The following is a 57671-nucleotide window of genomic DNA, read 5'->3' as shown; positions in this document are numbered from 1 at the left end:
ATTCCAATCTTGCTCTAATTAAATATTGGGGGAAACATAATCATAAAATACAAATACCGTTGAATTCATCTATTAGTTATTCTTTAGGAAAAGTATACACAGTTACACGATTAATTTATAAAAGAAAAAAAAAAAAAAATTCATCTATAAAAATTTTTTTTTCAGGAAAAGAAAAAACGAGTTTTCTTCCAAAAATTTTAGAATTTTTTCATAGGATTTCATTTTATTGTTCCTATTTACGGGATTTTAATTTTATTATAGAAACTTATAATACCTTTCCACATAGTAGTGGAATAGCTTCTTCTGCTTCTTCCATGAGTGCTTTAGCATTATGTGTCATGAAAATAGAAAAAAAATTAGTATCCTCTTTAAAAAAAGATTTATTTCTCAAAAAAGCTTCTTTTTTAGCTAGATTAGGTTCTGGAAGTGCTTGCAGATCTATTTATTCTGGACTTGTTGTTTGGGGATGTCATCCATCTATAAAAGGGAGCAATAATCTTTATGCTATACCATATCCATATGAAGTACATTCCATATTTACAAAAATAGCAAATACTATTTTAATCATAGATGATGAACCTAAAAAAATATTGAGTTCAAAAGGACATCAATTAATGAATAATCATCCTTATGCTAGAGAAAGATTTAAGTGTGCTAATAAAAATATGAATAGACTTATATCTATATTAAAAATAGGAGATTTTCAAGAATTTGGAGAATTAATAGAACATGAAGCTTTAACTCTTCATGCTATGATTATGACCTCTCGTCCCTATTTTTTATGGATGAAACCCAATACTTTGAACGTGATTCATACAGTATGGGATTTTAGAAAACATAGCAATAAAAATATTTATTTTACCCTAGATGCAGGAGCAAACGTTCATCTTTTATATCCTATTCAAGAAAAAACATCCATTATAAAATGGATATACAGTGATTTATTTTCTTACTGCAAAAAAATTATAGAAAGTTTTTGTTATTAATTATCTTTGTCTTTTATTTTTGTGTTGTTTTGGTGTTGGTGGGCGTAGCTCAGTTGGTTTAGAGCATCAGATTGTGGTTCTGAGGGTCGCCGGTTCGAATCCGGTCGTCCACCCTTTTAATTAATTTAATACCTTTTTGATTCTTGTAAAGGCTTCTATGATTTTATCTTCTGATGAAGCATAAGAAATTCGTAAACATTCATTATCACCAAAAGCACTACCACTAACGGTAGCAACTTGAGTTTTTTCCAGTAAAAATTCTGAAAATACATCTGAATTTTTAATCATTTTTCCATATAATTTTTTTCCAAAAAAATATGATATTTTTGGAAAAATATAAAAAGCTCCATTCGGTTTATAAAATTGAAATCCATCAATTTCTTTTATCATGTCCAAAACTAAATTTCTTCTTTTTTCAAACTCTTTGACCATATATTCTATTTTATTGGAATGAGCGGATAATGCCGTAATAGCTGCTCTTTGTGCTATAGAATTTGCACAAGATGTCATCTGTCCCTGTATTTTATCACAAGATTGAGCAATCCATTCTGGAGCTCCAATATATCCAATTCTCCACCCTGTCATAGAAAAAGCCTTAGATAATCCATTAACTGTAATAACTTGATGATAAATATCAGGAAATATAGCAATACTAGTATGTTTTTTGTATGAGTAACAAATATGTTCATAAATCTCGTCAGAAAGAATCATAATTTTTGGATGTTTTTTAAAAACTTCCGCTAAATCTTTTAGTTCTTCATAAGAATAAACACTTCCAGTAGGATTACAAGGAGTATTGAAAAGAAATAATTTTGTTTTAGATGTAATTGCTTTTTCTAACTGCTCTGGATGAATCTTAAAATTGTCTTTCATCATTGTTGGAATTATAACAGGAGAAGATTCACAAAATTTTACCATCTGTAAATAACTAACCCAATAAGGAGCAGGAATGATAACTTCATCATCTTTATTTAACAAAGATAAGAGAACGTTCATTATAGCTTGTTTTGCTCCAGTAGAAACGACAATTTGAGATGGAGTGTATTTTAAACGATTATCACGGTAGAATTTTTCGCATATTATTTTTTTAAGATCAAAATATCCGGACACAGGAGTATAATAATGATATCCTTCATCTATAGCTTTTTTTGCAGCGGATAAAACAAAATTAGGAGGGGTAAAATCGGGTTCACCTAAACTCAGGTTTATAACATCATAACCTTTATTTTTTAATTCTCTGGCTTTAGCTGACATAGCTATAGTTTGTGAATAAGATATATTCTGTAAACGATGGGATAATCTGAATTTATTTTTCATATCATAAATATTTATGAATTATTAGTATTATTTTATTGAAATGATTACAAATCTAAATAAATTTGGTTATAAGTTTATTTATCCATTATGGAACATTATGGAACTAATTAAAAAATATTTTCCAAATCTACTGGATCAACAAATCTATAGATTGTCTTATTTAAAAAACTTATATGGGTATTGGAATACATATGTAAATTTAGTTTCTAGAAAATCATTTCATGATTTTGATAAACAACACGTTCTTTTTTGTTTAGGAATAGCTAAGGTATTTTCTTTTTATCCTGGATCATGTGTTCTGGATTTTGGAACAGGAGGAGGATTTCCTGGAATTCCTTTATCTATAGTTTTTCCTCATACAAAATTTATATTGGTAGATTCTATTAGAAAAAAAATTAAAATTATAGAAAAAATTATATATAATCTTCATTTAAAAAATGTGTATCCTATTTGTATACGTGTAGAAAAATTAGAAAATAAATTTGATTTTGTAGTTTCTAGATTTGTAAACAAAATAGATGTTATCCATAATTTGATAAAAAATAAATTTAAATACAAATCTAATTATAATGGAGCTTTATATTTAAAAGGAGGAAATCTTTATTCTGAATTAAAGAAATTTCCTCATGCAATAGAATATCCTTTAAATCATTATTTTGAAGAACCATTTTTTATAACTAAAAAAGTGATTTGGATTTCCAATATTTAATTTCATAGAAACTGATTTCATTAAAAAATGAATCCTAAAAAAATTTTTGTAGAAAAAGTAAAACAAAAAGGTGGATGGGTAAATGCTCATGCTCACTTAGATAGGGCTTATACTCTCACAAAAAAAAATTTCAAATATTCTTATTATCACCTTAAAAAAAAATGGTATTTGGTTGATGAAATGAAACGTTTAGCTACAGAAGAGGATATTTATATCCGTATGGAAAAAGCTTTAGAATATTTTTTAAAACAAGGAACACAAGCTTTATGCTCTTTTATTGATGTAGATGAAATTATTGAAGATCGAGCCTTGAAAGCCGCTAAAAAATTGAAAAATAATTATGGAAATTTTATTAAGATTTGTTTTGCGAATCAAGTACTTAAAGGTGTATTGAATAATCAATCAAAATATTGGTTTGACCAATCAATAGAATTTGTGGATATAATTGGGGGGTTACCTGCTACAGATTATGGAAGAGAAGATGAACATTTAGATATTTTATTACAAACAGCTAAAAAAAAGGGAAAAATAGTGCATGTACATGTAGATCAATTTAATACTAACGAAGAAAAAGAAACTGAAAAATTAGCGAAAAAAACGATTGAACATGGAATGCAAGGAAAAGTAGTGGCTATACATAGTATTTCTTTGGCCGCACATGTTAGAGATTATCGTTATAAAATATATCAATTAATGAAAAAAGCGGATTTAATGGTAATATCTTGTCCTATTGCTTGGATTGATCATACCAGAAGTGAACGTTTAACTCCTAGCCATAATTCTATTACTCCAGTGGATGAGATGGTCCCTGAAGGAATTATAGTGGCTTTTGGAACAGACAATATTTGTGACATATATAAACCTTTTTCTGATGGAAATCTATGGATAGAACTACGAGTGATGTTGGAAGCTTGTCATTATTATGATGTCAATCATTTGGTAAAAATTGCTACAATAAATGGATTAAAAGTGTTAGGATTGGAAAATAAGTAATTTATTTTTTTACTCTTTTATCTGGCCGCATTTGTGGAAACAGTAAAACTTCTTGAATTGATTTTTTTTGAGTAAGTAACATAACTAAACGATCTATTCCAATTCCAATTCCTGCAGTGGGAGGCATTCCGAATTCTAAAGCACGTATAAAATCTTGATCAATAGATATTGATTCGTCTTTTTTTTCGGATAATTTCATTTGTTCTCGTAAACGATCAAGTTGATCAATAGGATCATTAAGTTCTGAATAAGCATTGGCAATTTCTTGACCATTTATAATGAGTTCAAAACGTTCTGATAAATTTTCTTTATCACGATGTCTTTTAGTTAAAGGACTCATCTCTACAGGATAATCAATAATAAAAGTAGGATTTATGTAATTTTTTTCGCATTTTTCTTCAAAAATGTTCTCAATCAGTTTAGCTTTACTCATTGTTATATTTTCTTCTATATGCAATTTATTACAAACTTTTCTTAACTCTTTCTTTCCCATTTCTTTAATATCAAATCCTGTATATTTTTTAATAGAATCTAATATGGGAATACGAGGAAAAGGAATTTTAAAATTAATATGATTATTTTCTTTTTTTTGAAATTTATTACATATGCATTTCACCAATTTTTCTGTAAAATTCATCATCCAATAATAATCTTTATAAGCTACATAAAGTTCTAATACAGTAAATTCTGGATTATGAATACGATCCATTCCCTCATTTCTGAAATTTCTAGAAAATTCATATACACCATGAAATCCGCCAATAATCAATCTTTTCAAATAAAGTTCATTAGCTATACGTAAATATAATGGAATTCCCAATGTATTATGATACGTTTCAAAAGGACGAGCTATTGCACCTCCAGGAATAGATTGTAAAATAGGTGTATCAACTTCGATATATCCTTTTTTATCCAAAAAATTTCTTATTTTTTGGATGATACGAGCACGTTTTAAAAAAATTTCTTTAACATGATCATTGACAATAAGATCTACATAACGCATACGATAACGTTGTTCCGTATTGGAAAAAGCATCATATATTTTTTTATTTTTATCCATTTTTACTTGTGGTAAGGGCCGTATAGATTTTGATAATAAAGTGAATTGAAGAACATGTATGGTCAGTTCACCCATTTTTGTCTTAAATAAAATTCCTTTTATTCCAATAATATCTCCTATATCTACAAGTTTTTTTAAAAAAATATTGTACGCGTCCTCTTTTCTGATTTGATTCGAAGATAAATAATCCTGAGTAAAGTATATTTGCATACAACCTGTATGATCTTTTATTTCTCCAAAAGAAGCTTTTCCTAAAATTCGCAAACGCATTAACCGTCCAGCTATACTTATACTTATAGTTTCTTTTTCCGTAAAATTTTTTCGTATATTACAAATGGTAGTGGTGACTTCATATTCTTCTGAAGGATAAGGATTGATTCCCAATAATTTCAGTTTGTCTAGTTTTTTTCTTCGTATAATTTGTTGTTCTGATAAATCGGTCATATACTGTACTGATTTCTATGTATGTCCTCACTCATACGAAACAAACGAATTGAATAAAACGAAGGTACATTTGTTTTTTTTGATTACATAAATTTTTTAAAAACTATGAAAAAAAAAATACTTTTTTTCGAAGATTTAGGAAAAAAAGAATATAAAGAAACTTGGAAATATCAGAAAAAATTATTTGATGATATTATACAAAATAAAGTCAATAATATACCTGTTCAAAAAGCAGGATATTTTCTTTTTGTAGAACACCCTCATGTATATACTATAGGTAAAAATGGAAAAAAAGATAATCACTTATTGGTTTCTTCAGATTTTTTAAAAAAAAAAGGTGTTTCTTTTTATCAAACAGATAGAGGAGGAGATATTACTTATCATGGGCCTGGCCAATTAATAGGATATCCTATTTTAAATATGGATTATTTTTTTACGGATATTCATAAATATCTTCGTCTTTTAGAAGAAGTGATTATACATTTTTTGTGGAAAAATTATGAAATTAAGGGAGAACGAAAAAAAGGAAAGACAGGGGTTTGGTTTAATGTAAAAAATGAAAAATCCAGAAAAATATGTGCAATAGGAATTAGAATGAGCCGTTGGGTGACGATGCATGGTTTTGCTTTAAATGTTAATACAGATTTACAGTATTTTAATCATATTATTCCTTGTGGAATTTATAATCAAGAAGTAACTTCTTTAAAAAAAGAATTGAAACAGAATAATATCTCTTTTCAAAAGGTGAAAAATATGATAAAAAAATCTTTTCAAGAAATTTTTAATGTAGAATTTATAAATGTTACAAAAAAATTAGATTTTTAATTTATTGGTTTGGCTATCATAATTCCATCTTTATCTATTTTTTTGAGTAATACATCTTGCAATGTATTTTCATATATAGAAGCATTATATAAATTTAATGGAATTTTAGTTCGAATATAATTTTCTGTATATCCATACAAATATTCTTTATTGTGATAATTATTTTCGAATAATACTGTTTTTTTGGTGTCAATTTGCTTTTTACAAAAAAAACGATATTTTTTGTTTGAAAGGTCTTTCAAAACTTTGTTCCGTTTCCATTGTATTTTTTTAGATACATTTTCTTGTATTATGCTTGATTTTGTATTCGGTCTAGCAGAATAGGTAAATATGTGTAAAGATGAAATTTCTAATTTTTTCAAAAAATGATAAGTTTCCAAAAAATGTTTATGTGTTTCTCCAGGAAAACCGACAATAAGATCTGAACCTATATAAGCATCTGGCATAAAATATCTAATTTTTTGAACTTTTTCTTCATAAAGTTCTCGTCTGTAACGTCTCTGCATTTTAAACAATATATCATTGCTTCCAGATTGGAAAGGAATATGAAAATGAGGAACGAAATGATTACTTTTAGACAAAAATTCAATACATTCATTTTGAAGCAAATTAGGTTCTATAGAAGACAAACGTATTCTTACTTTTTCTTGTATTTTATCTATAGCTTGTATTAAATCAAAAAATGTATATAACTGTCTATTTTCTCCGTATATATTTTTTCCATAGTCGCCTATATTGATACCTGTTAATACAATTTCTTTGACCCCTTTATTAAAAATAAATCTGATATTTTTCAATATATTTTCTATACTCTCGGAACGAGAGGGCCCTCTTGACATAGGAATGATACAATAACTACACTTATAATCACATCCATCCTGGATTTTCAAAAAAGAACGAGTTCTATCTCCAATGGAAAATGACGGAAAATAAGTTTTTTTCAAAATAATTTTCGCATAAGATTGTTTTTTCTTTTTATTTATATAATCTATGATATGAAATTTTTCTTCATAATCTAAAACAAGATCTACTCCAATAATGGAAGATACTTCTTTAGGATTAAGTTGAGCATAACACCCTATTGCTACAATAAAAGCTTTTGAATTTTTCTTCATAGCAGAACGTACAATATGCTTAAATTCAATTTCTGCATTTTTTGTTACAGAACAGCTATTGATCACATAAATATCTGCAAAACTTTTGAAAGGAACGTGTTGATAATATAAGTTAGAAAACTTTCTTGCTATAGTAGAAGTCTCTGCGTAATTTAGTTTACACCCCATGGTATAAAATGCTACTTTTTTCTTAAACATGTTATTATAAAATGTATGCCATTCTATAAATCTAGGATTAGGATGAAAAATAATCTTCGATTCCACTATGGCTAGCTTTTAGAGCTTTTTTTCCTTTTGTCCAATTTGCTGGGCATACTTCTCCACTTTTTTCGTAATATTGAAGAGCGTCTATCATACGAATAGCTTCATGTACATTTCTACCTAAAGGAAAATCATTAATTAAGAGATGTCTGATGATCCCCTCTTTGTCTATTAAAAATAATCCTCTATAAGCAATAAGTTCTCCTGTTGCTTGAAACCCATCATTATTACAAATCCAATCTCCAGATAACACTCCATAATTATGAGATATGGTCTTATTGACATCAGAAACAATAGGAAAAGTAACTCCATATATTCCTCCTTTTTTTTTTGACATTTGCAACCAAGCCCAATGAGATTGTTCTGTATCTGTAGAGATAGCAATAATTTGCACATTTCTCATTTCAAAATCTTGAATTTTTTCTTGAAATGCATATATTTCTGTAGGACATACAAAAGTAAAATCTTTAGGATAAAAAAAAAGTAAAACATATTTACTTCCTTTAAATTGTTCTAAAGTAAAATTTTGTATAATATCTTTACCATTTAATACCGCACTAGCCGTAAAATTAGGCGCTTTTTTTGAAATTAATGTATTCATTTTTTAGTGTTTATATGTACGAATTTACCGAAACTTAAAAGAACAAAAAAATAATTTTGATAAAAGAATCACACATATCTATGTAATTTTTTATGAAGTTCATTTTTTATATTTGTTAAATGCATAATTTTTTTAAAAAAAGCTCTTTTATCCTCATCTTTTAATGCAATATAATTATGATAATGAGTGATTTCTTTTTGAATCAATTTAGAAATATATAAAGATTTATATCTCAATAAAATATCATTAATATATTGATTCATGTGATCCTTTTGATAGGAAACTTGGACTCCTTTTCTATCCCATTTGGATAAAGAATAAATTTTTGTATTTTTTTTATCAAAAAATTTTGATGAATCTATTGTTTTTTTTTGTAAACAAATTTGATTAAACATTTCTTGATTTTTTTTTAAAGAAAAACGTAAATTCCAGCATTTAAAAACGTGCAATATTTCTTCTAAAACCGTTTTGTTCGTTTTGTTATGTTCCTTATTTTTTATAATTTGATTTCCATGATTTAAAATCAATTGAATTAATTTTTCTTCAATAAGAAGAATTGTATTTTTTTTTGAGAAAGACGGTGAATTTTCCTTATCCTTAACTATACTAAGTTTATGTTTCTGTGCATTTTTTTTATTTATTTTTTCCAATTCAGAAATCAAAACTTTTTGACGAATGTTGAGTATTTTTGAAGCTTCTTGCAGGTATATTTCCTTTTGAATTATATTGGGTATTTTTGAAATGCTATTCAAAATATTTTTTACAAAAAATGATTTTTTGATAGGATCATCTTTATGAAATTTTTCATATATTTTTTGTTTAAAAGAAACAAAATTGTAACTATTTTTTGCTATAAATTCTCTGAGTTGATAAAATGAATATTTTTTGGATATAAAATCTGGATCTTCTCCATTAGAAATAAACAATATACGTAAATTCATTTCTTGTTCTAGTATCATATTAATTACCCTTAAAGAAGCTTTAATTCCAGAATGATCTCCATCATAAAAAAGAATAATATTTTTTGTAAATTTTTTGATCAATAGAATTTGATCCATGGTGAGTGAAATACCAGAAGAAGAAACTACATTTTTTATACCAGATTGATGTAAAGAAATGACATCTGTATATCCTTCTACTAAATAACAAAAATTTTCTTTTATAATGTTTTTTTTAGCTTGAAATAACCCATATAGAATTTTACTTTTTTGGAATATATTACTTTCTGATGAATTGATATATTTAGTGGAGGATTTCGAATCAATATTTCTACCTCCAAAACCTATAACTCTTCCTGATAAATTATGTATTGGAAACATTACACGTTTACGAAAAAAATCAAAAAAATGATTGGATTTTTTGAAAATAGTAAAACCAGATTTTTTGATATCCGGTATTTTAAATCCTTTTTTTAATGCAACTTCTGTAAGTTTATTTCCATAAATAGGGGCATATCCTAATTCGAATTTTTTAATTATTTTCATATTGAAACCCCTTTTTTGAATGAAATAATTCAATCCATTTTCTTGTCCTTCTTGAGTAGAATGCAATTGATAAATAAAAAAACGTTTTGCATAATCTTGTACTAAATATAATTTTTCATATTCTTCTTCTTTTTTTTGATCATTATGATCAATCTTTACATCATATTTCTTAGCAAGAAAACGTAATGACTCCTCATAAGTAAAATGTTCATGTTCCATCAGAAAAGTGATAATATTTCCTCCTTTTCCAGAACTAAAATCTTTCCATATTTTTTTTGTAGGAGAAACGATAAAAGAAGGTGTTTTTTCATTAGAAAATGGACTTAGTCCTCTATAATTAAAACCACTTTTTTTTAATTCCAAAAAATCTCCAATAATATCTTCTATACAAGAAACAGAAAGTATTTTTTTTATAGTTTTTTTAGAAATCATAATAATGTTTAAATTCCTAATTTCATTTTATGAATAATTTTTTTTGGGTTAGAATTAGAAAAAATAGTAGTTCCTGCCACTAATATATCTGCTCCATTTTTGAATAATAAAGAATAATTTTCTAAGTTAATTCCTCCATCCACTTCTATGAGAGCAGAAGAATCTTTTTTTAAGATTAAATCTTTAGTATCTTTTAATTTTTGATATGTTTGATGAATGAATTTTTGTCCACTATAACCAGGATTAACACTCATCAATAAAACAAAATCTATATCATTAATAATGTCTTGTAAAAGAAAAATGGGAGTATGTGGATTCACAGCTACACCTACTTTCATTCCATTTTTTTTAATATAATAAATTGTTCTGTTTAAATGAATGCAAGCTTCATAATGAATATGTAGATGATCGGCTCCACAAGCTTTTAGCTCTTCAATATAGCGTTCTGGTTGTAATATCATTAAATGTACATCCATAGGTTTATGGGTATATTTTTTGATGTATTTAGTAAACAAAAATCCAAAAGAAATGTTAGAAACAAAAGAAGAATCCATGATATCAATATGAAACCAATCTGCCTCACTTTTATTTATCATTTCTATATCACGATATAAAAAAGCTAAATTTGCTGAAAACAAGGATGGAGCTATAATTTTTTTCATATTTTTTTTAAATTAGATATAAGTTTTTTATGAAATCATAGCTTCACTAATTCCAGTATGAGAAAAACCTCCATCATGATATAAATTTTGCATGGTTACTTTTCTTGTTAAATCTGAAAAAAGTGCAATTATATAGTTAGCGCAATCTTGTGCTGAAGCGTTTCCTAAAGGAGATATTTTTTCAGATAACATTAAAAGTTTATTAAACCCTTTAATGGCTTTTGCTGATCGTGTTATACTAGGAGATTGTGATACCGTATTCACTCTTACTTTTTCTTTTATTCCCCAATGATAGCCAAAATTACGTGTAATACTTTCTAAATAGGATTTATAATCTGACATATCTCCATAATGTGGAAAACTTCGCTGAGAAGCAATATATGTTATAGCAACAATAGAACCCCATTTATTCATTGCTTTTTTATTCCAAGCTGTTTGCATTATTTTATGATAAGATACAGCAGATATTTCCCATCCTTTTCTTAAAAATTCATAATTTAAAGAAGTATAGGGAATTCCTTTTCGTATATTCATAGACATAGCTATAGAATGTAATAAAAAATCTATTTTTCCTCCAAAAAAATCTAATGTTTTTTCAAATAAAATATTTAGATCAGATATGGAGGTAGCATCTGCTGGAATCACTATAGATTTTGTTTTACGGGATAATTCATAAATTTTACCTATTCTTAAAGAGGCTGGTGTATTGGTTAATACGAAAGATGCTTTTTCTTCATAAGCACGTTCAGCTACCTTCCAAGCAATAGAATTTTCATCAAAAGCTCCAAATATAATTCCTTTTTTTCCTTTCAATAGATTGTAAGACATAGTTAAAATATTTAACTAAAAATACCTATTTTTTGAAACATTAAATATATCCTTTATAAGGGGTAAATAGTCTAATTTTTCCCATGTGAAAAGTTCGACTTCTTGTGTTTTTTGATTCCCTTCTATATCAAAAAAAGATTTATACACTTTTTTTGGAGTTTTTCCCATATGTCCATATACAGATGTTTCCGAATACATTGGTTGACGTAATTTTAATCTTTTTTCTATAGCATAAGGACGTAAATCAAAAATTTTTTTGATATTTAATGCAATATTTTTATGGTTTATTTTGGATTTACCATAGGTATTTACAGAAATACCGATGGGTTCTGCAATACCGGCAGCGTAAGATATTTGGATAAGCAATTCATCTGATATTCCTGCTGCTACCAAGTTTTTGGCTATGTGTCTAGCAGCATAAGCCCCAGATCTATCCATTTTAGATGGATCTTTTCCAGAAAAAGCTCCTCCTCCATGAGATCCTCTTCCACCGTAAGTATCTACTATAATCTTTCGTCCGGTAAGACCAGTATCCCCATGAGGTCCTCCAGTTACAAATTTTCCTGTTGAATTAATGTAATATTTTGTTTTATCCGTAAATAATTTTTTTACATTTTTTATATTATTCATTACTCTTGGTATGAGAATATTCTTAATATCATCAACTATGCGTTGATGCATTTTTTCTTTCGTATCAAATTCATCATGCTGAGTTGAAATGACAATAGCGTGAATATGTACTGGTACATTTGCATCAGAATATTCTAAAGTGACTTGAGATTTAGCATCTGGACGTAAATAAGTCATTTTTTCTCCTTCATTTCGAAGATATGAAAGTTCCTTTAATATATGATGTGATATTTCTAACGATAAAGGCATATAATTTTCCGTTTCTTTTACCGCATAACCAAAAACAATACCTTGATCTCCAGATCCTTGTTCTTCTTTTGTTGATCTTTGAATTCCCTCTAATAAATCCAAAGATTGTTCTTGAATAGAAGAAAGAACTCCACAAGAATCCGCATTAAACCTATATTCATTTTTTGTGTACCCTATTTTTCTAAGGATATCACGAGCTATTTTTTTAACGTTTACCCAAGTTTTAGAATTAACTTCTCCAGATAATATAATTTGTCCCGTGGTGACTAAAGTTTCTATAGCTACTTTTGCATTTGGATCATACGCTAAAAAATGATCTAATATAGAATCAGATATTTGATCTGAAATCTTATCAGGATGACCTTCCGATACAGATTCGCTGGTAAATAAATAAGCCATTTTTAGGACTAAAAAGTGTTTTATTTATAATGAATTTCCTAATTTCTAATTTGATTCTGAATTTTAATGGATTCTTGATGCAATAACTGAAAAATCCCTTCAAGTAATTCTTCAGAAATTCCTAAACTTTTTCCTAAATTTAAAGATTTTTTCATAATATCTTTCCATCTACTGGGTTGAAGAATCGCAATATCTGAAGTTTTTTTTAAAACACCTAATTTTTTGGAAATGTTCATTCTTTCTGCTAAAAGCGCAATAATATTTTCATCTAATTCATCAATTAAAATTCTGAAAGAATCTAATTCACTTTTTTGATCACATTTTTCGATATTTGTTAATGTTTTTAACATTTCCAAAAGATTTTCGGGAGTCATTTGTTGTTGAGCATCGCTCCAAGCATGATTAGGATCACAATGACTCTCTATCATTAATCCATCATATTGAAAATGATAAGCTTTTTTTGCTATATCAAAAATTCCCTCTTTATTTCCACAAATATGTGAAGGATCACATAAAATAGGGATTCTAGGAATAAGGGTTCTCAAGTTTAACAAAAGATTCCAATTCGGTTGATTCCGATATTTTGAGTTTTTGTAGGTATAAAACCCACGATGGATAACTCCCAATTTTCTAATTCCTTTCCCCAATAAACGTTCTAAAGCTCCTATCCATAATTCTATATCAGGATGAATCGGATTTTTTACTAAAATAATTCTATGATTTTCTCCTTCTAGAGCATTCGCTATTTCTTGAATCGTGAAAGGACTAGCCGTACTCCTAGCTCCTATCCAAAGAATATCTATATCAAAAGAAATGGCTAATTTCACATGTTCTGCATTAGCTATTTCTGTAGCTACCATTAGACCCGTATTTTTTTTAACTTTGCGAAGCCATTTTAATCCTTCTTTTCCAATTCCCTCAAAATTATTAGGTTTTGTTCTAGGTTTCCATATTCCAGCTCTAAATACTTGAACATAGGAAGAATTCAATCTATTGGCTGTTTTCAATATTTGTTGTTCACTTTCTGCACTACAAGGACCAGATATAATGAAAGGTTGATTCCATGTATCAATCCAAGATCTGTCTATACTATTGTTCAATTTTTCCATCTCCATACATTATACATTTAATTTACACATATTTTTTATTTTTTATATCGTTTGCTTTTTTCATATATTGATCTATTTTGTGAAATTCTTTGTTTATTAAATGATTCCGAAATTTATTTAAATGATCAATATAAAGATCTATAGCTTGAATCATATTTTCTCTATTTGAAATAAAAATAGGCAACCATGTTTCAGGTTTACTTTTTGCTAAACGTGTAGTTGAATCTAATCCACTTCCCATCATATTATTAAATATTTTTTTTTCATTTTTAAATTTTTTTAAAACGGTGCTAGCTAAAGAAAAAGAAACCACATGAGGTAAATGAGATATATAAGCAATATATAAATCATGTTCTTTAGAGGTCATATAAATTATACGCATGTTCATAATAGAATAGATTTTTGTAGCAACTGATATTGCATCTGGAGCACTGAATTCAGAATCACAAATGATGCATTTTTTTTGATAAAACAAATCAGAAGAAGCTGAAATTGGTCCCGAATTTTCAATTCCTGCTATTGGATGTGAAGCTACAAAACGACTTCTTTTAGGATGAGAATAAATACGATTACAAATATCATATTTAGTAGATCCAGTATCTAATATAACTGTATCCGTACGGATATTATTCAGAATACTTGGAAGTATTTTATCTATTCCATTAACAGGAATAGATAAAATAATTACTGAAGATCGCGTTATAAGATCCTGTAAAGAAGTGATTTCATCCACAATTCCAAGTTTTACAGCATATAAAGCATTTTCTTTATTAGAATCTGTTCCTATAAATTTATTTCCATAATTGGATTTTCTCAATCCCAAACTAATGGATCCTCCAATTAATCCTAATCCTATTATTCCAATATTCATGAAAAAATTCTATTTTTTGCTTGTTCCAAAATTTTTACGGGACAACACATAGAAAACCTTACATATCCTTTTCCATTATGACCAAATACTCTACCAGGAGTGACAAATATGCGATAAGTTTTGAGAAACTTATCTGACCATATATGATCATTTTGATCTAAATCAGTGATTTTTGCCCAAACAAATATTCCCGAACTTTTTTTGGAATATTTTAAATTTAAATAATCACATATTTCCCATATAATTTTTCTTCGTTTAAGATATTCCATATTAAGTTTTTCAATCCATTCTGAGTCATGATTCATTGCTTCTATAGCTCCAATTTGGATGGGATAATACATGCCAGAATCCATTTGACTTTTGATTTTCAATATATTATTAATAAATTCCTTTTTTCCTATTATCATTCCAACACGCCATCCAGGCATATTATAACTTTTACTTAAAGAATTCAATTCCAAAGCTATATCTTTAGCCCCTTTTATATTAAAAATACTTAAAGGCTGTTTATTATTTAATATAAAACTATAAGGATTGTCATGAACAAGTAATACACGATTTTTTTTTGCGAATAGAACAATTTCTTCTAATTTATCAAAAGGAATTGTGGCTCCAGTAGGCATGTGAGGATAATTAATCCACATTATTTTTGCCTTTATTTTGTATAAATTTTCCAATATAGGAATCCAATTTTCATACTCATAAAGATTATAATAAATAATTTTTGCTTCTAAAAGTTTTGATATTGAGGAATAAGTAGGATATCCAGGATCGGGAATTAATACCTCATCTCCTTTATTTAAATAAGACATGCTTATATGCATAATCCCTTCCTTAGACCCCATTAATGGTAAAATTTCATTTTTATAGTCAATATCAACTTGATATACTTTTTTATACCAATTAGAAATAGCACTACGTAAAGCTTCTATTCCAATATAGTTTTGATAACTATTAGCATGCTTTAATTCTGATGCTTTTTTCATGTTATGTACAACCCCATATGGAGGAAGAAGATCAGGATTTCCTATTCCTAAATTAATGATTTTCAATCCTTTTTTTTCAAGTTTTCGAATTTCCTTCATTTTTTCTGAAAAAAAATATTCCGATATTTGATAGGTTCTTTTTGCTGCTATAATCATTACATTAGGATATTATTCTACCATTTTGATATTCTCCCATAATATATAATTGATGAAGACAGGGAATTTTTTGTATTTGTTTTTTCATTTTTTCATAATCTCGTATATTATTGAATATAATATCTACATAAAATGAATATTCCCAAGGTCTTTGTATAATAGGAATGGATTGTATTTTTGTCATGTTAATTCCAATACTAGATATAATACTCAATACTTGAGATAAACTACCAGTAGTATGCAACATTTTAAATATTAATGAAGCTTTATTAAAATAATTATTTTCTTTTTTATAAGAATTTTTAATAATGAAAAATCTAGTAAAATTACTGGCAATTGTTTGTATATTTTTATAAAGAATCTCCAACCCATATTCTTTAGCCGCATTTTCAGACGCAATTGCGGCTAAATCCTTTTTCTTGCATATAGAAATATATTTAGCAGCAGCAGCTGTATCTGAATATTCAGATATTTTTATATAAGGATGGGCATCTATGAATAATTCACATTGTAAAATAGCCATAGGATGAGAATATATTTCCTTAATATTTTCTATATTTTGTCCGGGTTTAGCCATCAGATGATGTTGTATTGGCATATATATTTCTCCCACTATTTTTAAATTATATTCAGATAAAAGACTGTAATTTGTCAATATCGTCCCAGCTATGGTATTTTCTATAGCCATAACACCAATATCTACATCAGATTTTGCGACAGAAATAGATAATTCCCTAAAAGAAGAACATTCCATTAACTTATAATTACATCCTTCAAAATATCTGGAAACAGCTGCATGATGAAAACACCCCTTAATCCCTTGTATCGCTATTTTTTTCATGAAACAAAAAAAAGATTGAATTACTATCAATCAAGCGGAAAAATTTGAAGCAAATATAAAAAATTATTCTATTTTTCACAATTTTTTAAATTTTTCACAATTAAAATGATCAAATATGAATTGATAACAAAAAGATTAAAACGGTTAACTTTATGTTTTCGTATTCTACTATTTCATTATGCAAAAAAAAAAATCTTCTATAGGATGGAGGAATGAAAACAAGCACCCTTCTCTTTCGGAAGTTTTTTCTTCCGTTTCTGTTCCTAAACAGAAAGGAATATGGAAAAAACTTTTTGCTTTTACTGGACCAGGTTTATTAATTGCTGTAGGATATATGGATCCAGGGAATTGGGCTACAGATATAGCTGGAGGGGCTAAATTTGGTTATATGCTTTTATCCGTTATTTTTATTTCCAATTTTTTTGCCATTATTTTGCAACATTTAGCTTTAAAAATAGGAATTGTTTGTGAAAGAGATTTAGCTCAAGCTTGTAGAGATCATTATTCCCCTTTTGTTAGTTTTATTTTATGGATATTATGTGAAATCGCTATTGCTGCTTGTGATTTAGCGGAAATTATTGGTTCCGTATTAGCCTTGAAATTACTTTTTGACATTCCTATTACATGGGGGGTATTAATTACAGCTATAGATGTTTTAATTATTTTATTTTTTCAATATAAAGGGTTTAGATACATCGAAAGTGTAGTTGCTGCTTTAATTTTTACAATTTTAGTTTGTTTTAGTTTCGAAATTATTAGTTCAAAACCTGAAATTTTTCCCATATTAAAAGGAATTGTTCCGAACCCAGAAATTATGAAGAATTCACATTCTTTTTATATATCTATAGGAATATTAGGAGCTACGGTAATGCCTCACAACCTTTATCTTCACTCAAGTATCATACAAACAAGAAATTATCCACGTACTATTGAAGGGAAAAAAATGGCTATAAAATATGCAACGATAGACAGCACTTTATCTTTATCCTTAGCATTTTTTATCAATGCAGCTATATTAATTATATCTGCAGCAACTTTTCATAAAGCTGGACATACAGAAGTCGCAGACATTATGGATGCACATAAACTTTTAACTCCTATTCTAGGTTCTAGCTTAGCTGGAGTTTTTTTTGCATTAGCTTTATTAGCATCAGGACAAAATTCAACATTAACTGGAACTCTAGCTGGACAAATAGTTATGGAAGGGTTTCTTAATATAAAATTGAAACCTTGGATTCGAAGATTAATAACGAGACTTATAGCTATTGTTCCAGCTATGATTGCCTCTATGATTTATGGAGAAAAAGGAACAACTGAATTATTAATAATTAGTCAAATTATTTTATCAGTACAACTTAGTTTTGCCGTTATTCCATTAGTAAATTTTACAGGAGATTCTGAAAAAATGGGTCCATTTGTTAATGGTCCTATTTTAAAAATATCAGCTTGGACTATTACCATTATCATTGTATTGCTAAATTTATTTTTATTATATAATACTTTATTAGGTTATTAGGATTGGGAATAGGATAATACTTCAAAATTTAACGTAAATTCGCGTTTCCGATGTAATCGTATATTTGCCTTATGTTTTCCTATTGTTTTAATTATTTTATTTCCAGGTATTCTAATAAATTTTTTATTTATAGAAATTCCTTCTTGATCCAAAACTTTCATTAGGTATTGATTGTTAATAGAACCGAAAAGTTTTCCTCCTTTACCTACCTTAATTGGGATTTTAAGGGTTAATTTTCTTAATTTATCTTCTATTTCTTTTGATTTTTCAATTAAAAAACTTTCTTTTCTAGAACGTTGTTTCAATATTTCATGAGTGTTTTTTATAGTTCCAGGTAACGCTAAAACAGCATATCCCTTAGGAATTAAATAATTTCTAGCATAACCAGGTTTTACATCTAATTCATCATATTGAAAGCCTAAATTTTCTATATCTTTTTTTAGAATAATTTTCATTTTATCTTAAATCATCTGTAACAAAAGGTAAAAGTCCAAGATGCCTACATCTCTTAATAGCTGCATTTAATTTATTTTGATTTTTTTGTAAAGTACCTGTAATACGCCGTGGTAAAATTTTTCCTTGCGCATTTAGAAATTTTATTAAAAATGTAGGATCTTTATAATCTATATATTTAATATTTATTTGTTTAAAAAAGCAATATTTTTTTTCTACTTTAGTTTCTATTTTAATAGGAGATAAATATCTTAATTCATTATCTACTGCTTGTTTTACATGTTTATGGTTTTCCTCTAATATCACAATTTTTCGTCTTTTTTTAACAATTTTTTTCTTCTTTTTTCAGCATATTCTATTCCATTTTTATTTAATTTTACAGTCAAGAAACGTAAAATACGCTCATCTTGTCTTAATTTCAATTCTAAATCAGAAACTAAATCAGAATTGAACAAAAATTCAAATAAATGATAACAACCACTTTGTTTTCTTTGAATGGAATAAGCTAGTTTTTTTAATCCCCAATGTTCCTGATGAACTATTTTTCCTTTTTTTTGTATGATATAATTTTCATATTCTTTTGCTGTTTTTTTTGCTTGATCATCAGATAATATAGGAGTTATTATTATAATATTTTCATAATGTTGAAACATTGAATTTTTTTTACCAAAATGTAAATCTATATTTTTATGTTCTTTTTTCAAAAACATTCTAAATTTTTTCTTTGACTTGATTGATCAGTTTTTCGATACGTATAATGCTTTCTTTTTTACCTAGCATTTCTAAAATTATGAAAATATCAATTCCTTTAAGCATACCAACTAAAGCTAAACGAAATAATTGCATGATTTTATGTTTATTTTTTATTGTTTGAAACAAAAATTTCAAATTTATAGACGTAAACTGATTCATATTATATAATAATATTTTGATTTTATCCAATTGTAGAATGGTATTTTCATGACAAATTTTATTGAAAAAATTAGTATCATAAGAACTAGGAGAAATAAAAAAATAAAAAGAATGTTCCCATATTTCATGAATAAAATGAATTCTATCCATTGTTAAATAGATTACTTTCCATATGTAATCTATTTGGCATGAAATAGAACGAATTTTGATCTGTTTCAAAAGAAATGCAAATATTTCTTCTTTTTTTTCATGTAAATGTTTTTTATTGAACCAATTTGCTTTTTTGATATCAAAATAAACACCAGACTTGGTTATTTTTTCTAAAGAAAACAAATTGATTAATTCTTGTAAAGAAAAAATTTCCCTTTCGATTCCAGGATTCCATCCTAATAAAGCTAACATATTCACAAATGCTTCAGGTAAATAACCTAATTCTCTATATCCTGGTATGATAATTTTGGATTTTGGAATTTTCCATTGTATAGGATATATAGGAAAATTGAAGTGATCCGTATTTCTTTTGCTAATTTTTCCTTTTCCATTATTTCTTAAAATCAGAGGTAAATGTGCAAAATGAGGAGGGATCCAACCCAAAGCCCTATATAACAATATATGTAAAGACATGGATGGTAGCCATTCTTCTCCTCTAATCACATGAGTTATTTTCATTAAATAGTCGTCTATTGTATTAGCTAAATGATAAGTAGCTTCTCCATCCGATTTTAACAAAATTTTATCGTCTAAGTGATCTGTATTAACTATTATATTGCCACGTATGATATCATACATTTTCAATTTTTTTCCAGGTTCTATTTTAAATCGAATCACATAAGGACAAAATCGCAATTTATCATGTAATTGTTTTTTTGTCATAGTTAAAGAATTATTCAAATCCATTCTAATTCTAGAATTATAAGAAAAAGTTAATCCACGATGATGATATTCTTTTCTTTTATCATCAAGATCTTGATCTGTGTCGAAAGCATAATAAGCATTCCCTTTTTTTAATAATTCATTAATATACATACGATAAATATTCCTTCTTTTAGATTGATAATAGGGATAATAATCTCCTCCATACCCTACTCCTTCATCAGGTTCTATGTGGCACCATTTTAATGTTTCTAAAATATATGATTCAGAATTTTCAACAAATCTTTTTTGATCCGTATCTTCTATTCTAAGAATAAATGTCCCACCATGTTTTTTAGCAAAGAGATAATTATATAATGCGGTTCTAATTCCACCTAAATGAAGCGGACCTGTAGGACTAGGAGCAAAACGAACTCTTACAGAATGTTGTGACATAATTTTTAATATTCATCTTATTTTCCAATACAAAATTTTGAAAAAATATTTTTCAGTATATCTTCACTTGTAATTTCTCCCGTAATTTCTCCTAAATACCGTAATGCCTCTTTAATATATATTGATACTAAATCAACTGAAAATCCTTTATTCAAAGCTTCATGTGCTAATAAAAGTTCTTGTAATGAAAATTTCAAAGCTTCATAATGTCTATATTGTGTAACTACTATTCTTTTTTCTTTTAATTTATCCAAAAATAAATAACTTAAAACATGTAAAACTTTTTTTACTTCATGATAATTTTTGGCCGAAATTTTAAAAAAATAAGGAATCTTTGATTTGAAATTTTCAAAATCTTGAAAAGAAGATATGTCTGATTTATTCGCTATGACAAAAATATTTTTTAATGGATATTTTTTTGAAATTTTTTGAATATTACTGATTATTTTTTTTTCTTTTTTACTAGAAGAATCAAAAATATATAATATGACTTGAGCTTCTTCTATTTTTTTCATGGTTTTTTTCACTCCCATAGTTTCTATAGGGTCTTTAGTTTTTCTAATTCCTGCTGTATCTATAAAATGAAAAAGAATTCCATTTAAAATAATTTCTCCTTCCACACAATCTCTAGTTGTTCCTTCTATATGGGATATAATAGAACGGTCTTCTTGAATAACCTGATTAAAAAAAGTAGACTTTCCTACATTCGGTTCTCCAATAATGACCACATAAATTCCTTTTTTTATAGCATTTCCTAACGAAAAAGATTCAATTAAATCTTTTAAAGATCCTTCTAATTCTTGTAAAAAAGAAAAAAGTTCTGATCTTTTAGCAAAAATCACATTTTCTTCAGAAAAATCCAATTCCAGTTCTAGTAAAGATGCAAAATCCAATAATTTTTTTCTTAACTTATTAATAGAGTGAGACAATGTCCCCTTAATCTGTAGTAAAGATATTTCATGAAAAATTTTATTTTCAGATATAATTAAATCAGCTATAGCTTCAGCTTGTAATAAATCTAATTTATGATTTATAAAAGCACGAAAAGTAAATTCTCCTGGACGAGCCAAACGTATTCCTTTTCTAATGACTAACTGCAAAATCTGTTGTTGAATATAATAAGATCCATGACAAGAAATCTCTATCATATTTTCTCCTGTATAAGAAAAAGGAGATTTAAAAATAGAAACTAAAACTTGATCTAATACATTATTATTTTCTGCCACAATATATCCTAAATGAATAGTATGTGTAGGTTGGTCTTTCAGTTTTTTTCCAGGTTTAACAGAAATAAAAATGTTTTCAACAGTAGATATAGAATTTTTCCCAGAAATACGAATAACAGAAATAGCGCTAGATCCAATAGGAGTAGCTAAAGCAACAATGGTTTCTTCATCTAAATCTAACATAAATAAAAAAGAAAAAAACGACAAAATTATGTTCTGTAAAATAAGTATTTTTTTGAAATTTGCATCATTTTAATTTCATCATATGGGAACTTTTTACAAATTTTACCGTATTTTTCAAAATACTCTTAAAAATTTATATGTAGAACCTAAAGAAGTAGAAAATATCTTTTTTTTACTCACTACCCATATTTTTAAATGTGATAAAACAACAATTTTATTGCGATTGAGTAGAAAAGAAAAAATCAATTTTTTGACTTACAATAAATTAATAAAAAAATTATGGGAATTAAAAAAAAACAGACCTATACAATATGTAATTGGGAAAGCCTATTTTTTTGGAATGAAATTTATAGTGAATGAAAAAGTATTCATTCCAAGACCAGAAACAGAAGAACTTGTATACTGGATTCTACAGGATCATAAAGATGACAAGGAGAATCCGATTCGAGTATTTGATATTGGAACAGGAAGTGGATGTATTAGTATTACTTTAAAAAAAAAAAACCTGAAATTGTACATATTTATGCCATAGACTCTGATCCAGAAGCTCTTGACATAGCTAAAAAAAATGCAAAATTACATAATGTAAAAATTTCATTAAAAAATGTGGATATTTTGAAAAATGAAATGAATACATACTCAAAAATGAATTATATTAATATTATCGTAAGTAATCCTCCTTATATCAGATTATCTGATAAAAAATTTCTACATCCAAATATTGTTCAATATGAACCTTATCAAGCTTTATTTGTTCCTGACGAAGACCCTTTGATTTTTTATAAAAAAATTTCTTTTTGGATCAAAAAAAGATTTACTGGGATTGTTTTTGTTTATTTTGAAATAAATCAATTGATTTATTTAGACATTATTGATTTTTTGAAAAAAATAGGATTTTTAAATATAGAAATAAAAAAAGATTTCCAAGGTTTTTTCAGAATGGTTCGCGCAGTTTATTACGCAAAAAAATAAAAACAATATGGATAAAAAAATAGAAAAAAAAATAGATCAACTCAGAAAAGAGTTGTTAAAATATAATGATCAATATTATAATTTGGGTATTTCAGAAATATCAGATTTCCATTTTGATAAAAAGTTAAAAAATTTATTTTTGTTAGAAAACAAATATCCTGAATTTCAGGATTCAACTTCTCCTACAATGAAAATAGGAGCTAAAATTCATAAAACGGATTCTATTTCAACTGTTTATCATAAATACAAAATGTACTCTATTCAAAATACCTATTCTAAAAAAGAATTAACGATTTGGAAAAAAAAAATCAGAAAATCAGTTCATTCTTTATCTTTTGTATGCGAACCAAAATATGATGGAGTATCTATTAATTTAATTTATAAAAATGGATTTTTAACAAATGCAGGAACTCGTGGTAATGGAGAAAAAGGAGAAAATGTCACAAAAAATATAAAAATGATAAAATATATTCCTCTAAAATTAAGAGGGAATAACTATCCTACGTATCTCGAAATACGTGGAGAAATTTTTATACCTATAAAAAATTTTATAAAAATCAATAAAAAACGTATCAAAAATGGCAAAAATCCTTATTCAAATCCTAGAAATACGGCTAGTGGAACACTAAAAATTCATGATTCTCAAGAAGTACAGAAAAGAGATTTATTTTGTATAGCATTTCATGTAGTAGGAAATCATTTACCTTTTGATACACAATATGAAGCGATAAAATACATAAAATATTGGGGGTTTCAAGTCCCGACACCGGCACGTTTTTGCAGAAACATTGAGGATGTTTTCCACTTTATAGATTTATTGAAAAAATGTCAAAATCAACTTACTTATCAGATAGATGGAATAGTAATTAAAGTCAATGAATATAAAAATCAATCTATTTTAGGATTTACCAATAAATATCCACGTTGGGCTATTGCCTATAAGTTTAGACAAAAATTGTCCGAAACTAAATTATTAAATATTACGTTTCAAGTAGGACGTACGGGAATCGTTACTCCTGTAGCCAATGTAATTCCTATTTCTATTTCTGGAACAAAAGTCAAAAGAGTTACACTTTATAATGAAAATTTTATACAAAAAATGGGAATTCATTATAAAGATATACTATTATTAGAAAAAGGAGGGAATATCATTCCAAAAGTAACAGAAATAAACATAAAAAAAAGATCGAGTAAAACCTTCCCTGTATTTTTTTTAAAAAATTGTCCATCATGCAATAGTGTTTTAATAAAAAAAAATGAATTATTTTATTGTCCCAATCAAAACTGTTTTTCTCAAAAAATAGAAAAAATAATACACTTTGTAAGTGTTATGAATATCAAAAAAATTGGAGAAAAAATGATTAATAAACTATATAAAAAAGGTTTTTTATATAATTTTTATGATTTATATAAATTGAAAAAAGAAGAATTACTTCAAATTGATGGAGTTCAAGAAAAATTGGCATGTGGTATTTTGAATAATATAGAAAAATCAAAAGAAAATCCCTATTACAGAGTGTTATTTTCCTTAGGAATTCGTCATGTAGGAGAATATATTTCAAAAAAATTAACAGAAAATTTCTGGGACATCAATTCTTTGATGCATACAAATTATAATCATTTAATTTCTATTTCTGGAATAGGAAAAAAAATTGCAAAAAGTATCATTACTTATTTTTCAATTACGGAACATAAAAACATAATTCAAATGTTTGTTAAATATGGATTACATATTTCTAATCGTTCTACGATGAAAAGATATTCTTTGATTGAAGGAAAATCTTTTGTATTTACAGGAAAATTATCTTGTATGACTCGTCAAGAAGCTAAAAATATAGTAGAATTTTTAGGTGGAAGCGTATATAATACTGTCAATAATAAAATTAATTTTATAGTAGTTGGAAAAAATTTTGGTTCCAAATTAAAAGAAAGCATGAAAAAAAATAATATAAAAATATTGACAGAACATATTTTTTTAGATATGCTTCAAAAAGAAAAAAAATCAAAATAAATCAATTTTTAACAATTGTTAATACTTAATTTAAGTAGATATAGATGGTTTTGTTTTTCATATAGAAAACAGTATATTTAATTAGTGGGATTGATTCATCTAAATATAGAGTTAATCCATCATTTAAGTAAGAAATCTATTTTTTTTATGTTATTAAAAAATATATTTACAGAATCTGGATTTGAGTCTGAAGCTGAATTTATACCCTTAATGAGTCAAGATGAAGAGGATCAGTTACTTAAAGACGATGTTCCTGAACAATTATGTATTTTAACAGTAAGAAATATGGTTTTGTATTCTGGAATTGTTTTTCCAATTATAGCAGGAAAAAGTGGATCCATACAATTGTTACAAGATGCTTATGGATTAGATAAAACAGTTGGAGTATTAACACAAAAAAATTCTGGTATAGAAAATCTTAGTGAAAAAGATTTATATTCCATTGGAACGGTTGCTAAAATACTGAAATTATTGAAAATGCCTGATGGAAATACTACTGTTATTTTGCAGGGAAAAAGAAGATTTAAAGTAAATCGTTTTATTCAAAATGATCCATATTTTAAAGCAGAAATTATAGCGTTAGAAGAAAATAAACCTTCCTGTAAGGATAAGGAATACCTTGCTTTAGTAGAATCTATAAAAGAAATCGCTATAAAAATTATTCAAGATAATCCCAATATTCCATCAGAAGCAAGCATTGCTATTCGCAATATAGAAAGTCCTTCTTTTTTAATAAATTTTGTAGCAGCTAATATGAATTTAGCGACTAGAGACAAACAAAAATTGTTAGAATATGATGATTTGAAAAAAAGAGCTATGGAAACATTACGTTTTCTAAATGTAGAACATCAACAAATTAAATTAAAAAATGATATTCAATCCCGTGTTCGTAGTGATATGGATCAGCAACAGAGAGAATATTTTTTGCATCAACAAATTAAAGCCATACAAGAAGAACTAGGAGATATTTCTTATGAGAAAGAGATAGATGAAATGCGTGCTAAAGCTTCCAGAAAAAAATGGCCAAAAGAAGCGAAAAAACAATTTGATAGGGAATTACTAAAAATGCAAAGAACGAATCCTCAAATGCCAGAATATACGGTACAGAGAAATTATCTGGAATTAATGATTGATCTTCCTTGGGGAAGGTACTCAAAAGATAATTTTGATTTAGAATATGCACAAAAAATATTAGATAGAGATCATTATGGACTAGAAAAAGTAAAAGAACGTATTATCGAATATTTAGCTGTATTAAAATTAAGGGGAGACATGCGTTCTCCTATTTTATGTTTTTATGGTCCCCCTGGAGTAGGAAAAACTTCTTTAGGAAGATCTATAGCTACCGCACTGAAAAGAAAATACGTTCGTATTTCTTTGGGAGGATTGCATGATGAATCAGAAATTAGGGGACATAGAAGGACTTATATAGGAGCGATGCCAGGTAGGTTATTACAATCTATTAGAAAAGTGGGAACTTCAAATCCTGTTTTTGTGATAGATGAAATAGATAAAATGGGGATAGGGACAAATGGAGATCCTTCTTCCGCCATGTTAGAAGTATTAGATCCTGAACAAAATACTTCGTTTTATGATAATTTTTTAGAAATGGGGTATGATTTATCAAAAGTATTGTTTATTGCCACGGCAAATTCTCTTTCCCATATTCAACCAGCTCTAATAGATAGAATGGAGGTCATAGAAATGAACGGATATACTGTAGAAGAAAAAACACAAATTGTAAAAAAACACATATTACCTAAACAATTTAAAGAAAATGGATTAAAAAAATCAGATTTAGTACTTGGAACAAAAGAAATAGAAAAAGTGATTGAAAGTTATACAAGAGAATCTGGATTGAGAACTTTAGAAAAACATATTGCTAAATTAGCACGTTATGTTGCTAAACATATTGCTATGAACAAAAAATATGTAAAACGTTTAAGCATTGAAAAAATAGAAAATATTCTTGGAATTCCAAATGATCCAGATCGTTATGAAGAACATAATGTTCCAGGAGTAGTAACTGGTTTAGCTTGGACTCATTTTGGTGGAGATATTTTATATATTGAATCCAGTTTATCTAAAGGAAAAGGTCATTTAAGTATTACTGGAAATTTAGGAGAGGTGATGAAAGAATCTGCAACAATTGCTTTACAATATATTAAAGCTCATTATAAAGAATTTAACATAGATCCTATAATGTTTGAAGAAAAAAATGTGCATGTTCATGTTCCTGAAGGGGCAGTACCTAAAGATGGTCCATCTGCAGGAATAACAATGTTAACATCTCTAGTCTCAAGCTTTACTAAAAGAAAGTTGAGACCTCATTTAGCTATGACAGGAGAAATCACTTTAAGAGGGAAGGTTCTTCCCGTTGGAGGAATTAAGGAAAAAATTCTAGCAGCTAAACGTGCTAATATTAAAGAAATTATCCTTTCACAGGATAATAAAAAAGATATAGAAGAAATTAAACAAGAACACTTAAAAGGATTAACTTTTGATTATGTTAAAAATATGAATGATGTGATCCATTTAGCTTTATTGTAAATTATATGATACATGGATTAGAAAATAAGAGTGTCCCAGTTCATAGAGAATATTTAATTAAACTTGCAAAAAAATATGGCACTCCACTTTACGTATACGATTCTTGCAAAATAAGGAAACAATATCTCAAGATGAAAAATGCTTTTAGTGGTATAAAAAATTTAATCATTAATTATGCCTGTAAAGCTAATACTAATCTGAATATATTAAAATTTTTACAAAAATTGGGAAGCGGATTAGACACTGTGTCTATTCAGGAAGTTGAACTAGGATTAAAAGCAGGTTTTAATCCTAGAAAAATTATATTCACACCTAATTGTGTTTCTATTCAAGAAATAAAACAAGCAGTAGAATTCGGAGTTAGAATAAATTTAGATAATCTATCCATTTTAGAACAATTTGGAGAATATAATCCTGATTATGCTATAGGAATCAGAATTAATCCGCATATTATGGCAGGAGGAAATTCTAAAATTTCAGTAGGACATATTGATTCTAAATTTGGTATTTCTTACTATCAAATTCCTCATATGAAAAGGATATTAAAGAATACCGGACTTAAAATAGAAGGATTTCATATGCATACAGGATCTGATATTTCAGACATTCAAGCTTTCTTATTAGGGTCTCAAGTATTGTTTCAAATAGCTATAGATTTTCCAAATCTTGATTATATTGATTTTGGAAGTGGGTTTAGAGTTCCATATACAAAAAATGATGTAAAAACGGATCTAACTTCTTTAAGTTCCTCTATTACAGAAAAATTTGAAGATTTCTGTAAAAATTATGGAAGTCAAATTACTTTAATTTTTGAACCAGGAAAATTCATAGTTAGTGAATCTGGATATTTTTTAGTCAGTGTCAATGTTATTAAACACACGATTTCTACTGTATTTGCTGGAGTAGATTCAGGTTTTAATCATTTTCTTCGTCCTATGTTTTATGATGCTTATCACTGTATTGAAAATATTTCTAATCCCAATGGTCGTTTTCGTTTTTATACAGTAGTAGGATATATTTGTGAATCAGATACTTTTGGATTGAATAGAAAAGTTAAAGAAATCCGTGAAGGAGATATTTTATGCATTAAAAATGCGGGAGCCTACTGTTTTTCTATGTCTTCTAATTATAATTCTCGTTATAGACCTTCTGAAGTTATGATTTTTAATGGAAAAGATTTTCTTATCAGAAAAAGAGAAACAATGCAAGATCTTTTGAGAAACATAGTAGACATACACATATAGGGAGAGATGGCAGAGTGGTTAATTGCGGCGGTCTTGAAAACCGTTGAGGGGAATCCCTCCGGGGGTTCGAATCCCTCTCTCTCCGCTATTTTTCGTAAATAACTATTGTTGTATTTTTTCTAGTTTTTTTATTTGTTTTTCAATACTTTCGTTAGTTATTTTTTGAAATAAAAATGAGGTATTGCCTAATACATGTCCGGGACATAATATTTCTTTTATATTTTTTATTTGATTCCAAAAAAAAGTTTTCAATTGAAGTATGTCTAACAATTTTTTTGCTGTATGTGGAAGAAAAGGTTCCGCTAATTGAGCCAATGTCCCAACAATTTGCAACGATACATAAAGTATCGTATTGACACGTTTTTCTTGTTTATTATTCCAAGGTTCTTCTTCTGTTAAATATTTATTTCCTAGTCTAGCTAAATCCATAAAACATGCTAAGGATTCTCTAAATTGATAGGATTCAATTAAATTACCTATATATTCTGGATAATTTTTAATTTTTTTTAAAATGTTTTTATCCTTTATAGATAACATTTCAGGATAAGGAACAACACCTTTATTGTGTTTTTGTGTTAAAGTTAAACTTCTATTCACAAAATTTCCTAATATAGCAACCAATTCAGTATTATTTTTTTTTTGAAAATCTTTCCAATTAAAATTATTATCTTTTTTTTCAGGCATATTAGCTATAAGAATATAACGAAGTGTATCCTGTTGATTTGGAAAATCTTTTAAATATTCATGACCCCATACTGCCCAATTTTTAGAAGTTGATATTTTTTTATTTTCTAAATGAAGAAATTCATTAGCCAATATTTGATCTGGAAGGATATATTCACTATTACATGCTTTAAGTATAACTGGAAAAATAATGCAATGAAAAACAATATTATCTTTTCCTATAAATTGAATTAATTTTGTTTTTTCATCTTTCCAATAAGGTTCCCAATCTATTTTTGTTTTTTTAGCCCATTCTATAGTAGCAGAAATATATCCTATAGGAGCTTCAAACCATACGTACAAAACTTTTTCTTTATTGTTCGGAACAGGAACTCCCCAATTTAGATCTCTTGTTATAGCACGAGGTTTTAATCCTTGATTTAACCAAGATTTTGCTTGTCCATATACATTTACTTTCCAATCTTTTTTATGTTTAATTAAAATCCATTTTTCCAAAAATTTTTGATATTGATCTAAAGGAAAATACCAATGTTTAGTTTTTTTTAAAATAGGAAAACTTCCACTTATAGTTGATTTTGGATATATTAAATCTTCAGGTACTAACGTACTTCCACAATTTTCACATTGATCTCCATAAGCTTCTTTATTTTTACAATGTGGGCATGTTCCAGATATATATCTATCCGCTAAGAATTGTTTAGCTTCTTTATCATAATATTGTTCAGATACTTTTTCAAAAATCTTTTTTTTTTCATGAAGTTTTTTAAAAAAATAAGTAGAAATTTCGTGATGAATTTTTGTAGAAGTTCTAGAATAATGATCAAACTGTATTCCAAAATTATTAAAACAATCTTTAATCATATAATGATACTTATTTACTATTTCTTGAGGCGTTTTTTTTTCTTTTTTAGCTTGTATAGCAATAGGGACTCCATGTTCATCCGAAGCACATATAAAAATAACATCTATTTTTTTACGTCTAAGATAACGGACAAAAATATCTGCGGGTAAATAAACGCCGGCCAAATGTCCTATATGAATTGGTCCATTTGCATATGGTAAAGCAGCAGTCACTGTATATTTTTTATATTTATTTGATTTTTTCATAAAATAAAAATTGGTATATGAATAATAATAAAAAATTATTTTTAATTGACGCATATCCCCTTATTTATCAAAGTTATTATGCATATAAACATAATCCTCTTTTCACTTCTAAAGGACTCAATACTTCGCCTATTATAAATTTTACATATTTGTTGATGAACATATTAAATCATGAAAAACCATCCCATATAGCTATTATTTTTGATGACAATCAAGAAACTTCTTTTAGAAAAAAAGAATATGAAAAATATAAAGCACATAGAAAAAAAACACCGGAAGCTATTTGTATGGCTATTCCTTATATTATCAATATTTTAAAAACTTTTCAAATTTCTTTTTGTTATGCTAACAACGGATATGAAGCCGATGATTTTATTGGAACAATAGCTAGAAAAGCAGAAAATAAAGGATATATTGTTTATATAATCACTTTAGATAAAGATTTTTTTCAACTCATAACAGAAAATGTTAAAGTTTATATTCCACCTTTTAAAGGAAATACAAAAAAAATTTGGGGAATAGAAGAAATACAAAAAAAATTTGGGGTTAATCATCCAAAACAAGTTATAGATTTATGGAGTATGATGGGAGATCCTTCTGATAATATACCAGGATTGCCGGGAATTGGAATCAAAAATGCCATAAAATTTGTTCAAAAATATGGAACTATTGAAAAATTATTGAACTCAACTCATGATCTTAACGGAAAAATTAAAGAAAATATTGAAAAAAATAAAAATTTGGGTCTTTTATCAAAAAAATTAATTACTATTGTTACTAATATTCCTTTTTTTTCTTTTCATGAAGAAAAATTTTATGTAAAAAAACCAAATTTGCATTCCATAAAAAAAATATTCGGAGAACTTGAGTTTATAAGATTGTTAAAAAAAGCCCATGAATATTATTCTAAATTTTAGAACAAAAAAGAACTTTACTTTTTTATATAAAATTTATATTTATTCATATAATTCCAAACTTCTGCATGTAACATCGGTTTTATGTTTTTTCCTTCTTGAATAGATTTTCTAATAAAAGAAGAAGATATTTCAATAATTGGAGCTTTCAAAAAAATTATGTTATCCTTTTTATGCTTAAAAACAGAATGAGAAAAAAATCCAATTCTAGGATAAACTAAAATGTCATATTTGTTTAAAATAATTTTATAATTTTTCCATTTATTCAAAGAATAAAATGAATCTTCTCCCAAAAGAATATAATATTGATTTTTGGGATATTTTTTTTCTATTTTAGAAAGTGTATGAATTGTATAAGAAGGAAAGTATCCATATTCAATATCCAAAACACTCATTTTTACATAATCATCAACAGCTATTTTAACCATTTTGATTCTATGTTTATAATCAACAAGATTCTTTTTTTTTTTAATGGATTTTGTGGAGAAACCACAAACCAAACATAATCTATGTCCAAAAATTCTATTATATGATTAGCAATAATTGTATGTCCTAAATGAATAGGATTAAATGATCCAAAATAAAGTCCGATTTTCATACTGACAATAAAAAAAATATCGAGATGCAACTCGATATTTTTTATAATTATTTAAATCTTATTTAAATCATTTTAACACGATAATTAAATCCTAAAATGATAAAATGATTATTCTTATTTTCTTTTTTCATTGAATATAACTTGTAATTTATTATTTGGTTTTGATATGAAAAATAAAAACTAAGATCATTTTTTTTTATAAAAGGTATAAATTCTACACCTCCATAATAAGTATATGCTTTTTGAAACAATTTATTTTTTTCCAAAATATTATTTATTCCTTTTTTATAAGTCCCTATTTCATATACTCCTTTGATAATTAAATTCCATTCTGGAAAAAAGTTATATTTTAATTTTACTAAATAAGTTCCATATTTTATAGGAAAAGAACAATAGTTTTGATTTGATGATTGTAAAATTTTTGCAATTTTTACATTTTTTTCTATATTCTCATTGCTCAATATATAATCTGCTTCTATGGATATAGGTTTCAAATTTAATTTACTACCTAAAGCTAATAATTTCCAAAATATTTTTTTATCATTTTCTTGAAAAATGGAATAGGACCATCTATTTTGAAAGATTTTATTAAAATTCCAATTCCAATTCAAAGAATATCCCATAGGATGATGTTCTTCTTCAACTACACCCACATTTTTTTCCCTTTTTTTCTCCCCATTAACTATTTGAAATTGAAACTCATGATTTTTTATGGGAAGATAAACAAAACTGAATCCAACAGAATTCTCCTTATTTTTATATACATTCGTATAACGATATGCATGATCATAGAAACTATTAGCATATTCCATACTACCAAAAGAAAAAGGTTGTTTTCCAACTAAAAAATAAAGTTTATCGTTCCACTTATACTTTAAATATGCCACATCAACCATTCCATAATTTTCCGTATTTTCATTTTCTGTTTTTTTAAACTGTTTTACAAAACGATAACTAATTTTATCAGTTGCCTTTCCTACTACTTCCAAGCCTAAATAGTCTTCAGAAAAACGAGAACCTTCAGAAAATTCTTTTTTTACTGTTTTTACTGTAGAATTAAGACTACTAGAAAAATCTAAAAATATATTAAAATGAGGATTTTCTTCTACTGTTTTTTTTTTCTTTATAATTTTTGCAAAACTGTGAAAAGAATAAAAAAATCCTAAAAAAAGAATAAGGAAAATAATTTTTGTTTTTTTCATTTTTTTAATTTTATTATTCAATCATAATATATAAAAAACTTTTTTAAACCAAAACAAATAGTTTAAAAAGATTCAATTTTTATCATAACTATATAAAAAAATGGAAACAAATAAAATAAAAAAAAATGATAAAAAAACTTTTAAAACCATTTTTGGATTTTTTTTATTAGGAAATAGTCTTTTTTTGCTTTTAAGTTTTTTTTCTTTTCTTTTTCATTGGAAAAATGATCAAAGTCAACTCGAAAAACTTTTTGATAAAGAAATCATAGCAGAAAATTTGCTTGGAAAAATGGGAGCTATCGTAGCTCACTATTTTATTCATTGTGGAATAGGAATTAGTGCTTTTTCTATTCCTATATTTTTATTTATCACGGGATTAAAAATTCTTTTCATTAAGAAAAAACTGTTGAATAATTTTTACAAATCCACAATATATAAATTGTTATTTTTTAGTATATGGTTTCCCATCTTTTTTTATGTTATTATTCCTGATGAAGGAATATTCAGTGGAATTTTTGGATTTGAAATAGGAAATTATTTGATTCATTTATTTGGAAAAGTAGGATTATATATGCTTCTTTTTACGAGCATCATTTTTTACTTGATCATTATTTTTCGTATCAGTGCTCCAACCATAAAAAATGAAATGAAAAAAAAAATCCAAAATTTTAAAAAAAAAATAGAAACCAAATTACAATTGTGTAATACAAGAATTCTAAATCAACCAAAAAAAAAGAAAAACATTCTTCATTCTATTCTTTATAAAAAAAAGGAAGATTTGTCATATATAAATTTGAAAATCGATTTAGAATCGAATAAAAAAAAAATAATTCAAATCTTGAATTATTATAATATAGAAATATATGAAATAAAAGCGAACATAGGACCTACTATAACTTTATATGAAATATATCCTAAAGTGGGAATACGTATTTCCAAAATCAAAAACTTAAAAAATGAAATAGCCTTAAATTTATCCGCGATATCCATAAGAATTATAGCTCCTATACCTGGAAAAGGATCTATTGGAATAGAAATCCCAAATTATAAACGTTATCCTGTTGATATGAAAGATATTTTGTTTTCAGAAGAAAGTAACAAAAAAAGTCATCAAATGGAACTTCCCATTTCTTTAGGAAAAACAGTATTTAATGAGATTTTTATTGTAGATTTAGTAAAAATGCCCCATTTACTTATAGCAGGATCAACTGGACAAGGAAAATCCGTAGGATTAAATATTATGATTATTTTTCTATTATATAAAAAAAATTCAAAAGACATCAAGTTCATTTTAATTGACCCAAAAAAAGTAGAATTATCAATATATAAAAAAATTTCAAAATCTTATTTTGCTACACTTCCGAATTCCATAGAACCCATTATTACAGATTTACATGAAGTCAAAAATATATTAAATTCTTTATGTAAAGAAATGGATCAAAGATATGCTATTTTAGAAAAACATAAAGTTAGAAATATTAAAGAATATAATGATGTAAAATACAATAAATATCATTTACCTTATATCATATTAATTATTGATGAGTTTGCCGATCTAAATATTAATGATCAAAAAAAACAAATAGAAACATACATAACCCGGTTAGCACAACTTGCTCGTGCTGTAGGTATTCATTTGATTATAGCAACACAACGGCCATCAGTAGATGTAATTACGGGATTAATAAAAACAAATTTTACTGCAAGAATTGCATTTAGAGTAAGTTCTAAAATAGATTCTAGAACTATATTAGATTGCACTGGTGCTGAACAATTAATAGGAAAAGGAGATATGCTATTTTCTAATAAAAATGAATTGATTCGATTACAATGTCCATTCATGGAATTATCAGATATTAAAAAAGTTATTGATTTTTATGGGGAAAAAAATCAAAAAAATGAATACTTTTTTTTGCCAAAACCGGAAATAAACGAATAAGTATTATAAGTTTATATTCAAATTTATCTTTATCATGAGAATAAAAAAAATTGATGTGTACATGATTCGTTTATTTATGGTTCCTTTTTTAATTATTTATTCTACAATATTTATCATTTTTATGATTCAATTTTTTTGGAGTCAAATAGATGAACTAACAGGAAAAAGCCTTAGTATTTTCATAATATTACAATTTATATTGTATTTTGGGATATCTATTATTCCATTAGTTACTCCCATTGCTCTATTATTGACTTCTATTATAGTATTTGGTGATTTTTCAGAAAATCAAGAGTTGATCGCTATAAAATCTTCCGGTATATCTCTTTTACGTATTATGATTCCTATTTTAGGAATAACCTTTGTTTTATCCATTCTATTATATTTATTTTCAGATTTTGTTATTCCAAAAGCAAAAATGAAAGCTCATAAACTAGGATATCAAATATCATTAACGCATCCATCTATAAAATTAAAGGAAGGAATTTTCGTAAATATTTTTAATAATTTTTTCATAAAAATAGATAAAAAATCAAATAATTATTTATATAATATATTTATTTTCTTTTATGATCAAAATTCACTTGTCAATACGATTTTTTCTCAAAAAGGAGTTTTGATTCCTAATCAAAAAGATGGATCTATTCAATTGAAATTAATAAATGGAGTTTTATACAATGAAAATTTTAATAATGACAAAAAAGAACAATACTCTTCTTATCAAATTGTAGAATTTGATACTTTAATTCAAAATTTTAAAATTCCTTTAGAATCAAAAATAAAAAGCTTAGATGATTATAATTTTTATCAAAACCTAAATACAAAAAATCTTTTTCAAAAAATTAACTTTTTAAAGAATAAAAATTATAAAAAAATCAATGCCTACAAAAATAAAATATACTTAGCTAAACTGCAATTAGAATTGCAAAAAAAATTGACATTTCCAGTCACATGTATTATCATGTTTCTTACTGGAGCACCATTAGGTGCTATTATTAGAAAAGGAGGAATAGGTTATCCAACTATGATAGCACTGATGATATTCATCATTTATTATACTTTACTAACCATTACTCAAAATAAAGTAGAAAAAGCTGAAATATGTCCGTGGATAGGAGCTTGGATACCAAATTTTATTTTTTTTCCAGTCAGTATATGGATGACTTATAAAACTGTAATGGATGATTTTTATATTATATAATTAACTAAAAATAAAATAGACATGGGTTTCGATTTGAATCAAAATTTTCATGGGATTGAAGAGGCTATACAGGATATACGAAATGGAAAAATCATTATAGTAGTTGATGATAAAAATCGTGAAAATGAAGGAGATTTCATAATAGCTGCTGAAAAAATAACTCCTAAAATTATAAATTTTTTCCTTACTCATGGAAGAGGATTACTTTGTGTTTCCTTGACAGAAAAAAAATGTGATCAGTTAGAACTTCAAATGATGGTTAAAAATAATACAGATCCTAGAAGAACGGCATTCACAGTATCCGTAGATTTACGAGGTGATGGCGTTAGCACTGGCATTTCTGTTTCAGATAGAGCTAAAACCATTCTTGCTTTAATTAATGAAGTAAACCCAAAAGCGTTTAACAAACCAGGACACATATTTCCTTTACGCGCAAAAAAAGGAGGAGTTTTGGAAAGACCTGGACATACAGAGGCTGCTATTGATATCACTCAAATGTCAGGATGCCATCCGGGAGGAGTATTAATAGAAATACTGAACAAAAATGGATCTATGGCACGTTTACCACAATTGATTAAAATTGCACAAAAATTTCATATGAAAATTATATCCGTAGAAGATCTCATTAAATATAAAATAAAATATAACAAATAATGAATAGCGGTCTGGACGGGATTTGAACCCGCGACCCCATGCGTGACAGGCATGTATTCTAACCAACTGAACTACCAGACCGAAAATAAAATTATGAAATAATTAAAGTATCTAATTTTTTTCTTATATCTTCTTTAGAAAGAATTCCAATATGGATATCTTTTTTTTCTCCATTTTTAAAAAAAATCATAGTAGGAATACTACGTATACCATATTTAGAAGAAGTTATTGGGTTATTATCTACATTTAACTTAAAAACTGATATTTTCGTATGAAATTCAGAAAATATTTCTTCTAATAGAACAGACAAAGCTCTACATGGAGCACACCATGGGGCCCAAAAATCTACTATAATAGGCTTTTCTGACTCAGAAATTAACTTTTCAAAATTTTCATCGTTTATTTCTTGTAACATACTTTTTCCATTTTTTAAAATAAAAAACATAACAAATTTACCTTTTTTGTTTCAAATTCAAAAGTTAAAATCTTTCAACAAACAGATATAAATATCTATTCCCTCCATGATTTCTGAAATTAAAACGTATTCATTCGGTGTATGAGAACGGATGCTGTCTCCTACTCCCATTTTAATAGTAGAAAAAGGCATTATACTTTGATCTGAAAGAGTAGGAGATCCATAAGTAGTTCTTCCTATAGATTTGGCCTTTAAAACAATAGGATGCATAGAATTTATGAAAGATGAATTAAAATGTAAAGAACGTGGTTCCATTTTAGAATGAATTTTTTTTCGTATCATATCAATCAATTCTTCATTATTATATAATTCATTAGTTCTAATATCTATGACAAAAGAGCAAATATCAGGGATAACATTATGTTGTATTCCTCCTTGTATTTGAGTTACATTTAAAGTAGTAAAACCTAGTAAATCCGATTTTCTATCAAAATAAAAGCTTCTCAAGTGTTCTATATCTCTTGTGGCTATATAAATTGCATTAACCCCTGTATCTCTTGCAGAGTGTCCTGTCTTTCCTTCAGCTATACAATCTAATACTATTAATCCTTTTTCAGCAATAGCTACTTGCATTTGTGTTGGTTCTCCCACTATTCCTAAATCTATTGATCCCAATTCAGGTAAAATTGATCTCACTCCTGAAGAACCAGATATTTCTTCTTCTGCAGTAATAGAAAGAACTAATTTATAAGACAATTCAGATAAATTACTTAAATATATAAAAGTAGATATTAATGAAACAACAGAAGCTCCCGCATCATTACTCCCTAATCCTATTAGTTTCCCTTCTTTTTTAATGGCAATAAAAGGATCTGTTATCCAATTTTTTCCTGGTTTTACCGTATCATGATGAGAATTTAATAATATGGTTTGTATCTCTTTTTCTTTCGGATAATTATTATTTTCAGTCCATATATTGTTAAATTTTCTTTTTACATGAAATCCATATTTATGGAGATAATCCTCTATTAAAAAAGAAACCTGATTTTCTTGTTTAGATATGGAAGGCGTATTGATGATTTGTTTCAGGAGTTGTATGGCTTCTTTTTTTAAAACTTTCAAATTGTTAACTACAGACATAGCATAGTCTTATTATGAACATCATTTAAATAATTAGGAAGGCCTATGCTGACCTTAGATACTCCATTTTGTAATGCAATAAAAGCATTTTCTAATTTAGGAATCATTCCATTTGTTATGGTCTGATTTTGTTTCATTTTTTGAAATAAATGAAGATTTATTTTTTTTAAAAAAGATTCAGAATCCTGCACATTTTGCAATACTCCTTTTTTTTCAAAACAAAAATGTAACTCTACTTCACAATCTTTTTCCTCAGCTAAAGACATAGCTATATGAGCAGCTATTGTATCTGCATTCGTATTGAGTAGATTTCCTATTCCATTATGTGTTATGGAACATAACACAGGAATGATATTATTTTTTAATAAAAATTTGATGAAATGTGTATTAATACTTTTTACATTAATATCCCCTACATATCCATAATCAATATTTGTTTTTTTACGTAAATATGATTTAATGCAGTTTCCGTCTGCACCACATAATCCTAATGCATTACAATGATAAGATTGCAATGTAGACACAATATTTTTATTAATTATACCTGCATAAGTCATAACAACTATGTCCAAAGTATCTTTATCTGTTATTCTTCTACCTTGTATCATTTTTGTAGAAATACCCATTTTTTTCGAAATAAAATCTGCTTTTCTTCCTCCTCCATGAATCAATACTTTATATCCTTGTAGCTTACAAAAAGCAATCAATGAATTATGAAGAAACTTATGATCATTAATCAAATGACCTCCAATTTTGACTATATGAATTTTCATGATAAAGATTCTAACATTTTTAGAAAAATTATTTGCGAAGCGTAAATTCTATTTTTTACTTGTTCCAATACAATGGAATATCTACTGTCTAAAACAGCATCTTCCACTACTACATTTCTCCTTACAGGTAAACAGTGCATAAATTTAGCTTTATTGGTTAGTTTCATTTTATTTTCAGTAATCATCCAATCTGAACTTTTACAAAGCATTTTTCCATAGTCTAAATAACTACTCCAATTTTTAGCATAAATAAAATCTGCATTGATAAATGCTTCATTTTGATTATGTGTAGTATATGCTCCATGAGAAAATTTTTTATGTAAATTGTATCTTTCCGGACATGTAATTGTAAAATCTATCTGTTCTATTTTTGATATCCATTGAGAAAAAGAATTCGCCACAGAATGAGGTAATGGTTTTACATGAGGGGCCCAACTTAATACTACTTTATATCTTTTTTTAAAAAAAGATGTAAATTCTGCTATTGTCATAACATCTGCTAAAGACTGTAAAGGATGTAAAGTCGCACTTTCCATATTAACGACTGGAACTCTAGAATAATTTAATATTTTATTAAAAATAATTTCTTGATAATCATAATCTTTATCTGAAAGATTAGGAAAAGTTCTGACTGCAAGAATATCACAATACATACTCATTACGGAAATAGCCTCTTTAATATGTTCTTGTGTAAAATTCATAATATTTCCATCATTCATTTCAATTGTCCAAGAATCCCTATGAACATCTAATACCCAAGTATGACATCCCAAGTTAAAGGCAGCTTTTTGACAACTAATTCTTGTACGTAAACTAGGATTAAAAAAAACCAATCCAATTGTTTTATTTTTTCCAATATGACGAAAATCATATGGACGATTTTTCAAAAAAAGAGCCTCTTTAATGAGGTCATATATATCTATAACATCTTCTACACTAAAAAATTTTTTCATAAACTTTATTTATATTCATTCAATATTCATCCCAAGATTTTATAAATAATTGATCTATAGATAAACTACAAAATGCTTGGATAAAAGCTTTTGCTAAACGAGCATTAGTGAGTAGAGGAATATTAAAATCTACAGCATAACGTCTAATAGCATAATCATTATTTAACTCTGATTTACTTAAATTTTTTGGAATATTAATAATAAGATCCAATTTTCTATTTTTTATTAACTCAAGGACATTTGAATATTTTTTTACATTAGGCCAATAAACTTTGATTGAAGGAATACCATTATGAGATAAAAAACTATTGGTCCCTTCTGTAGCAAATAATATATATCCCTTTTTATGTAAAAGTTTTACAGCTTCTAAAAGATCTAATTTAGATTCAATAGGCCCTCCAGATATCAATATATTTTTTTTGGGAACAGTATAACCTACAGAAAGCATAGATTTTAAAAGAGCTTCATCAAAAGTATTTCCTAAACATCCTACTTCTCCTGTGGAAGACATATCTACACCTAAAATAGGATCTGCATCTTGCAAACGGGAAAAAGAAAATTGAGAAGCTTTTATTCCCAAAAAATTTGTAATAAAAAAATTAGGATCTATTTTATTTTTCTTTTTTCCAAGAATAACTTGAGTTGCTAATTCAATCATATTAAAATGAGATACTTTTGATACAAAAGGGAAACTTCTAGAAGCTCTCAAATTACATTCAATTACTTTTACTTCATTATCTTTAGATAAAAATTGAATATTGAAAGGTCCAGATATATTAAAATGTTTGGATATTTTTTTAGATATAAAAATAATTTCCTTTAATGTAGATAAATATAAATTATGTGGTGGATATACTAATGTTGCATCTCCTGAATGTACTCCTGCAAATTCTACGTGTTCTGATACAGCATAATACAAAATTTCTCCATTTTGAGAAACAGCATCTAATTCAATTTCTTTAGCATTTTTAATAAATTCCGTAATAATTAATGGATCTTCAGAAGATATAGATACTTTTTCACGAAGATAATGCTGTAGTTCTTCTTGATTAGAAATCACATTCATGTCTGCTCCAGAAAGAACGTAAGAAGGTCGAACTAATATAGGAAAATCTACTTCCTTTATAAATTGATAAATGGCATCAAAATCGGATAATTCTTTCCATCTAGGTTGTTTAATTTTTAAATGATCCATAGCATTAGAAAATTTATATCTATTCTCTACTTTGTCTATGGAAACAGGAGAAGTTCCTAAAATTTTTACCTTTTTTTCATAAAGTTTTAAAACTAAATTATTAGGAATTTGTCCTCCCATGGATACAATTGTCCCTTTAGGATTTTCTAGTTCAATAATATCTAATACACGTTCTAAAGTAAGTTCTTCAAAATATAATCTATCACATATATCAAAATCAGTGCTTACAGTTTCTGGATTATAATTTATCATAATGGATCTATAAGATTCTTTATGAATCGTATTTAATGCATTGACACAACACCAATCGAATTCAACACTACTTCCAATTCTATAAGCTCCAGATCCTAATGTTATTACAGATTTTTGATCTTTTTCATAAATAATATCATGTTGAATTGCATGATATGTTAAATATAAATAATTCGTATATGCTGGATATTCAGAAGCTAAAGTATCAATTTGCCTGACATATGGAACTATATTTTTTACTTTTCTATGTTCTCTAATTTTTTGTTCTAAATTAGAAATATTATGATTTCGATTTTTTTTCAAAAAAATATTAGCTATTTGTATATCAGAAAAACCTTCTTTTTTGGCTTTTCGTAATAATTCTTCCGGAAGATCTATAAAATTATCAAAACAATCTATCTTTTTTTTTGTTTGAAAAATATTATCAAGTTGGTATAAAAACCATGGATCAATTTTTGTCAAATGATGTATTTCTTTTATGGAAAGACCTTTTTCTAAAGCCTCTTCTAAAAAGAAAATTCTTTGGTCTGTAGGCTTTTTTAGATATTCTTTTAGCAATTGAACAGATTTTAATTTTTTTTGATAAAAAATATTAATAAATCCTTGCATTCCTATATCTAACATACGAATACCCTTTTGTAAAGCTTCTTCAAAAGAACCCCCAATAGCCATAACTTCTCCTACACTTTTCATACTACTTCCAATTCGATTAGAAACACCATAAAATTTTTTTAAGTCCCATCTAGGTATTTTACATACTACATAATCCAATGCAGGTTCAAAAAAAGCAGAAGTATTTTTAGTCACAGAATTTTTTAATTCGTGCAATCCATATCCTAAAGATAATTTAGCGGCGACAAAAGCTAAAGGATAACCTGTTGCTTTAGAAGCAAGAGCACTAGAACGAGAAAGACGTGCATTCACTTCAATAACACGATAATCTTCTGAATTAGGATCTAATGCAAACTGAACGTTGCATTCTCCTATTATATGAAAATTTCTAGCTATATGTATCGCCAATTTTCTTAAATTGTAATATTCGGAATTTGTTAAGGTTTGCGACGGTGCTACAACAATACTTTCTCCTGTATGAATTCCTATGGGATCAAAATTTTCCATATTACATACAGCAATACAATTGTCATATTTATCTCTAACTATTTCATATTCAATTTCTTTCCATCCTTCTAAATATTCTTCTACAATAATTTGAGAAGAGTAAGAAAAAGCCTTATTTACTATTTTTTTTAAATCATTAACATTTTTGGCAAAACCACTTCCTAACCCTCCAAGAGTATAAGCTGATCTAATGATAATGGGGTATCCTATTTCTAAAGAATAAGAAATTGCTTCATCCATAGAATATACTACAAAACTTCTGGCTGTTTTTATGTTAATATGAGTTAATCTATTTCTAAATAAATTTCTATCTTCACTCTGAATAATAGATTCAATAGAAGTTCCTAAAACTTGAATTTTATATTTTTTTATAATCCCTTCTTGAAAAAGCTGAATTCCACAATTTAATGCAGTCTGCCCCCCAAAAGACAATAAAATTCCTTGTGGTTTTTCCTTGTCAATAACACGTTTAATAAAAAATAAGGTTAAAGGAAGAAAATAAACTTTATCAACAACTTCTTTCGAAGTTTGAACTGTGGCAATATTTGGATTAATCAATATAGTATAAATTCCCTCCTCTTTAAGGGCTTTTAATGCTTGTGTCCCAGAATAATCAAATTCCCCAGCTTCTCCTATTTTTAATGCACCTGATCCCAGGATGAGTACTTTATTTATTTTCATACTAAATTTTGAAAGATTCTTTAATTATTTATTTTTTTATTGAATCTATAAAAAAATCGAATAAAAATTCGGTATCTTTAGGGCCGCTTGAAGCTTCTGGATGAAACTGTACCGAAAAAAAAGGTTTATCATTATGAATGATACCCTCGCAAGTATCATCATTTAAATTTTTAAAAAAAATTTTCCATTCTTTATCAATATTTTTTGCGTCCAAAACATATCCATGATTTTGTGATGTGATAAAACTTTTTCCTGTTTTTAATGAAATAACTGGTTGATTATGACTACGATGTGCGTATTTTAATTTATAAGTATTTCCTCCTGCCGCTATGCCTAAAAGTTGATTACCCAAACATATGCCAAATATAGGTCGTTTTTTTTTCATAGCTATACGAAGATAATGTATCGGTTTTTTATAAATTTTAGGATTTCCAGGCCCATTAGAAAGAACCAATCCATCATATTCTTCTTTTGAAAAATCATAATTCCATGGAACTCTGATCACAGAACAATTTCTTCGTAATAAACAACGTAATATATTATTTTTTAATCCAAAATCTACAAGTAATATTTTATATTTTCCATTTCCATATATAATTTTTTCTGTAGTTGATACTTTTTCAGAAAGATTATCCTGATTCGGATCATAAAAAGGAAGATCTTCATTTTCTATTAAAATTTTACCTAACATGGATCCTCCACTTTTTCTAAGTTTTTTGGCAATAAATCTAGTATCTACACCATATAATCCAGGAATTCCATTTTCATACAACCAATTTGATAAAGATTTATTCATATTCCAATGGTATGGTCGATTAGAATAATAAGAAATAATAAGTCCGGATACTTGAATTCTATCGGATTCATAAAAATCCGAAATAGATTCATTACTACAAGAATAAGATGGAATTCCATAATTTCCTATTATGGGATAAGTATAAGTCAATATTTGACCTTTGTAAGAGGGATCTGTAATACTTTCGGTATAACCGGTCATTCCCGTATTAAATACAACTTCTCCAGAAGAAGATACTTGTGCTCCAAAATGATAAGCTTCATACCGAGTTCCGTCTTCCAATACAAGTGTTGCTTGTTTTATTTTTTGATTATTTTCCATTTTATTTATAAATACGCTAAGGCATTCTTTAACTTTTTCATGAATAATTTTATATGATTTTCATTAATATTTAATGGAGGAAGTAATCGTAAAACATATGGATTATTAGATGTACCGACAAATACTTTTTCTTTATAAATTAAAAAATTTTTTAAGTCATGAATGGGAAAATTAAATTCTAATCCTATCATAAGCCCTCTTCCCCTAATTTCTTTAATTTCGGAAATGAGACGCAATTCTTGTAACAAAATTTTTCCCATTTTTTTTGCATTTTCAATTAAATTTTCTTTTTTCATTATTTCCAACACAGCAATACCAGCTGTACAAGCTAAATGATTTCCTCCAAAAGTTGTTCCTAACATTCCATAATATGGGTTAAATTTAGGATGAATGAGTACTCCTCCTATAGGGAATCCGTTTCCCATTCCTTTAGCTACAGTAATTAAATCTGGTTTTATAGAGTATAATTGATGAGAAAAAAAAGATCCTGTTCTTCCATATCCACTTTGAACTTCATCTACAATCAATACAGTATTATATTTTTTACAAAAACTTTCTACTTTTTTAAAAAAATCTAAACCGGGATCTATAATTCCAGATACACCTTGTATTCCTTCAGTAATTACTGCACAAATATCTTGATTTTTTAATTTTTGTTTTAAAAAATCAAAATCTTGATAATTAATGAATATAGTCTCATGTTGAGCATTAAAAGGAGATATCAATTTATAGTTATCCGTCACTGATAAACTTCCACTTGTTCTTCCATGAAAAGAACCTTTAAAAGCAATTACTTTTTTTTTCCCTGTATGAAAAGACGCAATTTTCAATGCATTTTCATTGGATTCTGTACCGGAATTACATACAAATAATGAATAATCTTCATATTCTGAAATATTCCCAAGTAGATAAGCCAATTTATTTTTTTGGGAAATATAAACGCTATTAGAATAATAGGATATTTCATGAATTTGTTTTTTTAAAGCTTTCACATAATATGGATGTGAATGTCCAATGGAAATAACAGCATGTCCTCCATAAAAATCTAAATACATATTTCCTTGTACATCAAAAACATAAGATCCCTTGCTTTTGCTTAATTCTATATCTAGAATAGGATAAACGTCAAATAATTTCATTTTTAAAAACGGATGGATTTTAACCTTAAACCACAAGTTTCATCTAAATTAAACATTAAATTCATATTTTGTATGGCTTGACCAGAAGCTCCTTTTATGAGATTATCTATGATACTTATAACAATCAATTGATCTTTTTCTTTAATAAGATATAAAATACATTTATTAGTATTGATTACTTGTTTTATATCAATATTAATATCAGAAATTTTTACAAATGGATGATTTGTATAATATTCTTCATATATTTCTTTATTCTTTTCTAAAGAAAGAACAGAATGAGTATATAAAGTTGTTATGATTCCCCTAGAAAAATTACCTCTGTAAGGTACAAAGTAAATTTTAGAATCAAAATTATTTTGTATTTGATGAATCGTTTGTTTAATTTCCTGCAAATGCTGGTGTGTGAAAATTTTATAAGCAGAAATATTATTATTTCTCCAACTAAAATGATTGGTATCACTCAATTTTCTTCCAGATCCTGTAGAACCTGTTATGGCGCTAATATGAATATTTTTTTTTAATAATTGATTTTTAGCTAATGGTAAAATTGCTAAAAGAATAGCTGTAGCAAAACATCCGGGATTAGCTATATTATTAGATATTCTTATTGTTTCTTTTTGCAATTCTGGTAATCCATACACAAAATTTCTATTGTTAAAAATAGATTGAATCTTAATTCTGAAATCTTGACTTAAGTCAATCACTTTTATATTTTCTGATATATTTTTCAATTCTTTTATAGATTGTCCATGTCCAGAACAAAGAAATACAATATCTATTTTTTCGTTTTTTAAATTACGAATAAATTTTATATTTTTTATTTTTGTTTCTCCTAATAAATCTTGATGAACAAAATGAATAAATTCTCCTGTGTGACTTTTGCTGATTATATTTTTTATACTAATTTTTGGATGATGAATCATCAGTCTAATCAATTCTCCAGCAGTGTATCCAGCTCCTCCTATAATCCCTATTTCAATCATTGTTCTTTTTTATTGTTTAAATTATGATATATTTTCATTTGATTGCTCAAAATTTTTGTAAAACCCTTAACATCTTCTGCTGTCCAAGCATAATTCATTTCTCCATATAAAGCCATGTTAGAAGATGTCATTAAATCATATTTAGATTTTATTCCTACCAAATGAAATCTATAAGGATAAAGAATAAGATATACAGTTCCAGTTAATCTTTCTTGTGTACTTTTTAAAAATTTTTCTATATCACGCATAACAGGATCTAAGTATTGAGCTTCATGAAGTAACATACCATACCAATTAGATAATTGTTCTTTCCAATAAAGTTGCCATTTTGTAAGAATATGTTTTTCTAATAAATGATGAGCTTTTATAATAATAATAGCAGCTGAAGCTTCAAATGCAACTCTTCCTTTAATCCCTAAAATAGTATCTCCTATATGGATTCCTCTTCCTATAGCAAATTCTGAAGCAATTTTTTCAATTTTTATTATATTTTTTATAGCTTTCCCTTTTTCTTTATTAACACTTACTAATTCCCCCTTTTCAAATTCTAATTCTAAATTTTCACTTTTTTTTTTCTTTAATTTTGTTGGATAAGCCTCTTCCGGAAAATCGTGATAAGAAGTATGGGTTTCCTTTCCTCCTATACTAGTCCCCCAAATTCCTTTGTTTATAGAATATTTAGCTTGATCCCAACAAATAGATACTCCTTTATCTTTTAAATATTCAATTTCTTCTTTTCTAGAAACTTTCCTATCTCTGATAGGAGATAAAGTTATTTTTTCTGGACAAATAATTTGAAAAGCTACATCAAATCTAATTTGATCATTTCCCGCTCCTGTACTACCATGAGCTATTGCTTTTGCTTGAATGCAAGTGGCATATTGTGCTATTTTAATAGCCTGAAAAATTCTCTCAGAACTTACTGAAAGTGGATAAGTATTATTTTTAAGAATATTTCCGAATATAAGATATTTTATACAATTTTGATAGTATTCTTCTATAGCGTCAATAGTTTTGTGTGATTTTGATCCAATTTTTAAAGCTCTTTCTTCAATTTTATCTAATTCATACTTATGAAATCCACCCGTATTAATAATCACTGTATGAACTTCATATTTTTCCTGTATTAAATATTTTAAACAATAAGAAGTATCTAATCCCCCACTATAAGCTAAAACAATTTTATCTCCATAAGATAAATAATTTTTTTTATGGTTTTTATTCATACTTGGATTGTATAAAAGACCTGTACATAAACACATTTTTCTTTGATTTCTGGTCAATATATCAAAATTTGCGCAACTTTGACATCCTTTCCAAAATTCTTCTGAATGAGTTAATTCACTAAAAGAAACAGGTTTAAAACCTAATTCTGTATTGATTTTAATAACTGGATTACTTGTTGTAATACTAAAAATTTTAGAATTGGGAAATTTTTTTCTGGAAAGTTTAAAAATTTCAGTTTTAATAATTTTAGCCAATCCTTGTTTTCTAAATTCAGGAAAAACAATTAAACCGGAATTAACGACAAATTCTTCATTCTGAAAAATATCAAGATAGCTAAATCCCGCTAATTTTTCATCAAAAAAAGCAATTACAGCATTTCCATGAATCATTTTTGATTTAATATATTCTGGATCCTTTTTTGCAATTCCAGTTCCTCTAATTCTTGCTGACTCCTTAATTTTTTCGCAAATTAAGGAAGCATATTTTGTATCCTTTTCATGAGATACTCTAACTTTTATTTTCATTTTACTTTGTAAGACCCCACCCACTTAAGAACTAATAAAAAAATAAATACGTTTTTTCCGACTGGGATGAATAATGCTTCATATGTTTTACTTTTCTATTCTATGCCTAGAATGCAAATTTAACAAAGTCTTTTCAATTAATTTCAGTCTTTATGCTTATAATTATATTTTGATGAATTTTAGTTTAAAAAAAAATCTAATCCTTTTATTTTTTCCAATTTTTTCAAAAAATTTGAATTAATGTTAATTTCATATTTTTTAGATTCAAAATCTAATAAAACTTGATCCATTTTATCATAAAGAATTATATTCAATTTTTTATTTCCTATTTGTTGAGAAAAAAGTTTTTCTATTTTTTCAATAAATGCACTATTTAAACTGTTTATATTAATTCTTATTATCAGTTTATGTACCAATTTTTTCCAAACATTTTGCAAATTTTCTATACATGAAATATTTATTTTATATTTTTGATATTTTGATTTTTCAATGGAAAAACATAAATACAACGGATTATTGTAAATCAAAAGTGATTCATATTTCAAATACTGTTCTCCATAAATCCTAAATTCTTTAGAAGAATTGTAATCTTCTAATACAAAAATTCCATATTCTATTCCATTTTTTATATATGTTTTTTTCTCTATTTTAGATAAAATGCCACATACACACATTTTTTTTCCTATCAGGAAAAATTCCTTTTTATTGAATTCATCTAAGGAAACATTTGTGAAATATTTCATTTCATAATAAAAATCGTCTAAAGGATGTGCAGAAGTATAAACACCTAATACTTCTTTTTCTTTAGATAATTTATATACATTGTTCCATGAATCACATTTCCTAATTATAGGTTCATCTACTTTATTTTTTATTTTTTGTGATTTTGATCCAAATCTTATAATTTTTTCTAAGGTACTTAATTTATCATTAGATCCAATATGAAAATATTGTTCTCTATCAATATGAAAACTATCTATAGATCCGGATAAAATTAAACTTTCTAAAGTTTTTTTATTCACTACACGTAAATCTATTCTTTCCACTAGGTTAAAAATAGAGGTGTAAGGGCCATTTTTTTTTCTTTCTTGAAGAAGAATTCTTACAGCATTTTTTCCCACTCCTTTTATTCCTGCAAGACCAAATCTAATACAATTAGAATCCATTACTTTAAAAAAAGAATCACTTTCATTTATATCTGGACTAATCACAGATATATTCATTCTTTTACATTCTTTCATGAAAAAAGTAAGCTGTTTAATATTATACATATTATTACTTAATACTGATACCATATATTCACATGGAAAATGTGCTTTTAAATAAGCCGTTTGAAAAGCTATATAAGCATAACATGTAGCATGAGATTTATTAAAAGCATAACAAGAAAAATATTCCCAATCTTTCCATATTTTTTCTAATATGTTTTTAGGATAACCTTTATTCATAGCTTGATTAAGAAATAAATTTCTCATTTTGTTAAGTTTTTCTTTTTGTTTTTTTCCCATAGCTATTCTAAGAACATCAGCTTCTCCCTTACTAAAATTGGCTATTTTTTGGGCGATTAACATAACTTGTTCTTGATATATTGTGATTCCATAAGTTTCTTTTAAAAAATCCTCCATTTCTGGTAAATCATAGGTTATAGTTTCTTCTCCATGTTTTCTGGATATAAAATTAGGAATGTATTGTAAAGGGCCCGGTCTATACAAAGCTGTCATCGCAATTAAATCATCAAATTTATCAGGTTTTAGCTGACGTAAATATCTTTGCATACCTGGAGATTCATATTGAAAAATAGCTATAGTTTCTCCTTTTTGAAAAAGATGATAAGTTTTTTCATCTTCTAATTTCAAAGAAAATGAATCTTCCGTAAGATTTATATCTTTATGTTTTTTTTTGATAATACTTATGGCATCTTTAATAATAGTAAGGGTTTTTAATCCTAAAAAATCCATTTTTAATAATCCAACATGTTCTACTACATGATTGTCAAATTGTGTAAGTAATAAATCTGATTCTTTTGATACAGATACTGGAATATATCCTTGAATGTCATTTGTACTGATTATGATCCCACAAGCATGTACTCCTGTACTTCTTATAGTTCCTTCTAAGATTTCTGCTTGCTGTAATACTTTCCCTTTCAATGTATCTTGATTTTTTGCTATCTCTCTCAATTTTTGTACATTATTCATTTCTTCCTTACTTATTATTTTTTCTTGTACATTTTTTTTAGATAAAATTGTTTTTAATGAAAACATATTAGGAACCATTTTGGCCATACGATCTGTTTCTTTTAGAGATAAATTTAATACACGTCCAGTATCCCTTATAGATGATTTTGCTCCCATAGTAGCATATGTTATAATTTGTGCTACTTGATGTTTCCCATATTTTTGAACAACCCATTCAATAATTTTTTCACGTCCCCTATCATCAAAATCAATATCAATATCTGGTAAAGAAATTCTATCAGGATTTAAAAATCGTTCAAAAAGTAAATGGTATTTCATTGGATCTATATTAGTAATTTCTATACAATAAGCAACAATAGATCCAGCAACTGAACCTCTTCCAGGTCCCACTGAGATATTCATTTTTCTGGCTTGAGAAACAAAATTTTGAACAATAAGGAAATAACCAGGATAGCCAATTTTTTCTATTGTTTTTAATTCAAAAAGAATTCTTTCTTGAATTTTTTTAGTAATGTTTTTATAACGTTTTTTGGCTCCATCAAAAGTTATTTTTTTTAAAAAATGATTCTCTCCTCTATTTCCTCCATCTATTTCATCGATAGGATTTTCAAAAGATTTTGGAATTTTAAATTTTGGAAGTAATATTTTATGCGAAAGATGATAAGATTCAATTTTATTCACCAATTCCTCTAAAAAATCAAAAGATTCTGGAAAATCAAAAAATATTTTTTTCATTTCTTCTGTACTCTTGAAATAAAATTCATGATTCGGAAACCCAAATCTATAACCTCTTCCTTTTCCTATAGGAGTTGATTGTTTTTCTCCATTTTTTACACAAAGCAAAATATCATGAGCATTAGCTTCTTTTTTATCTAAATAAAAAGTATTATTTTGTATAATATATTTAACATGATGTTTTTTTGAAAATTTCAGTAGTATATTATTTACATAATCTTCTTCTTCTAAACCATGACGTAATAATTCTATGTAAAAATCATCTCCAAAAAGATCTTTCCACCATAAGAAAACTCTTTCTGCTTTTTTTTCTCCATAATTTAGAATAGTATATGGAATTTCTGCATTTAAGTCTCCAGTAAGAACAATTAAATTTTCTTTATATTTTTCTATTATCTCTTTTCCAATTCTAGGAATTCCGGCATAAAAACCTTCTGTAAAACCTAGTGAACAAAGTTTTGATAAATTATGATAACCTTTTTTATTTTTAGATAAAAAAATTTGTTGATATCGTTTATCCGGTTTTTCTTTGGTAAATTTTTTCTGCAGATAATTTCCTGATATAAATATTTCACAACCTACGATTCCTTTAATTGATTTTTCGGGGTTATATTTTTTATTAATAGAGTGAATAGTATTTAAAAAATGAAAAGCTCCCATCATATTTCCATAATCTGTTATACCTACAGCTGGCATATTAAAATGTATAGCTCTTTCCACCAAAGATTGAATATCTATAGTTGAATAAAGAATAGAAAAATGAGTATGATTATGAATGTGAGAATATTTTTTTTTTTTCAATTTTTCTTTTAATGTATCATCTAATGTATTTTCATTTATGATAAAAATTTTTTCTTTTTTTTCTAAAAAAGTATGATTTTCTTTAAAAAAAACAACGGAAGAAGAAATTTTTTGGGAAAATTTACTTCTGAATTTCAATATAATATTTTCTTCTATCCCTAAATCTTGATGTGATATTACTCCAATCCGTAATAATTCTAAAAAAGAACGTGCAGTCGCTTTGACATCATTTTCTGCATTATGTAAATTGGGAATTTTCTCTTCAAAAAGTTTTTGATATAATTCAGACAATGTAGGCCATTTGAATTTTTTTCTATTTCCTTTTCCTTCTAATTTACAATAGGAGGTAGAAACTTCTTTAGTATCTAAAGTCTTTTTTTTTTTAAAAGAAATTTCTATTTTTTTTCTAAAAAACTCACATTCAATAACTTTTATATCAAATTCTAAATTATGTCCAATTAAACATTGAGATTTTTTAAAAGATTTTTGAAATTCATGAAGCACAAAACTTAAATCTACTCCATATTTTTCTGCTTTTTCATTAGTTATACCATGAATTTTAAAGGCATTAAAAGGAATATCATAATGATCTGGTTTTATAATAAAGCTTTTAAATTCTATTAAATTCCCCAAAACATCATGACTTTGCCATGAAATTTGAACCATTCTTGGCCAATTATTGACACAAGTTATTGGAAAATTATAGGATTCAGGCAATCCTGTTGTTTCAGTATCAACGATGAGGTACATTTTATTTCAATTAGTAGAAAAAGTTAATGAAAAATTATTAGTTTTGTATTATCTGTTTTTTTTATTAAAAATAAATAAACGAGAATACTAAAACTACTATATTCTAGTTTCTTAGTTTCTCTGTGCATGTATTTCATGGATAGAAAATAGTGAAAAAATAATAAAAATTATGTCTAATCAAACCGAAAAAATAAAAATAAAATCATCCCCTTCATATGAAATTAAAAATGAAAAACTGAACGATCAGGGAAATATAAAAACAAGTTTCGATTGGACGGAATATGAAACTCATTTAAATAATGATATACAAGAAAAAAGAAAAAAATTTGAAGAAATATATACAAAAACTTTGCCAGATATTCAGGAATTAGAAATATATCAAGGAATTATAACTCATATTTCGGATAAAACTATTATTGTGGATATAGGCTTCAAAGCAGAGGGAGCCATTCCTATCAGTGAATTCAGAGAAGATTCCAATATTCAAATTGGGAATAACATAGAAGTAATGGTTGTAAAAATTGATTATAAAGGACAATGTATTCTTTCGTATCAAAAAGCAAAAATGTTAAGAAATTGGCAACGTATTAATGAAGCATATGAAAAATCAGAAGTAATATTAGGTTATGTAGCAGCTAGAACAAAAGGAGGATTAATTGTAGAAATATTTGATATAGAATGTTTTTTACCTGGATCACATATAAATGTAAAACCTGTTCGAGATTATGATACTTATGTAGGAAAAACTATGGAAATTAAAGTAGTTAAAATTAATCAAAAAACGAAAAATGTTGTTGTTTCTCATAAAGTGTTGATCGAAAGAGACATTGAAGAACAGAAAAAAGAAATGATATCGAAATTAGATAAAGGTCAAGTATTAGAAGGTAAAATAAAAAATATACTTCCTTATGGAGCCTTTGTCGATTTAGGGGGAGTTGATGCTTTGCTTCATATTACTGATATGAGTTGGCCGCATATTAGTCATCCTACAGAAGTAGTTCAATTAGAACAAGAATTAAAATTTGTTGTATTAGGTGTAGATAAAGATAAAAATCGTGTACAATTGGGATTAAAACAATTACAACCTCATCCTTGGAATTCTTTAGATAAAAATTTAAAAGTAGGGAGTAAAGTAATAGGAAAAATTAGTGTTATTGCTGATTATGGAGCTTTTGTGGAAATTATTCCAGGTGTAGAAGCATTGTTACATATTAGTGAAATGTCTTGGTCTACAGATTTATCTTCTACTCAAGATTTTGTACAAATAGGAGATGAGTTGGAAGCTGTTATATTGACTCTAGATCGTCAGGAAAGGAAAATGTCTTTAAGCATTAAACAATTAACTCCTGATCCGTGGATTAATATACAAGAAAGATATTCTATAGGATCAAAACATATTGGAATTGTGAAAAAATTTACCAATTTTGGTGTTTTTATAAAATTGGAAAAAGGGATTTCTGGAATTGTTTACACTAATGATCTTTCATGGGTTAAAAAAATTAAACATCCTTCTGAATTTTGCAGTATCAATAATAAATTGGAGGTAATTGTCCTTGCTTTAGATACTCAAGCAAGGAGATTAAATTTAGGACATAAACAATTAACAGAGAATCCATGGGAAAAGTATGAAAAAATTTATTATGTAGGCAGTATTCATAATGGAATAATATCAAACTTTTTTGAAAAAGGAGCTTCTGTAAAATTTACAGAAAATCAAAAAATAGAAGCTTTCGCTCCATTGCGTTTTTTAGAAAAAAAGGATGGAACTATTCTGAAAAAAGGAGAAAAAACTAATTTTAAGATAATTGAATTTAATAAAGAAACTAAAAGAATTATAATTTCTCATACCTCTATTTATCGTGATCGTGATAAGGATCAAAAAAAAGAACAACGTGTAAAAAATAGAAAATTTGAGAGATCTACTCTCGGTGATATAGAAGGATTAGCTAAACTAAAAGAACAAATAGAAAAAGAAAAAAATAAATAGTTCTAAAATAATGGAAACACACCCAATTGCAGAAAAAGAAGGATGGAAAGTAGGAAAAGATTTTCCCGTTTGGGCTAATAATGAATTATATTTAACTACAATTAAAGGGGGATACTTGTTATATCGAGAGACTCCTTTTGAAGCATATAAAAGATTGGCAAAAAATGCAGCAAGAATTTTAAAAAAACCAAAAATAGAAAAAAAGTTTTTTGATATTTTTTGGAGAGGGTGGCTAATTCCTTCTACTCCAATTATGGTAAATCTTGGAACAGAAAAAGGTTTGCCTATTAGTTGTTTTTCTGGAAAAATTGGAGATAGCATGTATGAAATATATAGAAAGAATTTAGAAATGGCTATCCTTAGTAAGCATGGTGGAGGAACATCTTATGATTTTAGCTTAGTTAGACCCGTAGGGAGTTCTATAAAAAGAGGAACATTAGGTACTTCTGATGGAATTATTCCTTTTATTAAGTCATATGATAGTACTATAGTAGCTAGTAAACAAGGTAGAACACGTAGAGGAGCTGTGGCTATTTATTTAAATATAGAACATAAAGAATATCCGGAATTTTTAAAAATACGAGAGCCTAAGGGTGATATTAATCGTCAATGTCATAATGTTCATCAAGGGGTAATAATTTCTAATTCTTTTATGGAAAAAGTATTAAAAAAAAATGGAAAAGAACGAATTTTGTGGATAGATACTCTTAAAGAGCGTGTTAAAACTGGAGAACCATATCTTTTTTTTAAAGAAAATGCTAATAGAAATATTCCAGAAAATTGGAAAAAATATGGATTGAAAATACATCATAGTAATCTTTGTTCAGAAATTATGTTGCCTACAGATGAAAATCATACTCTTGTATGTTGTCTTTCTTCTTTAAATTTATATAAATATGTGGAATGGAAAAATACAAATACTGTTTTTTATGCTATTTTATTTCTTGATGCAGTTATGCAAGAATTTATTGATAAAGGAAAACATATACGGGGAATAGAAAATGCGGTTCATTTTGCAGAAAAAAGTAGAGCCCTAGGTTTAGGAGCCTTAGGTTGGCATTCGTATTTACAATCTAATATGATTCCTTTTATTTCTACTAAATCTGAAATATTAACACATAATATATTTAGATATATACAATTAGAATCTCAAAAGGCTACTAAATATTTAGCTAAAGAATATGGAGAATCCGAATGGAATATAGGAACGGGAAGAAGAAATTTAACTTTAATGGCTATGGCCCCTAATAGGAGTTCAGCTAAATTAGCTGGGGGTCTTTCTCAAGGAGTGGAGCCTTTAGCTGCAAATATATATGTAGATGATGATTCAAAAGGAATGCATATTCGTAAAAATCCTTATTTAGAAAAAATACTCATAAAAAACGGATATAATATTCCAGAAGTTTGGGAACAAATAGCTAATGAAAAAGGATCTTGTTTGGGACTTACTGCTCTTAGCGAAGAACAAAAAAACGTTTTTAGATGTTTTAAAGAGATTAACCAATTAGAATTAATCAAACAAGCCAGTATACGTCAAAAATATATTGATCAAGGACAAAGTATAAATCTTTCTTTTCATCAAAATGCTCCAGCAAAGTATATCAATAAAGTCCATATTGAAGCTTGGAAAATAGGCCTAAAAAGCCTTTATTATTATAGGAGTGAAAGTATACTTCGTGCAGATACCAAAAATCGTGATTTATATTTAGAAAGTTTGCTATAAAATTAGGGCAGTGACTTACTCTCCCAGAATAAACCAGTACCATCAGCGCTAATATGTTTCACTTCTCTGTTCGGAATGGGAAGAGGTGGGCCCATATTGCTATAACCACCCAAGTAATGTTTGAATTAAAAATAAGACATAACATAATATACATCATGAAAAATTAAAAGCTTACGGGTTATTAGTACTACTCAGCTATGATATTACTATCTTTACACTTGTAGCCTATCAACGTTGTCATCTTCAACGACCCTTAAAAGAAGCCTAATCTTGTGGAGAGTTTCGTACTTATATGCTTTCAGTGCTTATCTCTTCCGAACATAG

45 protein-coding genes, 3 tRNA genes, 2 rRNA genes and 2 pseudogenes (2 of these 52 running past the window's edge) are annotated in these 57671 nt (G+C 26.9%); 19 read left to right on the top strand and 33 right to left on the bottom strand.

The window, feature by feature from the left end:
• On the top strand, positions 1-986 hold the 3' portion of the coding sequence (locus tag G9C01_RS02055; RefSeq protein WP_166265792.1) for a diphosphomevalonate/mevalonate 3,5-bisphosphate decarboxylase family protein. Its footprint begins 76 nt before the window's first position; 986 of the gene's 1062 nt are visible here — the last part of the coding sequence; its start codon lies beyond the left edge, outside the window; its stop codon occupies positions 984-986.
• Between the two features lie 38 nt (positions 987-1024).
• Positions 1025-1099 (top strand) — tRNA-His (locus tag G9C01_RS02050).
• Positions 1100-1106: 7 nt separating this feature from the next.
• Here the strand turns inward: G9C01_RS02050 and G9C01_RS02045 are convergent.
• Entirely contained in the window at positions 1107-2303 is a 1197-nt protein-coding gene (locus tag G9C01_RS02045; protein ID WP_166265789.1) for a pyridoxal phosphate-dependent aminotransferase, read from the bottom strand.
• Between the two features lie 97 nt (positions 2304-2400).
• On the opposite strand from G9C01_RS02045, the gene rsmG reads away from it, so the two are divergent.
• Together rsmG and G9C01_RS02035 are read left to right on the top strand one after the other, a co-directional pair.
• Positions 2401-3012, top strand: a complete 612-nt coding sequence (gene rsmG, locus G9C01_RS02040) for a 16S rRNA (guanine(527)-N(7))-methyltransferase RsmG (RefSeq protein ID WP_166266409.1) — start codon at positions 2401-2403, stop codon at positions 3010-3012.
• A 27-nt stretch (positions 3013-3039) separates the two neighbouring features.
• Complete coding sequence (locus tag G9C01_RS02035) at positions 3040-4005, top strand: amidohydrolase family protein (RefSeq protein WP_166265786.1); 966 nt, start codon at positions 3040-3042, stop codon at positions 4003-4005.
• A 1-nt stretch (position 4006) separates the two neighbouring features.
• Here G9C01_RS02035 and lysS read toward each other — a convergent pair whose 3' ends face one another.
• Positions 4007-5509 (bottom strand): lysine--tRNA ligase, encoded by a 1503-nt coding sequence (gene lysS / locus G9C01_RS02030; protein WP_166265783.1) that lies wholly within the window; start codon positions 5507-5509, stop codon positions 4007-4009.
• A gap of 105 nt (positions 5510-5614) precedes the next feature.
• On the opposite strand from lysS, the gene lipB reads away from it, so the two are divergent.
• A complete protein-coding gene (gene lipB, locus G9C01_RS02025; RefSeq protein WP_166265780.1) occupies positions 5615-6334 on the top strand; it encodes a lipoyl(octanoyl) transferase LipB in 720 nt (239 codons plus the stop codon).
• Here lipB and mtaB read toward each other — a convergent pair.
• The 10 genes from mtaB to G9C01_RS01975 all read right to left on the bottom strand — a co-directional run bounded on the left by mtaB (position 6331) and on the right by G9C01_RS01975 (position 16958).
• On the bottom strand, positions 6331-7647 hold the full coding sequence (gene mtaB / locus G9C01_RS02020) for a tRNA (N(6)-L-threonylcarbamoyladenosine(37)-C(2))-methylthiotransferase MtaB (RefSeq protein WP_166266406.1): 1317 nt from the start codon (positions 7645-7647) through the stop codon (positions 6331-6333). The genes lipB and mtaB overlap by 4 nt on opposite strands.
• Positions 7648-7684: 37 nt before the next feature.
• Positions 7685-8311 (bottom strand): peroxiredoxin, encoded by a 627-nt coding sequence (locus tag G9C01_RS02015; protein WP_166265777.1) that lies wholly within the window; start codon positions 8309-8311, stop codon positions 7685-7687.
• A gap of 68 nt (positions 8312-8379) precedes the next feature.
• Positions 8380-10227: a DNA primase gene (gene dnaG, locus G9C01_RS02010; protein WP_166265774.1), complete on the bottom strand. Its 1848-nt coding sequence runs from the start codon at positions 10225-10227 to the stop codon at positions 8380-8382.
• An 8-nt stretch (positions 10228-10235) separates the two neighbouring features.
• Positions 10236-10889, bottom strand: coding sequence for a ribulose-phosphate 3-epimerase (gene rpe, locus G9C01_RS02005; protein WP_166265771.1), 654 nt, complete (start codon positions 10887-10889; stop codon positions 10236-10238).
• Between the two features lie 27 nt (positions 10890-10916).
• Positions 10917-11717, bottom strand: coding sequence for an enoyl-ACP reductase FabI (locus tag G9C01_RS02000; protein WP_166265768.1), 801 nt, complete (start codon positions 11715-11717; stop codon positions 10917-10919).
• 15 nt (positions 11718-11732) lie between these two features.
• The gene (gene metK, locus G9C01_RS01995) at positions 11733-12995 is read right to left on the bottom strand and encodes a methionine adenosyltransferase (protein ID WP_166265766.1); all 1263 of its coding nucleotides are present in this window, start codon (positions 12993-12995) and stop codon (positions 11733-11735) included.
• 38 nt (positions 12996-13033) lie between these two features.
• Positions 13034-14110 carry a bifunctional 3-deoxy-7-phosphoheptulonate synthase/chorismate mutase type II gene (locus tag G9C01_RS01990; RefSeq protein ID WP_166265763.1) on the bottom strand — a complete coding sequence of 359 codons (1077 nt, stop codon included), beginning with the start codon at positions 14108-14110 and terminating at the stop codon, positions 13034-13036.
• A gap of 16 nt (positions 14111-14126) precedes the next feature.
• A complete protein-coding gene (locus G9C01_RS01985; protein ID WP_166265760.1) occupies positions 14127-14975 on the bottom strand; it encodes a prephenate dehydrogenase in 849 nt (282 codons plus the stop codon).
• Positions 14972-16117, bottom strand: a complete 1146-nt coding sequence (locus G9C01_RS01980) for a pyridoxal phosphate-dependent aminotransferase (RefSeq protein ID WP_166265757.1) — start codon at positions 16115-16117, stop codon at positions 14972-14974. Before G9C01_RS01980 ends, G9C01_RS01985 begins: the two co-directional genes overlap by 4 nt.
• Positions 16118-16121: 4 nt before the next feature.
• Positions 16122-16958, bottom strand: coding sequence for a prephenate dehydratase (locus G9C01_RS01975; protein ID WP_166265754.1), 837 nt, complete (start codon positions 16956-16958; stop codon positions 16122-16124).
• A 178-nt stretch (positions 16959-17136) separates the two neighbouring features.
• Here G9C01_RS01975 and G9C01_RS01970 point away from each other — a divergent pair, with 178 nt between their 5' ends.
• On the top strand, positions 17137-18474 hold the full coding sequence (locus G9C01_RS01970) for an Nramp family divalent metal transporter (protein WP_166265751.1): 1338 nt from the start codon (positions 17137-17139) through the stop codon (positions 18472-18474).
• On the opposite strand, the gene rplI is transcribed toward G9C01_RS01970, so the two are convergent.
• From rplI to mnmE, 5 genes are read right to left on the bottom strand one after another with little or no spacing between them, the layout of a single operon-like run.
• Positions 18471-18929, bottom strand: a complete 459-nt coding sequence (rplI, locus tag G9C01_RS01965) for a 50S ribosomal protein L9 (RefSeq protein WP_166265748.1) — start codon at positions 18927-18929, stop codon at positions 18471-18473. The two genes, G9C01_RS01970 and rplI, sit on opposite strands and share 4 nt — an antisense overlap.
• A gap of 1 nt (position 18930) precedes the next feature.
• Positions 18931-19233 carry a 30S ribosomal protein S18 gene (gene rpsR / locus G9C01_RS01960; RefSeq protein ID WP_166265745.1) on the bottom strand — a complete coding sequence of 101 codons (303 nt, stop codon included), beginning with the start codon at positions 19231-19233 and terminating at the stop codon, positions 18931-18933.
• Positions 19230-19580, bottom strand: coding sequence for a 30S ribosomal protein S6 (gene rpsF, locus G9C01_RS01955; protein WP_166266403.1), 351 nt, complete (start codon positions 19578-19580; stop codon positions 19230-19232). Before rpsF ends, rpsR begins: the two co-directional genes overlap by 4 nt.
• 58 nt (positions 19581-19638) lie before the next feature.
• Positions 19639-21147 (bottom strand): glutamate--tRNA ligase, encoded by a 1509-nt coding sequence (gene gltX / locus G9C01_RS01950; protein WP_166265742.1) that lies wholly within the window; start codon positions 21145-21147, stop codon positions 19639-19641.
• Positions 21148-21164: 17 nt separating this feature from the next.
• Entirely contained in the window at positions 21165-22556 is a 1392-nt protein-coding gene (gene mnmE, locus G9C01_RS01945; RefSeq protein WP_166265739.1) for a tRNA uridine-5-carboxymethylaminomethyl(34) synthesis GTPase MnmE, read from the bottom strand.
• Between the two features lie 82 nt (positions 22557-22638).
• On the opposite strand from mnmE, the gene G9C01_RS03115 reads away from it, so the two are divergent.
• The 7 genes and pseudogenes from G9C01_RS03115 to G9C01_RS01920 all read left to right on the top strand — a co-directional run bounded on the left by G9C01_RS03115 (position 22639) and on the right by G9C01_RS01920 (position 29418).
• Complete coding sequence (locus G9C01_RS03115; protein ID WP_242673925.1) at positions 22639-23088, top strand: hypothetical protein; 450 nt, start codon at positions 22639-22641, stop codon at positions 23086-23088.
• Positions 23067-23195: pseudogene (locus G9C01_RS03110) on the top strand (N5-glutamine methyltransferase family protein); the annotation flags it as partial. The gene G9C01_RS03115 and the pseudogene G9C01_RS03110, both read left to right, overlap by 22 nt.
• Before the next feature lie 6 nt (positions 23196-23201).
• The gene (locus tag G9C01_RS03105) at positions 23202-23528 is read left to right on the top strand and encodes a hypothetical protein (protein ID WP_242673924.1); all 327 of its coding nucleotides are present in this window, start codon (positions 23202-23204) and stop codon (positions 23526-23528) included.
• Positions 23529-23535: 7 nt separating this feature from the next.
• Positions 23536-25539, top strand: coding sequence for an NAD-dependent DNA ligase LigA (gene ligA, locus G9C01_RS01935; RefSeq protein ID WP_166265736.1), 2004 nt, complete (start codon positions 23536-23538; stop codon positions 25537-25539).
• Between the two features lie 147 nt (positions 25540-25686).
• Positions 25687-28089 (top strand): endopeptidase La, encoded by a 2403-nt coding sequence (gene lon, locus G9C01_RS01930; protein ID WP_166265733.1) that lies wholly within the window; start codon positions 25687-25689, stop codon positions 28087-28089.
• 5 nt (positions 28090-28094) lie between these two features.
• The gene (lysA, locus tag G9C01_RS01925; RefSeq protein ID WP_166265730.1) at positions 28095-29333 is read left to right on the top strand and encodes a diaminopimelate decarboxylase; all 1239 of its coding nucleotides are present in this window, start codon (positions 28095-28097) and stop codon (positions 29331-29333) included.
• Positions 29334-29418: transfer RNA gene (locus G9C01_RS01920), tRNA-Ser, on the top strand.
• Between the two features lie 17 nt (positions 29419-29435).
• Here the strand turns inward: G9C01_RS01920 and metG are convergent.
• Entirely contained in the window at positions 29436-31124 is a 1689-nt protein-coding gene (gene metG / locus G9C01_RS01915; protein WP_166265727.1) for a methionine--tRNA ligase, read from the bottom strand.
• Positions 31125-31141: 17 nt separating this feature from the next.
• Between metG and G9C01_RS01910 the strand changes: the two genes are divergently transcribed.
• The gene (locus G9C01_RS01910) at positions 31142-32041 is read left to right on the top strand and encodes a 5'-3' exonuclease (protein ID WP_166265724.1); all 900 of its coding nucleotides are present in this window, start codon (positions 31142-31144) and stop codon (positions 32039-32041) included.
• A 14-nt stretch (positions 32042-32055) separates the two neighbouring features.
• Here the strand turns inward: G9C01_RS01910 and nadD are convergent.
• Positions 32056-32636, bottom strand: a pseudogene (nadD, locus tag G9C01_RS01905) (nicotinate (nicotinamide) nucleotide adenylyltransferase).
• Positions 32637-32698: 62 nt separating this feature from the next.
• Entirely contained in the window at positions 32699-33838 is a 1140-nt protein-coding gene (locus tag G9C01_RS01900) for a porin (protein ID WP_166265721.1), read from the bottom strand.
• Between the two features lie 100 nt (positions 33839-33938).
• Between G9C01_RS01900 and G9C01_RS01895 the strand changes: the two genes are divergently transcribed.
• The 3 genes from G9C01_RS01895 to ribB are packed head-to-tail and all read left to right on the top strand — an operon-like array spanning position 33939 to position 37632.
• Positions 33939-35777, top strand: a complete 1839-nt coding sequence (locus G9C01_RS01895; protein WP_166265718.1) for a DNA translocase FtsK 4TM domain-containing protein — start codon at positions 33939-33941, stop codon at positions 35775-35777.
• 34 nt (positions 35778-35811) lie between these two features.
• Positions 35812-36978, top strand: coding sequence for an LptF/LptG family permease (locus G9C01_RS01890; protein ID WP_166265715.1), 1167 nt, complete (start codon positions 35812-35814; stop codon positions 36976-36978).
• Between the two features lie 21 nt (positions 36979-36999).
• Positions 37000-37632 (top strand): 3,4-dihydroxy-2-butanone-4-phosphate synthase, encoded by a 633-nt coding sequence (gene ribB / locus G9C01_RS01885; protein ID WP_166265712.1) that lies wholly within the window; start codon positions 37000-37002, stop codon positions 37630-37632.
• Positions 37633-37639: 7 nt separating this feature from the next.
• On the opposite strand, the gene G9C01_RS01880 is transcribed toward ribB, so the two are convergent.
• From G9C01_RS01880 to dnaE, 11 genes are all read right to left on the bottom strand, one after another.
• Positions 37640-37713 (bottom strand) — tRNA-Asp (locus tag G9C01_RS01880).
• A 10-nt stretch (positions 37714-37723) separates the two neighbouring features.
• Positions 37724-38047, bottom strand: a complete 324-nt coding sequence (gene trxA, locus G9C01_RS01875) for a thioredoxin (protein ID WP_166266400.1) — start codon at positions 38045-38047, stop codon at positions 37724-37726.
• Positions 38048-38104: 57 nt separating this feature from the next.
• Positions 38105-39187 carry a M20 family metallo-hydrolase gene (locus G9C01_RS01870; RefSeq protein WP_166265709.1) on the bottom strand — a complete coding sequence of 361 codons (1083 nt, stop codon included), beginning with the start codon at positions 39185-39187 and terminating at the stop codon, positions 38105-38107.
• A complete protein-coding gene (argB, locus tag G9C01_RS01865; RefSeq protein WP_166265706.1) occupies positions 39178-39960 on the bottom strand; it encodes an acetylglutamate kinase in 783 nt (260 codons plus the stop codon). Before argB ends, G9C01_RS01870 begins: the two co-directional genes overlap by 10 nt.
• On the bottom strand, positions 39957-40913 hold the full coding sequence (locus tag G9C01_RS01860; protein ID WP_166265703.1) for an N-acetylornithine carbamoyltransferase: 957 nt from the start codon (positions 40911-40913) through the stop codon (positions 39957-39959). Before G9C01_RS01860 ends, argB begins: the two co-directional genes overlap by 4 nt.
• 19 nt (positions 40914-40932) lie before the next feature.
• Positions 40933-44160, bottom strand: coding sequence for a carbamoyl-phosphate synthase (glutamine-hydrolyzing) large subunit (gene carB, locus G9C01_RS01855; protein WP_166265700.1), 3228 nt, complete (start codon positions 44158-44160; stop codon positions 40933-40935).
• A 28-nt stretch (positions 44161-44188) separates the two neighbouring features.
• The gene (carA, locus tag G9C01_RS01850) at positions 44189-45277 is read right to left on the bottom strand and encodes a glutamine-hydrolyzing carbamoyl-phosphate synthase small subunit (RefSeq protein WP_166265697.1); all 1089 of its coding nucleotides are present in this window, start codon (positions 45275-45277) and stop codon (positions 44189-44191) included.
• 5 nt (positions 45278-45282) lie between these two features.
• Complete coding sequence (locus G9C01_RS01845) at positions 45283-46416, bottom strand: aspartate aminotransferase family protein (protein ID WP_166265694.1); 1134 nt, start codon at positions 46414-46416, stop codon at positions 45283-45285.
• A gap of 2 nt (positions 46417-46418) precedes the next feature.
• Entirely contained in the window at positions 46419-47402 is a 984-nt protein-coding gene (gene argC, locus G9C01_RS01840; RefSeq protein ID WP_166265691.1) for an N-acetyl-gamma-glutamyl-phosphate reductase, read from the bottom strand.
• Positions 47399-49153, bottom strand: a complete 1755-nt coding sequence (locus tag G9C01_RS01835) for an argininosuccinate synthase domain-containing protein (RefSeq protein ID WP_166265688.1) — start codon at positions 49151-49153, stop codon at positions 47399-47401. The genes argC and G9C01_RS01835 overlap by 4 nt, the downstream gene beginning before the upstream one ends.
• A gap of 179 nt (positions 49154-49332) precedes the next feature.
• On the bottom strand, positions 49333-53637 hold the full coding sequence (dnaE, locus tag G9C01_RS01830; protein WP_166265685.1) for a DNA polymerase III subunit alpha: 4305 nt from the start codon (positions 53635-53637) through the stop codon (positions 49333-49335).
• 169 nt (positions 53638-53806) lie between these two features.
• Between dnaE and rpsA the strand changes: the two genes are divergently transcribed.
• Both rpsA and G9C01_RS01820 read left to right on the top strand, forming a co-directional pair.
• A complete protein-coding gene (gene rpsA / locus G9C01_RS01825; protein WP_166265682.1) occupies positions 53807-55624 on the top strand; it encodes a 30S ribosomal protein S1 in 1818 nt (605 codons plus the stop codon).
• Positions 55625-55634: 10 nt separating this feature from the next.
• Positions 55635-57347 carry a ribonucleoside-diphosphate reductase subunit alpha gene (locus tag G9C01_RS01820; protein WP_166265679.1) on the top strand — a complete coding sequence of 571 codons (1713 nt, stop codon included), beginning with the start codon at positions 55635-55637 and terminating at the stop codon, positions 57345-57347.
• Positions 57348-57349: 2 nt separating this feature from the next.
• Here G9C01_RS01820 and rrf read toward each other — a convergent pair.
• Together rrf and G9C01_RS01810 are read right to left on the bottom strand one after the other, a co-directional pair.
• A 5S ribosomal RNA gene (gene rrf / locus G9C01_RS01815) occupies positions 57350-57460 on the bottom strand.
• A gap of 49 nt (positions 57461-57509) precedes the next feature.
• Positions 57510-57671: ribosomal RNA gene (locus tag G9C01_RS01810) — 23S ribosomal RNA — on the bottom strand (it continues 2724 nt past the right edge of the window).

This window comes from Blattabacterium sp. DPU, assembly GCF_011290385.1.
Taxonomy (GTDB): domain Bacteria; phylum Bacteroidota; class Bacteroidia; order Flavobacteriales; family Blattabacteriaceae; genus Blattabacterium.
The sequence above is the reverse complement of the archived record's forward strand: the minus strand, read 5'-3'. Positions and strand labels throughout refer to the sequence as shown.

Bases quoted from the DNA above. Each gene is read 5' to 3' on its own strand.
- G9C01_RS02045 (WP_166265789.1), bottom strand. From the start codon at position 2,303: ATGAAAAATAAATTCAGATTATCCCATCGTTTACAGAATATATCTTAT.
- rsmG (WP_166266409.1), top strand. From the start codon at position 2,401: ATGGAACTAATTAAAAAATATTTTCCAAATCTACTGGATCAACAAATC.
- G9C01_RS02035 (WP_166265786.1), top strand. From the start codon at position 3,040: ATGAATCCTAAAAAAATTTTTGTAGAAAAAGTAAAACAAAAAGGTGGA.
- lysS (WP_166265783.1), bottom strand. From the start codon at position 5,509: ATGACCGATTTATCAGAACAACAAATTATACGAAGAAAAAAACTAGAC.
- lipB (WP_166265780.1), top strand. From the start codon at position 5,615: ATGAAAAAAAAAATACTTTTTTTCGAAGATTTAGGAAAAAAAGAATAT.
- mtaB (WP_166266406.1), bottom strand. From the start codon at position 7,647: ATGTTTAAGAAAAAAGTAGCATTTTATACCATGGGGTGTAAACTAAAT.
- G9C01_RS02015 (WP_166265777.1), bottom strand. From the start codon at position 8,311: ATGAATACATTAATTTCAAAAAAAGCGCCTAATTTTACGGCTAGTGCG.
- dnaG (WP_166265774.1), bottom strand. From the start codon at position 10,227: ATGATTTCTAAAAAAACTATAAAAAAAATACTTTCTGTTTCTTGTATA.
- rpe (WP_166265771.1), bottom strand. From the start codon at position 10,889: ATGAAAAAAATTATAGCTCCATCCTTGTTTTCAGCAAATTTAGCTTTT.
- G9C01_RS02000 (WP_166265768.1), bottom strand. From the start codon at position 11,717: ATGTCTTACAATCTATTGAAAGGAAAAAAAGGAATTATATTTGGAGCT.
- metK (WP_166265766.1), bottom strand. From the start codon at position 12,995: ATGGCTTATTTATTTACCAGCGAATCTGTATCGGAAGGTCATCCTGAT.
- G9C01_RS01990 (WP_166265763.1), bottom strand. From the start codon at position 14,110: ATGGAGATGGAAAAATTGAACAATAGTATAGACAGATCTTGGATTGAT.
- G9C01_RS01985 (WP_166265760.1), bottom strand. From the start codon at position 14,975: ATGAATATTGGAATAATAGGATTAGGATTAATTGGAGGATCCATTAGT.
- G9C01_RS01980 (WP_166265757.1), bottom strand. From the start codon at position 16,117: ATGATTATAGCAGCAAAAAGAACCTATCAAATATCGGAATATTTTTTT.
- G9C01_RS01975 (WP_166265754.1), bottom strand. From the start codon at position 16,958: ATGAAAAAAATAGCGATACAAGGGATTAAGGGGTGTTTTCATCATGCA.
- G9C01_RS01970 (WP_166265751.1), top strand. From the start codon at position 17,137: ATGCAAAAAAAAAAATCTTCTATAGGATGGAGGAATGAAAACAAGCAC.
- rplI (WP_166265748.1), bottom strand. From the start codon at position 18,929: ATGAAAATTATTCTAAAAAAAGATATAGAAAATTTAGGCTTTCAATAT.
- rpsF (WP_166266403.1), bottom strand. From the start codon at position 19,580: ATGTTTCAACATTATGAAAATATTATAATAATAACTCCTATATTATCT.
- gltX (WP_166265742.1), bottom strand. From the start codon at position 21,147: ATGTCACAACATTCTGTAAGAGTTCGTTTTGCTCCTAGTCCTACAGGT.
- mnmE (WP_166265739.1), bottom strand. From the start codon at position 22,556: ATGTTAGATTTAGATGAAGAAACCATTGTTGCTTTAGCTACTCCTATT.
- G9C01_RS03115 (WP_242673925.1), top strand. From the start codon at position 22,639: ATGGGAACTTTTTACAAATTTTACCGTATTTTTCAAAATACTCTTAAA.
- G9C01_RS03105 (WP_242673924.1), top strand. From the start codon at position 23,202: ATGAATTATATTAATATTATCGTAAGTAATCCTCCTTATATCAGATTA.
- ligA (WP_166265736.1), top strand. From the start codon at position 23,536: ATGGATAAAAAAATAGAAAAAAAAATAGATCAACTCAGAAAAGAGTTG.
- lon (WP_166265733.1), top strand. From the start codon at position 25,687: ATGTTATTAAAAAATATATTTACAGAATCTGGATTTGAGTCTGAAGCT.
- lysA (WP_166265730.1), top strand. From the start codon at position 28,095: ATGATACATGGATTAGAAAATAAGAGTGTCCCAGTTCATAGAGAATAT.
- metG (WP_166265727.1), bottom strand. From the start codon at position 31,124: ATGAAAAAATCAAATAAATATAAAAAATATACAGTGACTGCTGCTTTA.
- G9C01_RS01910 (WP_166265724.1), top strand. From the start codon at position 31,142: ATGAATAATAATAAAAAATTATTTTTAATTGACGCATATCCCCTTATT.
- G9C01_RS01900 (WP_166265721.1), bottom strand. From the start codon at position 33,838: ATGAAAAAAACAAAAATTATTTTCCTTATTCTTTTTTTAGGATTTTTT.
- G9C01_RS01895 (WP_166265718.1), top strand. From the start codon at position 33,939: ATGGAAACAAATAAAATAAAAAAAAATGATAAAAAAACTTTTAAAACC.
- G9C01_RS01890 (WP_166265715.1), top strand. From the start codon at position 35,812: ATGAGAATAAAAAAAATTGATGTGTACATGATTCGTTTATTTATGGTT.
- ribB (WP_166265712.1), top strand. From the start codon at position 37,000: ATGGGTTTCGATTTGAATCAAAATTTTCATGGGATTGAAGAGGCTATA.
- trxA (WP_166266400.1), bottom strand. From the start codon at position 38,047: ATGTTACAAGAAATAAACGATGAAAATTTTGAAAAGTTAATTTCTGAG.
- G9C01_RS01870 (WP_166265709.1), bottom strand. From the start codon at position 39,187: ATGTCTGTAGTTAACAATTTGAAAGTTTTAAAAAAAGAAGCCATACAA.
- argB (WP_166265706.1), bottom strand. From the start codon at position 39,960: ATGAAAATTCATATAGTCAAAATTGGAGGTCATTTGATTAATGATCAT.
- G9C01_RS01860 (WP_166265703.1), bottom strand. From the start codon at position 40,913: ATGAAAAAATTTTTTAGTGTAGAAGATGTTATAGATATATATGACCTC.
- carB (WP_166265700.1), bottom strand. From the start codon at position 44,160: ATGAAAATAAATAAAGTACTCATCCTGGGATCAGGTGCATTAAAAATA.
- carA (WP_166265697.1), bottom strand. From the start codon at position 45,277: ATGGAAAATAATCAAAAAATAAAACAAGCAACACTTGTATTGGAAGAC.
- G9C01_RS01845 (WP_166265694.1), bottom strand. From the start codon at position 46,416: ATGAAATTATTTGACGTTTATCCTATTCTAGATATAGAATTAAGCAAA.
- argC (WP_166265691.1), bottom strand. From the start codon at position 47,402: ATGATTGAAATAGGGATTATAGGAGGAGCTGGATACACTGCTGGAGAA.
- G9C01_RS01835 (WP_166265688.1), bottom strand. From the start codon at position 49,153: ATGAAAATAAAAGTTAGAGTATCTCATGAAAAGGATACAAAATATGCT.
- dnaE (WP_166265685.1), bottom strand. From the start codon at position 53,637: ATGTACCTCATCGTTGATACTGAAACAACAGGATTGCCTGAATCCTAT.
- rpsA (WP_166265682.1), top strand. From the start codon at position 53,807: ATGTCTAATCAAACCGAAAAAATAAAAATAAAATCATCCCCTTCATAT.
- G9C01_RS01820 (WP_166265679.1), top strand. From the start codon at position 55,635: ATGGAAACACACCCAATTGCAGAAAAAGAAGGATGGAAAGTAGGAAAA.